Source organism: Nocardiopsis kunsanensis DSM 44524 (assembly GCF_000340965.1).
Taxonomy (GTDB): Bacteria; Actinomycetota; Actinomycetes; order Streptosporangiales; family Streptosporangiaceae; genus Nocardiopsis; species Nocardiopsis kunsanensis.
This window is the reverse complement of record NZ_ANAY01000007.1, coordinates 229,733-276,611: the sequence shown is the minus strand read 5'-3', so window position 1 is coordinate 276,611 and position 46,879 is coordinate 229,733. Positions and strand designations below refer to the sequence as shown.

Genomic DNA, 46,879 nt, shown 5'->3' with positions numbered 1-46,879 from the left:
CAGGCAGACCCCCGCCACACCCTTCCCGAGCAGGGTGTGGCGGGGTACAGGAACAGGGGTGCGGGGGGTTCCGGCCGGGCTGTGTCCGACGCTCCGGCGGGCACGGAGGTGTCGGCCGCGACCCCCGGGGGCGCGGCCCCTGGGCGGTCTAGGCGGGACGGTCGGCGCAGCTGTACTGGGCCGTGGCCTCCTCGGCGTCGGCCATGAAACCGTCGGGCACCCGCTCCGGGACCTGGGCCTGCGGCAGCTCCCGGGCGGAGTCCTGGTCCCAGTCCTGGTCGGTGATGAGCGAACGCCAGGTGAGGCGGCCGACCAGCCCGTCGGCGTCCAGCCCGTAGGCCTCCTGGGCGTCACAGACCGCGTAGAAGGTCTCCTCGCCGTACCAGCCGTCGTTGGCGATGTCGGCGTCGTGTTTCCACATGAGGAGTTCCTGGATGCTCAGGACCCCGTCCGTGCGGCCGTTGTTCGGGCCGTCGCCGGGCACGTACTCGTCGGCGTAGGTCTGTTCGCGCAGGAGCAGCCAGGTCTCCTCGTCCAGGTTCCCCGTGACGGGCAGGTACTGCTCGTGCGCCTCCTGGTACTCGAGGACCTCTTCGCGGAGTTCATCAGTGAACTCGGAGGTCTCGACCCCGCTGTCGAAACCCTGCTGTCCCAGAGCCCGGTAAGCGGCCCTGATGTCGATGTCGACCTGGCCGTGGACGTAGAAGGGCCAGGGCTTGGCCTCGACCATGGCGATGGTCTCGGCGGAGGCGCGATCCATGTCGTCGGCGCTCGCGGTCGGGGCCGTGGCGACGGAGGCGGTGAACATGACGGTGCCGGCACCGGCCACGGCCAGCATCCGACCGAGGAACCCTGTGTGGGTACGTGCGGACATAATGGGAGATCTCCCGGTCATCTGGTGGGCAGGACAGTGGTCATATTCACACGGAACACAACTTCACCAACCCACCGCCACGGCCCAGTCACACAAAGCCAGAAGCGGGTATCGCCCACAGGGACAGGAACCCCACCGAACCGGACGCCTCAGCGCACGGGGTACCCGGCCGCGCGCAGACTGTCCTTGACCTCACCGACCGTGAACTCGCCGAAGTGGAACACCGTGGCCGCCAGCAACGCGTCGGCCCCCGCCTCCACGGCGGGCACGAAGTGCTCCACCGCGCCGGCACCGCCCGAGGCGATGATGGGCACCTCGACCTCGGCGCGCACCGCCCGGATCAGTTCCAGGTCGAACCCTGCCTTGGTGCCGTCGGCGTCCATGGAGTTGAGCAGGATCTCCCCCGCGCCCAGGCGAGCGGCCTCGGCACACCACTGCAGGGCGTCGGTCCCGGTACCCCTGCGTCCGCCGTGTGTGGTGACCTCGAACCCGCTCGGGGTGGACCCACCGTCCTCGCGCACTCGGCGCACGTCAGCCGAGAGCACCAGGACCTGGCGCCCGAAACGTTCGGCGATCTCCTCGATGAGGGCAGGCCGGGCGAGGGCCGCGGTATTGACGCCCACCTTGTCGGCGCCGGCCCGCAGCAACCGGTCGACGTCCTCGGGGGTACGCACTCCCCCGCCCACGGTCAGCGGGATGAACACCTGGTCGGCGGTGCGCCGCACCATGTCGTAGGTGGTCTCCCGGTCACCGCTGGAGGCGGTCACGTCCAGGAAGGTCAGCTCGTCGGCCCCGCCACTGTCGTAGACACCGGCCAGCTCGACCGGGTCCCCGGCGTCGCGCAGGTTCTCGAAGTTGACCCCCTTGACCACACGCCCGGCGTCCACGTCCAGGCAGGGGATGACACGGATCGCCAGGCTCATCGCTTCGCCTCCTCGACCAGGGCCAACGCGTCCTGCAGGGTGAAGGCGCCCTCGTACAGGGCCGTGCCCATGATGGCGCCCTCGACCCCCTCGGGGACCAGGCCGGCGATGGCCCGCAGGTCCTCCAGGCTGGACACTCCGCCGCTGGCCACGACGGGCTTGTCGGTGTTGCGGCAGACGGTGCGCAGCAGCTCCAGGTTGGGGCCCTTGAGCATGCCGTCCTTGTTGACGTCGGTGACCACGTACCGCCGGCACCCCTGTTCCTCCAGGCGCGCCAGGGTCTCGAAGAGGTCGCCGCCCTCCCGGGTCCAGCCGCGGGCGGCCAGGGTGGTGCCGCGCACGTCCAGACCGATGGCGATCCGGTCCCCGTGCTCAGCGATGATCTTCGCGCACCACTCGGGGTTCTCCAGGGCTGCTGTGCCGATGTTGACGCGCTCGCAGCCGGTGGCCAGGGCCGCGTTCAGGGACTCGTCGTCGCGGATCCCGCCGGACATCTCCACCTTCACGTCGAGGCTGCCCACGATGTCGCCGAGCAGCTCGCGGTTGTGTCCGCGGCCGAAGGCGGCGTCCAGATCCACCAGGTGGATCCACTCGGCGCCGGCCTCCTGCCAGGCGGTGGCGGCCGTGTAGGGATCACCGTACTGGCCGCCTGTGCCGGCTGCGCCCTGGACGAGTTGGACGGCCTGGCCGCCGGCGACGTCCACGGCGGGCAGGAGTTCGAGTGCGGAGGATGTGGTGCTCTGACCGGGCATGAGACCTTCTCGTGGCTCGGTTGGTGGACGGGTTCGGTTCGTGGGCGTGCCCGGCTCAGGGCAGGGACGACACCCAGTTGGAGAGCAGGCGGGCGCCCGCGTCCCCGGACTTCTCCGGGTGGAACTGCGTGGCGCTGAGCGGACCGTTCTCGACGGCGGCCACGAAGGGTTCACCGTGTTCGGCCCAGGCCACACCCGGCGCGGGGGTACGGGGGTTCAGCGGCACCATGTCCCAGGTGCGCACCGCGTAGGAGTGCACGAAGTAGAAGCGTTCATCGGCGGCCAGACCGTCGAAGAGCACACTGTCCGAGGGGGCCTGCACCGTGTTCCAGCCCATGTGCGGCAGGATCGGGGCGCGCAGGCGTTCGACCGTTCCGGGCCACTCGCCGCAGCCCTGGGTGGCCTGGTCCTCCTCCAGCGGATCGGCCTGCTCCACGCCCCGGTCGAAGAGGACCTGCAGCCCCACACAGATACCGAGGACGGGGCGTGCCCCGGCCAGGCGGCGGCCGATGATGCGCTCACCGCCGGCCGCGCGGAGACTGGCCATACAGGCGCTGAAGGAACCCACACCGGGGACCACCAGCCCGTCGGCCTCCAGGGCGCGGCGGGGATCGGAGGTGACGGTGACCTCGGCCCCGGTGCGTTCCATGGCCCGTTGGGCCGAACGCAGGTTCCCGGAGCCGTAGTCGAACACGACCACTCGAGAGGTCATCGGGTTCCTTTCGTACGAGGGGGCCGGCGGCTCACGCGTGGCGGAGCCGCCGGCCCTGCCGGAGGGCCCTAGAAGTAGCCGAGGCGACCGGCGCCCGCGAGGACGGCCATGACCGCACAGGCACCGAGAAGGGCCGACAGGACCCGGTTGATCTTCCACATGGCGTAGGTGCCGCCGGCCAGGAAACCGGCGAGCAGGATCAGGGCGATCCCCCACAGGTCGGTGTCCACTACAGCGCGCCCTTGGTCGAGGGGATCCCGCTGACGCGCGGGTCGTCCTCGGTGGCCACGCGCAGAGCACGTGCCAGGGCCTTGAACTGGCACTCGACGATGTGGTGGGCGTTGCGGCCGTAGGGCACGTGGATGTGCAGTGCCACCCGGGCCTGGGCCACGAAGGACTCGAAGATGTGGCGGGTCATGGTCGTGTCGTAGTCACGGCCGATGACCGGGGCCATACCCTCGGGTTCGCTGTGCACCAGATAGGGGCGGCCGGAGACGTCGACGGTCACCTCGGCCAGGGCCTCGTCGAGGGGCACCTTGGCGTCGGCGAAACGGCGGATCCCGCGCTTGTCGCCGAGAGCCTCACGGAAGGCCGCGCCCAGCGCCAGGGAGGTGTCCTCGATGGTGTGGTGGGAGTCGATGTGCAGATCGCCCTCGGTGCGCACGGTCAGGTCGAAGAGGCCGTGCTTGGCGATCTGGTCGAGCATGTGGTCGTAGAAACCGACGCCGGTGGAGACGTCGGAGACCCCGGTCCCGTCGAGGTCGATCTCGACCAGGACCTTCGTTTCCTTCGTGGTGCGTTCCACGCGTCCGGTGCGGCTCATGGTGTGCTTTCCCTCGGTGGTGGTGTGGGGCCGTGCGGTTCAGCGCCGGCCGGTGGCGCGCAGCAGGGCGGCGCGGAAGGCTGCGGTCTCCTGGGCGGTGCCGACGGTGACGCGCAGCCATCCGTCCGGCCCGGTCTCCCGGATGAGGACCTGCTGTTCGAGCAGGGCCCGCCAGACCCGGTTGCGGTCCTCGAAGAGGCCGAACATGACGAAGTTCGCGTCGGAGTCGGCCACGCTGAAGCCCTCGCCGCGCAGCCAGTCGACCAGGCCGTCCCGTTCGGCACGCAGGTCGGCCACGGTCGAGAGGAGTTCGTCGGCGTGGCTGAGCGCGGTGACGGCGACGGCCTGGGTGACGGCCGACAGGTGGTAGGGCAGGCGGACCAGCTGCAGGGCCTCCACCACCGCGGGGTGGGCGGCCAGGTAGCCGACGCGGGCCCCGGCGAGCGCGAAGGCCTTGGACATGGTGCGCGAGACGATGACGCGCGGGTGTTCCTCCAGCAGTGTCAGCGCACTGGGCGTGCCCTCGCGACGGAACTCGGCGTAGGCCTCGTCGACGACCACGACACCGGGGGCGGCCTCGGCGATCCGGCGCACGTCGTCCAGGTCCAGGGCGGTCCCGGTGGGGTTGTTGGGCGAGGTGAGGAAGACGACGCTGGGGCGGTGCTCGGCGATCGCTGCCAACGCGGCGTCGGTGTCGACGGCGAAGTCGTCCCCGCGCGGCACCGCGACCCATTCGGTGTTGGTGCCGCGGGTGATGATCGGGTGCATCGAGTAGGAGGGTTCGAAGCCGAGAGCCACACGGCCCGGTCCGCCGAAGGCCTGCAGGATCTGCTGCAGGATCTCGTTGGATCCGTTGGCGGCCCACACCTGGTCGGTGGTCACGCCGTGCCCGAGGTAGTCGGCGAGAGCGCCGCGCAGGGCGAGGGCGTCGCGGTCGGGGTAGCGGTTCAGGGTGAGGGCGGCGTCGGAGACCGCGTCCGCCAGGGCCTTGGCCAGCTCCGGTGAGGGTGCGTGCGGGTTCTCGTTGGTGTTGAGGACCACTGGCACGTCGAGCTGCGGTGCTCCGTAAGGGGAGCTCCCGCGCAGGTCGTCACGGAGCGGCAGGTCGTTCAGGGTGAAGCTCACGGGTTCACGCTCATGGGTTCTCGTGGACGGCGGGGCGGGCGGTGCCGCTCCGCGGTGTCCGGTGCGTCCTGGGTCGTAACTGCCGGTTATCCGGCGTCCGGGCGATGGCCGCCGGTGCGTGCGGTGACGGCCTCACCGTGCGCGGGCAGGTCCTCGGCCTCGGCGAGCGCGACGACGTGATGGGCGACATCGGCCAGTGCGTCGCGGCCGTAGTCGACGATGTGCACCCCGCGCAGGAAGGTCTGCACGCTCAGGCCCCCGCTGTGGCAGGCACAGCCGCCGGTGGGGAGTACGTGGTTGGACCCGGCGGCGTAGTCGCCGAGGGAGACCGGGGAGAAGTCGCCGACGAAGATCGCCCCGGCGTTGCGCACGCGCGCGGCGGTGGCTGCGGCGTCCGCGGTCATGATCTCCAGGTGTTCGGCGGCGTAGGCGTCGACCACGGCCAGGCCCTGTTCGACGTCGTCGACCAGGACGATGCCGGACTGGGGTCCGCTCAGGGCCTCACGGACACGGTCGCTGTGTCGGGTGGCGGGCACGCGCTCGGCCAGGCGCTCCTCGACGCGGTCGGCGAGGTCGGTGTCGTCGGTGACGAGGACGGAGGCGGCGACGACGTCGTGTTCGGCCTGGCTGATGAGGTCGGCCGCGACGTAGTCGGCGTCGGCGGTGGAGTCGGCCAGGATGGCGATCTCGGTGGGTCCGGCCTCGGCGTCGATACCGATGGTGCCCTTGAGGTGGCGTTTGGCGGCGGCGACCCAGAGGTTCCCGGGGCCGGTGACCATGTCGGCACGGGCGCACTCTCCGGCTCCGTGGGCGAACATGGCCACGGCCTGGGCGCCGCCGACGGAGTAGACCTCCTCGACACCGAGCAGGGCGCAGGCGGCGAGGACGGTCGGGTGCGGCAGACCGCCGAACTCCTTCTGCGGCGGGGAGGTCACGGCCAGGGAGCGCACTCCGGCTTCCTGGGCGGGCACCACGTTCATGACGACGCTGGAGGGGTAGACGGCGCGGCCGCCGGGAACGTAGAGGCCGACCCGGTCGACGGGGATCCACTTCTCGGTGACGGTGCCGCCGGGTGCGACGCGGGTGGTGTGATCGGCGCGGCGCTGGTCGCGGTGGACCTTGCGGGCGCGGTCGATGGACTCCTCGAGTGCGGCGCGCACGGCCGGGTCGAGGTCGGCCAGGGCCTTGTCGAGGGCGGCCCCGGGGACGCGGATACCGGTGAGCCGGACGCCGTCGAAACGTTCGGTCAGTTCGATCAGCGCATCGACCCCGCGATGTTCGACGTCCTCGCACAGGGGACGTACGTGTTCGACCGCGGCCGACACGTCGGTTTCGGCGCGCGGGAGCGCCTGACGGGGGTCCTGCTGGGTACCTCGGAGGTCGATTCGACTGATCACGATCACAGTCTAGTGGGCACATCCCATTCCGGGGCCCCTGGTGTCCGGATGTTGGACACCACACACGCCGCGACCGGCACGGACCCGGCGCGCCACCCCGGCCGCCCATGCACGGGAAAAACACCAGAATAAGCACCGCCTAAGTTTGGGTCACCTAACCTAAATAAGTTTGTGGAAGGCTTGCCTAATAAATTATCAGTGGGCGTTTTTGTGTTTTTCAAAATGGCTGACGTGCGTTATGGTCGAGGCATGACTTCGAACAAGCACGGCGACAGCAGCCTTTCCAAGTTCTACCGTCTCCTGGTCGATCAGGTTCGGCACGAGTTCACCGCTTCACACCAGTACGTGGCAGTCGCCACCTGGTTCGACGACCAGGACCTGCCCCAGTTGGCGAAGTTCTTCTACGCACAGTCGCTGGAGGAGCGCGACCACGCCATGATGATCGTGCGCTTCCTCCTCGACAAGGAGATCGACTTCACTCTCCCCGGCATCGACGAGATCGAGACCAATTTCTCCGCTCCGCGCGATCTGGCCGCGCTGGCCCTGCGCAACGAGCGCGAGGTCACCGACCAGTTCCAGCACCTGGCCAAGGTCGCCCGGGACGAGGAGAACTACACCGGCGAGCAGTTCCTGCAGTGGTTCATCCAGGAACAGGTCGAGGAGGTCTCGACCATGTCGACCCTCCTCAACGTCATCGACCGGTCCAACGGCAACCTCTTCGACGTGGAGACCTTCGTCGCCCGCGACCTGACCAACGAGGACAACGGCAGCCGGCCCGCACCGGACACGGCAGGCCCCGCGACCTCCTGAGCGCTGGGGGCCCGGGACGCCTGGAGACACCCGGGGCAGCGGAAAAACACCCGGGGCACGTCGGACACCGGGCGACAGGCGGGGTCATACTGGAGGCATGCCAGTGGCGCTTCCGCTCTTTCCGTTGAACACCGTGCTGTTCCCCGGTATGTCCCTTCCCTTGCACGTCTTCGAACCCCGGTACCGGAGGTTGATCACCGAGGTGGTCGACCAGGCCGCAGAGACCGCCGACGAACCCGAACGCAACCCGCGCCGTTTCGGGGTGGTGTGGATCGAGCTGGGCCACGAGGTCACCGGTGAGTCCGGCCAGAGGTCGGGCGGAACCGATCCCTCGGGCCGGCGCGAGGACGCCGCGACGGCGTTGCCCCGGATCAGCGCAACGGGGTGCACGGCCCTGGTCCGGGATCTGCGCACCTACGAGGACGGCCGGTACGACCTGGTCGTCGAGGGCGGCACCAGGTTCAGGATCGACGACGTCTCACAGGTGGACACGTCCTCACCACAGGGGTACGCGAACGCTTCGGTCTCGCTCCTGGCCGAGCCGATGGGTCCGGACGCCGAGGAGCACGCCGAGCGGGTGCGGGAGCTCTTCGACACCTACTGCCAACGGTTGGCGGCGATCGGGATGACCCCCGAACACATGCGTGAGCTGCCCAAGGATCCGATCGCCCTGTCGTACACGGTGGCGGCGACGGTGGTGCTGGACCAGCCCGAGAAACAGCGGATGCTGGAGGCCGAGGACGCGGCGACCCGGTTGGCGGTCCTGGCCAGGTTCCTGCGCAGGGAGAACCGCATCGTGGCGGCGCCGACGTTGCACAATCTCCCTGCGGGACCCTTCCTCGATCACGGGGTCTCCTACAACTGAACAGGCAAGAGTGCGTGCGGCCGCCTGCACATGCTCTACCCTGCTGCCGAGGCCGCCTCGTGGTACCCGGGCCCGGAAGCCGGTCCCGGCGACGTGTGCGGCCCCGTCCCCGAAGGTCCAGACCAGAACCAGGACTTGCCATGAGTGCTCAAGCCACGCCCGCTACCGTGGCGGCCGGGCGGACGAAGACCACCTTCACCCTGCATCCCTACGAGCCGGGCCCGGTCGAAGGCGGTTCCTACGGCGCCGACGCGGCGGACGCGATCGGTGTGCCGCGGGCGCACGTGTTCAAGACACTGATCGTCGAGGTCGACGGCGTCTACACCGTCGGCGTGGTGCCGGTGAGTACGTCGCTGGACCTGAAGGCCCTGGCCGCGGCGGTGGGCGGCAAACGGGCGACGATGACCGAGCCGGTCCGGGCGGAGAGGATCACCGGGTACGTGCGCGGCGGTATCAGTCCGCTGGGGCAGCGGAAACGGTTGCGCACGGTCATCGACGTCTCGGTCACCACACTCTCGGCTGTCTACGTCTCCGCGGGCAGGAAGGGTCTCCAGATGGAATTGAGGCCGCGCGACCTCGTCCGGTTGACCGAGGCCATGACCGCACCCATCGCCGGGCCGTGACAGTGGGGTCTTCGGCCCCGGGCGGACGTGCGGGCAGGGGGCCGACCCTTGCACCTCAGGATGCCTTGTGCTTCCCGGAACCCCTGCTGTGCTCTGTTGCCCGGCCACTTACTTGAGGGTAGCTTCGTGACATGGGTAACAGCTCATCCCCCTATTCCTCCTTGCCCGACATGTTCCTCTCCCGCGTGTCCGAGTCAGGAGGACGGGAGGCTTACCGTTTCCCCGTACCCGACCCCTCCGGCGGACCCGAGATCTGGAAGAGCCTGACATGGTCGCAGACCCGGGACAGGGTCCGCGACATCGCTCTGGGTCTGCATTCGCTGGGACTGACCTCGCAGGCACGGTGCGCGATCCTCTCCGGCACCCGTGTGGAGTGGATCCTGGCCGACCTGGCCGTCCTGTGTGCCGGCGGGGCCTCCACGACCGTCTATCCGACCTCCCCCGCGCCCGACTGCGCCTACATCATCTCCGACTCCGGGAGCATGATCGCCTTCGCCGAGGACGACGAACAGGTCGCCAAGTTGCGCGAGCAGCGTTCCCAGATGCCCGGGCTCTCCAAGGTGGTGGCCTTCGAGGGCGAGTCCGGCGGGGACGACGAGTGGGTGATGAGCCTGGCCGAGTTGGAGGAGGCCGGCGCCCTGCTCTCCCGTGAGGAACCCGACCTGTTCGACACCCTGGTCTCCTCGGTACGGCCCGACCACCTGGCCACCCTCATCTACACCTCGGGAACCACCGGGCGGCCCAAGGGGGTGCGTCTGGACCACTCCAACTGGCTCTACGAGGCCCACGCCCTCAAGGACCTCAACGCGGAGCTGCGCGGACAGGGCTGGGACCTCATCGGTGAGAACGACCTGCAGTACCTGTGGCTGCCACTGGCGCACGCCTTCGGCAAGGTCATGGAGGTCTCCCAGCTATGCATCGGCTTCACCACCGCCGTGGACGGCCGTGTCGACAGGATCGTGGACAATCTGGCCGTGGTGCGGCCCACGTTCATGGCCGCCGCCCCGCGCATCTTCGAGAAGGTCTACAACCGTGTCGTGATGCAGGCCCGGGAGGGCGGGCCCGCCAAGTACCGCATCTTCCGTTGGGCCGCCGGGATCGCCGACAAGGTCGCCCGGGTCAAGGAGGAGGGGCGTGAGCCCACCGGGATGCTCGCCGCCCAGGAACGGCTCGCCCACAAGTTGGTCTTCGCCAAGCTCCAGGACCGTTTCGGTGAGCAGCTGCGTTTCTTCGTCTCCGGCAGCGCGCCGCTGGCGCCCGACATCGGCCGGTTCTTCTACGGCGCCGGCATCACGATCCTGGAGGGCTACGGGCTGACCGAGACCAGCGCCGGGGCGTTCCTGACCCGCCCGGGCGACGTACGGTTCGGCTATGTGGGTCTGCCCCTGCCCGGCACCGAGGTCCGCATCGCCGAGGACGGCGAGGTCATGCTGCGCGGGGCGGGCGTCATGCGCGGTTATCACAACCTCTCCGGGGCGACCGAGGCGGTACTGACCGAGGAGGGTTGGTTCGCCACCGGTGACATCGGCGTGCTGGAGAACGGACGCCTGCGTATCACCGACCGCAAGAAGGAACTCATCAAGACCTCCGGCGGAAAGTACGTGGCGCCCCAGGCGCTGGAGATCCGGTTCAAGGCCCTCTGCCCCTACGTCAGCAACATGATCGTGCACGGGGACAGCCGTCCCTACTGCGTGGCACTGATCGCCCTGGACCAGGAGGCGATCACGTCCTGGGCCGCGGAGAAGGGACTCGCGGACCTGGACTACCCGGCCCTGACCAAGGACCCGCGGGTGCGCACGCTGGTGCAGGAGGCCGTCGACGCGCTCAACCGGGATCTGCCGCGGCACGAGACGATCAAGAGGTTCGAGGTCCTACCCAACGAGCTGTCGGTGGAGGAAGGTGAGATCACCCCGAGCCTGAAGATGCGGCGGCGGGCGATCGAGTCCAAGTACCGGCAGAAGCTGGACGGCATGTACGGCGACAGCGTCCACCGGCCCTGAACACGCGCGTGTCCGGTTCAGGGGGTGGGGCCGCCCTCGGGAGAGGCGTCCCCGGCCGGGAGCGGCGATACCCCCTCCATGGGCGGTGCCTCGGGGCGGCCGGGCAGGTCGCGGCGCACCATGCTGATCGCGTCCAGCAGTCCGTACTGCAGCACGTAGACGAAGGGCCAGGCCACCAGGAACGCGGTCGCGTCCAGCTGCAGGCCCGCCGTCACGGCCTCCCCCTGCGAAGCCTCGGCCACCGCCCGGTGCAGGGGGGCGTCCAGACCCGTGCCCACCCAGAAGGTCAGCAGCGTCCCGGCGGCCGCACCGAGCACACCGCTCAGCAGACCGGTCAGGCGCAGGTCCTGCTGTCGGCGGCGGGCGAGCGGGAACTGAACCATGTACGCCACGTATCCGGTGACCAGGCCCGCGATCGCGGTCATGATCAAGAAGTAGCCCTCACCGGCGAAGACGTCCTCGGTAGCGCCGGTGAAGACCTCTCCGCCGCCCAGGGAGGTGCCCTCGGGCCTGGGCGCCAGGACCCACCACAACAGCCCGAGCAGGGCTCCCGCGGCGGCGATCGAGGCGAAGGTCACGAGAGCGATCACCAGGGTGCGCCGCACCGGTGCTCTGCCGTCCTGGCTCTGGTCCGTCATCTCCGCAGGTGCTCCTCACCCCGTCGTCGCCCCGAAAACCGGTGGATACCGGGCATGACCGGAAGGAGAATACCCGTATGGACGACCACCGCATGCCCCTGGCCGTGTCCCCGGCCCCGCGTGCCGATCCTCCCACTGCCGCGGACGAGCGGACGATGCTGACCTCGTGGTTGGACTGGCACCGTGCCACTGTACGCACCAAGTGCGCGGGGCTGGATCCCCGTCAGGCCACCGCGGCTCCTCTGGCGACCTCCCCACTGATGACCGTGGCGGGGGTCGTCTCGCATCTGAGCTGGGTGGAGCACTTCTGGTTCGAGGTGGTCATGCTCGGCAGACCCGATCAGCTGCCTTCCTCCTCCGAGAACCCCGACCGCGAGTGGCGGCCGGGGGACGTCCCGCTCGCCGAACTGCTCCAGGCCTACGAGCGCCGGACGGACCGCTCGCGAGCGGTCACCGCACGGCTGGAACTGGACAGTGCGGCCCGTGTGGAACTGCCCGACCAGGGACGCGTGAGCCTGCGCTGGGTGCTGGTACACATGCTCGAGGAGACCGCCCGGCACAACGGCCACCTGGATCTGCTGCGCGAGAGCGCTGACGGCGCCACCGGCGAGTGACCGGTCCCGGCGCCGGGGCAGGCGCCGGGACCGGGCCGCGGTCAGTATTCGACCGCGTAGGCGCCCAGCAGGCTCTTCACCTCACCGTTGAACTCCGGCGAGATGTTGACCGAGTAGCGGTCCAGGGCGTAGATGCGCGACCTGCGCGGATTGTCGACCCGGATCCGTACCGGGGTCTCCCCCTTGTGAGTGCTCAGCACCTGCTCCAGGTCACCGACCATCTTCGGGGTGATGCGTTCCTCGGCGATGGTGAGCAGCACGGGCGGCTCACCGTCGGAGACGTGGGAGATGTCCAGGATCGACATCTCCGAGGCGAACATCGACCAGGTGCCGTCGCGCTCGTTGAGCCTGCCCTTGACGGTGATCGCGGTGTCCTCGACCAGCGCCTCGGAGTAGAGCGGGAAGGTCTTGGGGAAGAAGAGCACCTCCATGGAGCTGTCCAGGTCCTCCACGGTGCAGATCGCCCACTGGTTACCTGCCTTGTTGACACGCTTGTCCACGCCCGAGATGAGCCCGGCGATGCGGACCTCGCCGCGCTCGCGCGCCAGGTCACCGCCCACGATCCGGGAGACCGAGGTGTCACGTGAACGTGCCAGGATGCGTTCGGCCCCGGCCAAGGGGTGGCTGGACACGTACAGGCCCAGCATCTCGCGTTCGAAGCCGAGCTTGGTCTTGCGGTCCCATTCCTCGTCGCCCCACTCGATGTTGAGGCCGATGGGGGTGGAGCCACCGCCGTCACCGCCGCCGAAGAGGTCGAACTGGCCGTGGGCCTCCTGCTTCTTGGAGCTGATCATCCCGTCCACGGCCGTCTCGTGGTGGCGGTAGAGCTCACGCCGGGGCTGGCCGAGCGAGTCGAAGGCACCGGCCTTGACCAGGGACTCGATGACTCGCTTGTTGCAGGCGGCCAGTTCGATCTTGGACAGGAAATCGGTGAAGGAGGAGTACTTGCCCTTCTCCTCGCGGGTCTTGATCAGCGAGTTGACGACGTTGGTGCCGACGTTGCGGACCGCGCCCATCCCGAAGCGGATGTCGGACCCCACGGGGGTGAAACGCAGACCGGAGTCGTTGACGTCGGGCGGGAGGACCTTGATCCCCTGGGAGCGGCACTCGGAGAGGTAGACCGCCATCTTGTCCTTGTCACCGGAGACCGAGGTGAGCAGCGCCGACATGTAGGCGGCCGGGTAGTTGGCCTTCAGGTAGGCGGTCCAGTACGCGACGAGGGCGTAGCCGGCGGCGTGCGACTTGTTGAAGGCGTATCCGGCGAAGGGGAGCATGACGTCCCACAGGGCCTGGACCGATTCACGGGAGAAACCCTTCTCCATCATGCCGGGGAAGAACTTGGCCTCTTCCTTCTCCAGGGCCTCGATCTTCTTCTTGCCCATCGCCCGGCGCATGAGGTCGGCCCCGCCCAGGGTGTAGCCGGCCAGCTGCTGGGCGATGGCCATGATCTGCTCCTGGTACACGATCAGGTGGAAGGTCTCCCCCAGGATCGGCTCCAGTGCGTCGTACAGCTCGGGGTGGATCGCGGTGACGTCCTGGCGCCCGTTGGAGCGGTCGGCGTAGTCGTTGTGGGCGTTGGCCGCCATCGGTCCGGGACGGTACAGCGAGATGACGGCTGTGATGTCGCCGAAGTTCTTCGGTTCCATACGGCGCAGCAGGTTGCGCATCGCACCGCCGTCGAGCTGGAACACACCGAGGGTGTCACCGCGCGCCAGGAGCCGGTAGGCCGCGGGCTCGTCGAGGGGGACCTTGGACAGGTCCAGCTCCACACCCTCGGCCTCACGGATGCTGTTGAGCGCGTCGTCGATGATGGTCAGGTTGCGCAGACCCAGGAAGTCCATCTTGAGCAAGCCCATGTCCTCGCACTGGGGATAGGGGAAGCCCGTGATGATGGCCCCGTCGGTGTCGCGCTTGTGCAGCGGGATCACGTCCAGCAGCGGGTCGCGCGAGAGAATGACCCCGGCCGCGTGCACACCCGTGCCGCGTGTCAGGCCCTCGATACCGCGGGCGGTCTCCATGACCTTGGACACCTGCTGGTCGTTGTCGATCAGGTTGCGCAGCTCGGCAGCCTCGCTGTAGCGCTCGTGCTCCTCGCTGAAGACCGCGTCCAGGGGGATCTCGTTACCGCCCACGGGCGCGGGGAAGGCCTTGGTGATGGTGTCGCCCGTGGAGTAGGGCATGCCGAGGATCCGGGTGGCGTCCTTGACCGCGGCCTTGGCCTTGATCGTGCCGAAGGTCAGGATCTGGGCGACCCGCTCCTCGCCGTAGAGCCGGGTGACGTACTCGATCATCTCCCCGCGCCGACGCTCGTCGAAGTCCAGGTCGATGTCGGGCATGGACACGCGCTCGGGGTTGAGGAACCGTTCGAACAGCAGTCCGTGTTCGAGCGGGTCCAGGTCGGTGATGCCCAGCACGTAGGCGATCATCGACCCGGCCGCCGAACCGCGTCCCGGGCCCAGGGCGATGCCGTTCCTGCGCGCGTACTGGCAGATGTCGGCCACGACCAGGAAGTAGGCCGGGAACCCCATCTCGTTGATGATGTTGAGCTCGTGCTCGACGCGGTGCCGGGCGTCCTCGGAGGGGCCGTCGGGGTAACGCGTGTGCAGGTTGCGCTCGACCTCCTTGGCCAGCCAGGAGGACTCGGTCTCCCCCTCGGGGATGGGGAAGGCCGGCATGAGGTCGCGGTGGGCGAAGACGTTGTCGTAGGCGTCGGGCGCGATGCGCTCGGCCACCTCCAAGGTGTTGCGGCACCCTTGCGCCCACTCCTCGAAGTTCAGGAGCGCACGCATCTCGTCGGCGGTCTTGAGGTAATAACCCGAACCGTTGAACCGGAACCGGGCCGGGTCGTCCAGGTTCTTGCCCACACCCACGGCCAACAGGGCGTCGTGGGCCGAGGCCTGCGACTCGTACACGTAGTGGGAGTCGTTGGTCACCAGCGGCGGGATGCCCAGTTTCTTGCCCACCCGCAGCAGACCGTCGCGCACCTGCTTCTCGATGGGGACCCCGTGGTCCATCAGTTCCAGGTACACGTTCTGCTTGCCGAAGATCTCCTGCAGCGTGCCCGCGTAGGCGACCGCCTCGTCCTCCTGGCCCAGCCGCAGCCGGGTCTGCACACCGCCCGACGGGCAGCCGGTGGAGACGATGACCCCTTCGCTGTACTCCTGCATCAGGTCCAGGTCCATGCGGGGCTTCATGTAGTAGCCCTCCATGGACGCCAGCGAACTCATCCTGAACAGGTTGCGCAGGCCCTTCTCGTTCTCGGCCAGCATCGTCATGTGCAAGTAGCGGCCGCCGCCGGAGATGTCCTTGCCGCCCTCGGCCGCGGCGTCGTCGCCTCCGCTGGCCCGGCCCCAGAAGACCCGCTTCTTGTGGAAACGCGACTCGGGTGCCACGTAGGCCTCGATACCGATGATGGGCTTGACACCGGTCCCCTTGGACTGCTCGAAGAACTCGTAGGCGCCGAACATGTTTCCGTGGTCGGTCATCGCCACCGCGGGCATGCCCAGCCGGGCCGCTTCCTGGTAGAGCGGTTTGAGCTTGGCCGCCCCGTCGAGCATCGAGTACTCGGTGTGGACGTGCAGGTGAGCGAAGGAATCGGCCATGGCGCGGCTGCCCCCGGAAGGAGTCGTTGACGGGATCGTGCGTAGGCCTCCGAGCCTAGCCCCCACGCGGGCCCGCCGTGAGACGACGCCCGAACCTGTGGACGGGAGGGCACGGCCCCGGGGCGTCCCGGGAGTGTCCCGGCGAAAACGGCACCGGCGGCCCGGTGGTTCCCTAGGCTGGCAGTCGAGTACAGGCACACGAGAACCGTGGGAGGCCCCCGGACCATGCACCCATGCACAGACGGTTCTTCTGCGACGCTGGTCCTGGCGTCCTCGGGTGTACGGGCAGCCCCCACCCGCCGGGCGCCGTCCTCGGTCCCGCCTCCCCCGTCCGAGGGGGCGATACGGTTCGCGACCTTCAACGCCGCGTTGAGCAGAACGGAGCCCGGCGAGCTGCTGGCGGACCTGGCCTCGCCCGGACACCACCAGATCCGCAACGTCGCGGAGATCGTGCAGCGGGTGCGCCCGGACGTACTGCTGGTCAACGAGTTCGACCACGATCCGCACCGCCTGGGGCCGCGCCTGTTCCAGGACAACTACCTGGCGCGGGGCACCCGCGGGGCGCAGGGCATCGACTACCCCTACGTGTACACGGGGCCGGTCAACACCGGTGTGGCCTCCGGGGCCGACCTGGACGGGAACGGGCGTGTGGCCACTCGGCCCGGGGACCCCGGCTACGCGGCCGACGCCTTCGGTTTCGGTCTCTTTCCCGGGCAGTACGGGATGGTGGTGTTCTCGCGGCTGCCTCTGCTGACCGACCGGGTGCGCACCTTCCGCCGGTTCCGGTGGGTGGACCTGCCCGGTGCGATGCTGCCCACCGACCCGGGGACGGGACGTCCGTTCCACGACGCGACGGCGCGCGAGGTGATGCGCCTGTCCTCCAAGGCCCATTGGGACGTACCGGTGGAGGCCGGGGTCCGGCGCCCGGTGCACCTCTTGGCCTCGCACCCGACCCCTCCGACGTTCGACGGCCCGGAGCAGCGCAACGTACTGCGCAACCACGACGAGATCCGGTTCTGGGTGGACTACCTCTCGGGTACGGCCGGATACCTCTACGACGACGCGGGGCACCGGGGCGGGTTGTCGCCGCTGGCCCCGTTCGTGGTCGCCGGCGACCTGAACGCGGACCCGCACGCGGGTTCGGGCCACCCCAAGGCGGTCCGGCAGTTGCTGGAGCCCCCGGCGGTCCAGGCCCCCGTGCCGACGAGCCGGGGCGGGCTCGGGGCGGCGGCCCTCGACCCGGCGGCCCCGAGGGCCGAGGGCCATCTCCGTGCCGACTACGTTCTACCCGCCCGTGACCTGGGGCTGCGGGGTTCGGGGGTGTTCTGGCCGGCCGCCGACGACCCGTTGTTCCGGCTGACGGGCGACCGGACCTTCCCCAGTTCGGACCACCGTCTGGTGTGGGCGGACGTGGACGTAGGGGGCTGAGCCGCCCGGGGAACGAGAAGAGCACCGGGCGGTGCCCGATGCTCCGGTGCCGGCGTTCCCCCGGCCACGCTCACACGGGGGCGGCCGAGGGGGCGTCGGCCGCACGAACACGCATGCGCGGTCGTGGTCCACGGGAGGTGGCCCGTCAGGGGGCGGGAGGCTCAGCCCTCCTCCATGGGGACACGGATCATGAGGGCCTCGGCCTCAGCGGTGACCTGGCCGTTGGCGCGGATCCAGCCGCTGACGTAGACCTTGCGGCGTTCGGTGCGCACGACCTTGCCGGTGACCTCGAGCGGGGTGAAGAGCGGGGTGGGGTTGCGGTAGTTCACCTCGAGCTTGGCGGTCAGGCCGGGGCTGGTCTCGACCCCGGATGCGCTGCCGACGGCCTGGTCCAGGAGGGCGGCGATCCAGCCGCCGTGCACGAGTCCGGGGGGTCCCTGATAGGTGGTGGAGAGGGTGACCGTGCCCTGCACCCCGCCCTCGACGCGCTCCAGCTCCAGGGGCGGGGCGGCAGGGTTGGTGGGCCCGGCGACGATGTTGGTGATGGTGCCGAGCTCGTCGGTGCCGTCGGCCATGGTGCGGCGGACCATGGTACCGACCTGGCGGGGGCCGGTGGCGATCCTGTCGGTGAGGGCCCGGACCGTCTCGTCGACCTCGGCGAGGGTGGCGGGGTCGGCCACGGTGTCGGCCACGGCTTCCACGAGGCTGCGGACGCCGGCGACGAGGGAGCGCAGCTCGTCGGGGATCTGGTCCTGCTCGACCACGGGCAGACCGAAGGCGCGGGGGTCAGGGCGATCGGCGACCGGCTGCGTGTTGACCGTCATGTGTTCCTCGTAGGGGTCGGTGGTTGTTGGTCCGTGCAAGGCACGCACCAACGTCGAACCGAATTCGACTCGGTGGTATTTCGGCGAAACCATGCGCGCCTTCTCACAGCAAGCGGAGAGCCACACCACCGGTGACCGCGTCAGCTCACGTCACGCTCCATGTGCAGGTGCGGGATCCCGGCGTCGAGGAATTCCTCCCCGTGCGCGACGTAACCGAGGCTCTCGTAGAAACCGAGCGCGTGGGTCTGGGCGTGCAGCTGCACCGAACGCAGGCCGCGCTCGCGGGCCCGCTCCTCCACGGCCCGCACCAGGGACTTGCCGAGCCCGGTCCCGCGCGCCCGAGGAAGGACGGCCAGGCGCCCCAGCAGGCCCACGCCCTGTTGTTCGACGACCATCCGCACGGTGCCGACGGGAACACCGCCGTGCAGGGCCAGCAGATGGTCGGCACCGGTGTCGCGGCTGTCCCACTCCTCCTCGACGGGGACGTTCTGTTCGGCGACGAACACCGCACCGCGGATGACGAAAACGGCGGCGCGGTCGCGCTCGCCCTCGGCCGGGCGGATCTGCTGGGACGTGGCCGCCCCGGGTTCGGAAAGGTTCATGCACGCAGACTAGAAGGTGTGCGGGGCGACTCCGACCCGGCGGTCGGCCTCCTGACCTGTGGGCAGGGAACAGCACCGTGACACATACCCCGGGCCCGGGCGCGAGCGTGCGCGCTACCGGCGTTCTCACGGTCTTCCCGGAACCGGGTTGCTGACAGCAGGTTTTGTCACGACCGCGTTCACACGGCACAGCCACGAGACCTACACCATAGGGGTGATCACCGAGGGTGTGGAGGAGTGGACCCACGCGCGCGGGCGCTCGCGTGCGGGTCCCGGCGGGCTGGCGAGGTGGCCGCCAAGGTGGGTTTCGCCGACCGGGCTCACCTGACACGGCACTTCCGGCGCCACCTGGGAGTGCCGCCGGCCGCCTACCGCCGCGACGTCGCTGCCCACTGACCCGGGACCTACCGCGGGCGCAAGAACGTTCAAGACCGGGCGCGGAAGAATGTCCTAACCTCGGATCTCATGACAGTCTTCTCCGTGCTGAGGACACCGGCCGTGCGCGACAGCGTCGGTATCGGTGTGGCGGTGGGGGCCGCCGGGCTCGCGTTCGGCACCACTGCCGTGACGGCGGGCCTGTCCCCCGCGCAGGCCGTGTTCACGAGCCTGTTCGCCTTCACCGGGGCTTCCCAGTTCGCCCTGGTCGGTGTGGTCGCCGGGGGCGGCAGCCTCGTGGCCGGGGTGCTGGGCGCCTTGATGCTCGGGGCACGCAACACCTTGTACGGATTGCGCCTGGCCGACCTGCTCGGGTGGCGAGGGCCGCGCCGGGTGGTGGCCGCGCACGGGGTCATCGACGAGACCACGGCGGTGACACTCGCCCAGCCGGACCGGGCCACAGCGCGTCTCGCCTTCATCACCAGCTACTCGGTGCTGGGCACGTTCTGGGTGCTGACCACGCTGGTGGGGGCCTCGGCCACCGACCAGGTGCACGACATCGACGCCCTGGGTCTGGACGCGGTCGGCCCCGCGGTCTTCCTGGGGCTGTTGTGGCCACGGCTGCGTGAAGGTGGGCCCCGGGCCTGGCTGGTCTCGGGACTGGGCGCAGGCCTCGCGCTGGCCACGACACCGTTCCTTCCGCCAGGGGTTCCGGTGCTTCTGTCGGCGTGCGCGGCTTGTGTGGCGCTGCTCCGGCCCGCGCCTTCTTCCTCGGCCGTTGTGGCCGACATGGACGCCGAAGGCGCAGACGACAGCGAGGGGGCGGGCAGATGACCCTGTGGATCGCCCTGATCGCCACGGCGGTCGGCTGTTACCTGCTCAAGTACGCGGGGTTGGCGGCACCCAGGTCGGTGCTGGACAACCCGTGGGTGCAGCGCTTCGCCGTGGCCGTCCCGCTGGCGCTGCTGGCCGCACTCATCGCCGTCGAAGCGCTCGGGGACGGACAGTCGCTGGCCTGGGACGGGGCCCGGATGGCGGGCCTGGGTGCGGCCGTGTGTGCCCTGGTTCTGCGGGCCCCGTTCCTGGTGGTGATCGTGGTCGCGGCGGTGACCACCGCGGGGATGCGTGCGCTGGGCTGGGGTTGAACCGCGCCCGTGCACAGGGGGCCGGGTGTGTTCTTGACCACCCCCGGCGGGGGTGCCAGAGTCGGCCGCACGAGCCCGGTGACCCACCGGGGCGCGCCCGTGCCCTCCACAAGAGGGCCCGGGCCTCGAGTGGACCTTGCGACGATGGAAGGACCCCCATGGCCACCACCCCCTCCCCCGCCTGCACGGCCGCGCACGCGGTCGTGCAGGTCCTGGCCGGCGCCGGGATCCGGCGCTGTTACAGCGTGCCCGGCGAAAGTTTCCTGGAGCTGGCCGACGAGATCGATCAGCACGGGAGCATGGAGCTGGTCTCGACCCGGCACGAGAACGGTGCCGGTTTCATGGCCGAGGCCGAGGGCAAGCTCACCGGGGTCCCGGCGGTGGCCGCGGCCACGCGCGGCCCGGGCGCCTCGAACCTGGCGGTGGGGGTGCACACCGCCCACCAGGACTCCACACCGATGATCGTGTTCCTGGGTCAGGCCGAGACCGACCGGCTGGGGCGGGAGGCTTTCCAGGAGGTCGATCTGACCGCGTTCTACGCGCCCATCACCAAGTGGTCGACGACCGTGCACCGTGCCGACCGGCTGGCCGAGGTGACGGCGGAGGCGATCCGGGTGGCCACGAGCGGCCGTCCGGGGCCGGTGGCGATTGCGGTCCCGGGTGACCTGTTCGGGGAGCAGGTCCCGGCCCCGCCCGAGCGGTCCGCCCACGGGCCGGTGCGCCCGTCGCTGTCGGAGCAGGAGCGCGACCGGTTGGCGACCTGGCTGACGCGGGCGGTGCGTCCGGTGATCGTGGCCGGCGGGGGCGCCCGGTGGGCGCGCGAGGAACTGGTACGGGTCGCCGAGCGCTTCAGTGCAGGGGTCTACTCCTCGTGGCGGCGCCAGGACGTCTTCCCCAACGACCATCCGCTCTACCTCGGCCATCTGGGGCTGGGCAGTGCGGCCTCGACCCTGGAGGCGCTGCGTGAGGCCGACGCGGTGCTGGTGGTGGGTTCGCGGTTGAGCGAGACGACGACGCAGGGCTACCGGTTGCCCGCCCCGGAGGCCCGGGTCGCCCAGATCGACGCCGATCCGCGGCAGGTGGGGGCCGGCACGGACCTGTGGTTCGGCGCGGTCGCCGACGCCCGTGCGGCCCTGTCCTCCCTGACGGGGTCGAACCTGCCCTCCTCCTACCGGGACTGGAGCGCGGCCCGCAGGACCTGGGTGGACAGTACGCGGCCCCCGCGGGCGGTCGAACAGCACACGGGGCCGGGCCTGCACCCCTGGAGTGTGGTGGAGGGGATGCGGCGGGCGCTGCCGGAGGAGACCCTGCTGACCAACGACGCGGGCAATTTCGCGGCGTTCCTGCACCGGGGCTGGTGGTACCGGCATCCCGGGACGCAGCTGGCGCCGACGAGCGGGGCCATGGGCTATGCGGTGCCCGCGGCGGTGGCGGCGAAACTGGCCCGGCCCGAGCGCACAGTGGTGGCGGTGGCCGGGGACGGCGGCACGACGATGACGGGTCAGGAGTTGGAGACCGCGGTGCGGGTGGGCGCACCGATCACGGTGGTGGTGTTCCAGAACGGCCTGTACGGCACCATCGCCATGCACCAGGCGCGTGAGCTCGGGCGCATCTCCGGAACACGCATCAGCGGCCCGTTGGACCTGGCCGGCTTCGCGCGCTCGTTGGGTGCGCGCGGTGCCACGGTGGACAGCAGTGAGGGTCTGGACAAGGCTCTGGCCGAGGCGGTTGCCGCAGAGCTCCCGACGTTGGTGGACGTGCGCACCGACCCCGATGTCATCAGCCCCTCGGCCACCCTGTCCGAGCTCCTCCCGGGTGACTGACCGCGCCGCGGGCACCGAAGAACGGCGGGGCCCCGGCATGCCGGGGCCCCGCCGGTGTGGAGGCGGCACTCTCCGGAGGGGTCAGTCCTCGCGGAGCTGTTCGACGGCCTGGGCGAGGTCGTCGGGGTAGGGGCTGGAGAACTCCACCGGGCGGCCCTCGGTCGGGTGGTCGAAGCCCAGCCGCACGGCGTGCAGCCACTGGCGGCGCACCCCGAGACGCTCGGCGAGCGTGGGGTCGGCGCCGTAGAGCATGTCACCCACACACGGGTGGCGCAGCGCGGCCATGTGCACCCGGATCTGGTGGGTGCGCCCGGTCTCGAGCTTGATCTCCAGCAGGCTGGCGGCCCGGAAGGCCTCCTCGGTGTCGTAGTGCGTGACCGAGGAGCGGCCGTCACCGACCACGGCCCAACGCCCGTCTCCGGCGGGGTGGCGCCCGATGGGGGCGTCGACGGTGCCGCGCAGCGGGTCGGGGTGGCCCTGGACGAGCGTGTGGTAGCGCTTGTCGACCGTGCGTTCCTTGAAGGCCCGCTTGAGGACGCTGTAGGCGATCTCGCTCTTGGCAACGACCATCAGGCCGGTCGTGTTGGCGTCGAGCCGGTGCACGATGCCCTGGCGTTCGGCGGCGCCGCTGGTGGCCAGCTGCACTCCCGAGGCCAGCAGGCCCTCCAGGACGCTGGGGCCGGTCCAGCCGACCGTGGGGTGGGCGACCACGCCGATGGGCTTGTCGACCACGATGATGTCGGCGTCCTCGTGCACGATCCTCATGCCCGGGACCGCCTCGGCCCGCGGGACCGGAGCGCTGGGGGGCGGCGGGAGCGTGACCTGGAGCCAGGCGCCTGCTTGGACGCGGTCGGACTTGCCGGCCTCCGTACCGTCGAGAAGGACGTCACCGGCGGTGATGATCTCGGCGGCCCTGGTGCGTGAGAGACCGAACATGCGGGCGATGGCCGCGTCGAGTCGGTCGCCCTCCAGCCCGTCGGGCACGGGCAGGCTTCGGGTGTCGCTCACTGGCCCCTCCCCTCGCCGGGTTCGTTGCCGCTCTCGCCGCGTTCGGCGTCGGTCCCGGCCTGTTCCCCGGTGTCGTCGTTGCGGTCATCGGCCTGCTCGGGTCGGGCGGTCGCGGTGGTGTCCCGGCTCTCGTCCGAGGCCAGGGTGCCGTCCAGGTTGATGCCCTTGAAGGTCAGTACCACGACCAGGACCGCGCCGACCACCACACACGAGTCCGCGATGTTGAACACGGGCCAGTTCGGGACACTGAGGAAATCGACGACCGCGCCCTCGAAGGGGCCGGGCGGACGGAAGAAGCGGTCGACCAGATTACCCGCGGCGCCGCCCATCATCAGTCCCAGGGTCACACCCCACCAGGGGTTGCGCACCCGCCGTCCCATGTAGCCGATGGCCAGGACCACGATGGTGGAGATGACGGTGAACACCCACGTGTACCCGGTGCCCAGTGAGAAGGCCGCCCCGGTGTTGAACACCAGGGTGAACTGGAGGAACTCACCGATCACGTCGACGAACTCGCCGTGGGTGAGGGCGGCCAGCGCCCATTCCTTGGTGAGGAAGTCGACGACGATCGCGCCGAGGGCGACCCCCATGAGCAGGAGGTATCTGCGGGGCCGTCCGGCGGCCTCTTCGGTCGTGGTCATGTTGTGGTCCCCGGGGGGCTCTACCTCAGTCAGCGACGCTCCTCGCGCTGTTTGCAGGGGACGCACAGGGTGGCGCGCGGAAAAGCCTGAAGGCGGGCCTTCCCGATCGCCTGGCCACACGACTCACAGACCCCGTAGGTTCCCGCGTCCATCCGTTCGATCGCCTTCTCGCTCTGTGCGAGCAGGTCACGAGTATTGTAGGTCAACGCCAGATCGTGCTCGCGTTGGAAGGCCTTGGCCCCGGTGTCCGCGGTGTCGTCACCGGCGCCCTCGACCGGGTCGATGAGGCGTTCGGTGAGTTCGCTCTCGTTCTGGGCCAGCTCTTCGCGCTGGGAGGTGATCTCTTCCTCCAGCCGGCGGCGCACCTGGCCGAGCTCCTCTGCGGTCCAGGGGTCCTCACCTGCGCGGACCGGAAGGTCGGCGGCTTCGGTGGCCTTCATGGGTTTGTGTTCCTTCCCCGTCGGTTCGCGGGCCCTCCCTTCCCCTGCCCGACGGTGGGTCCCCCGGGGAAGTGGGCCCGACTGGTGCGGCGAAGCCTAAGCAAAGAACGGACACGAGGCAACGATCCAGGCAGGTGGGTGCGGTGTTCTCCACGTCCGGGAAGGCCGGGCCGGCGGGTCCCGCGCACGGGTCGCGGTCGCGACCGTACACGGGCCCGCCCCCGGCACCTCCGCTGGGGCCCGGTCATGTCACCGTGGCGAAACCTCCGTAGTCCTCGGCGAGCAGGCCCAGATGGGTCTCGTCGAAGACCGCCGGTCCCCCGTGCGGGCCGATCTGCACCTCGATGACCCAGTCGACGTCCTCGGCGTCGTCCTCCCCGGCGAGCATGTCCCGATTCACCGAACAGGGTTCGTATCCCTGCTCATGGAGCTGTTCGGCCAGCTCCTCGGCGTCCTCACGCTGCGGCAGCGTGACCATGACGGAACCCGTGCCCTTGGCCATCGACCTCTTCCTCTCCGGAAACAGCGGAACTCGCGTTGCTCCGCTGCGATATCCTGACGTGCGAATGGTGTCGATGGGGAGAGTAACGCTGACACCGACCGGTTGGAGCACGGCCCCCGCGGCCGGCCCGCCCAGCGACCCGGGGACGGTGGGAGCCCGGGGGTACGGCCAGCGCGAAGATCACCCCGGAGCCGCCGGAGGAACAGGGCGTTCAGCGCCCCCAGTAGAACCGGCACCGGCGTAACGAAGTGGGTACCGTGGTCCCGCCGCGGTTCCAAGGAGGGTGGTACCGCGGGGTCCGCCTCGTCCCTCCGTCAGGCCCTTCCTGATGGAGAGAGGTTACGACGGTGACCGACCACCCCCGGCCCGGCGATCCCCGCGCGCTCCCGCAGTTGCCCGCGCAGATCGACCTTCCTGCGACCGAGCGCGAGATCCTCGACCGGTGGTCGAAGGAGAACGTCTTCGAGCGCTCGCTCGAACAGACCCGCGGCAAGCCTTCCTGGGTCTTCTACGAGGGTCCGCCCACCGCGAACGGTGTGCCCGGTGTGCACCACGTCGAGGCCCGTGCGTTCAAGGACGTCTTCCCCCGGTTCCGCACGATGCGCGGCTACCATGTCGAGCGCAAGGCCGGCTGGGACTGCCACGGCCTGCCGGTCGAGGTCGCCGTGGAGAAGGAACTCGGCCTGAGCGGCAAGAAGGACATCGAGGAATTCGGCATCGCCGAGTTCAACGCCCGCTGCCGCGAATCGGTCATGCGCAACGTGGACGCGTTCACCGCCATGACCGAGCGCATGGGGTACTGGGTCAACACCGACACCGCCTACCGCACCATGGACGCCCGGTACGTGGAGTCGGTGTGGTGGGCCCTCCAGCAGATCTGGGAGAAGGACCTGCTGGTGCGCGACTACCGCATCAGCCCCTACTGCCCGCGTTGCGGCACCACCCTGTCCGACCACGAGCTGGCCCAGGGCTACGAGACGGTCACCGACCCGTCGGTGTACGTGCGCCTGCCCGTCACCTCCGGCCCGCTCGCCTCGCCCGAGCACCCGACCTCGCTGCTGGTGTGGACCACCACCCCGTGGACGCTGGTGTCCAACACCGCCGTGGCGGTCCACCCGGACGTGGAGTACGTGGTCGCCACCGACGGCGAGGAGCGCCTGGTCCTGGCCCGCCCGTTGTTCGAGAAGGTCCTCGGCGAGGGCTGGGAGCTGACCGGGGAGCACTTCGAGGGCAACGAGATGGAACGCTGGTCCTACCAGCGCCCGTTCGAGCTGGTGGAGTTCGACGAGACGGCGCACTTCATCGTGCTCGCCGACTACGTCACCGTCGAGGACGGTACCGGTCTGGTGCACCAGTCCCCCGCCTTCGGTGGCGACGACATGGTCGTGTGCCGCGCCTACGGTCTGCCCGTGGTCAACCCGGTGCGCCCCGACGGCACGTTCGAGGCCGACCTGGACCTGGTCGGGGGCGAGTTCTTCAAGACCGCCGAGAAGACGTTGGTGCGTGACCTCGACGAGCGCGGCCTGCTCTTCCGGCACCAGAAGTACGAGCACTCCTACCCGCACTGCTGGCGCTGCCACACGCCGCTGCTGTACTACGCGGTGCCGTCCTGGTACATCCGGACCACGGCCGTCAAGGATCAGCTCCTCGAGCAGAACCAGGCCACGAACTGGGTTCCGGAGAACGTCAAGGAGGGCCGCTTCGGCGAATGGCTGCGCGGCAACGTCGACTGGGCGCTCTCACGCAACCGCTACTGGGGTACCCCCCTGCCGATCTGGGAGTTCCCCGACGGACGCCAGATCTGCGTGGGGTCGCTGGCCGAGCTGAGCGAGCTCAGCGGACAGGACCTGTCCAATCTCGATCCGCACCGCCCCTATGTCGACGACGTCGTCATCCCCGACCCCGACGCCGACCCCTCACTGCCCGAGGAGGAGCGGGTGGCCCGGCGGGTCCCGGAGGTCATCGACGCCTGGTTCGACTCCGGTTCCATGCCGTTCGCGCAGTGGGGCGCCCCGCACCGTGAGAAGGAGACCTTCGAGGCCAACTTCCCGGCCCAGTACATCTCGGAGGCCATCGACCAGACTCGCGGGTGGTTCTACTCACTGCTGGCCGTGAGCACCCTCGTGTTCGGCCGCAACTCGTTCGAGAACGTGGTCGTGCTCGGCCACATCCTCGCCGAGGACGGCCGCAAGATGAGCAAGCACCTGGGCAACGTCCTGGAGCCGATCCCGGTCATGGACCAGCACGGCGCCGACGCTCTGCGCTGGTTCATGCTGGCCAGCGGCTCCCCGTGGACGGCCCGCCGGGTGGGCCACACGGTCCTGGAGGAGATCGTCCGCAAGGTCCTGCTGACCTACTACAACACGGTCTCCTTCTTCACCCTCTACGCGAACGCCGGTGAGGGGTGGGACCACACGAAGCTGGCCGAGGCACCGGCCCCGCAGGAGCGCCCGCTGCTGGACCGGTGGCTGCTCTCGGAGCTCAACGAGGTCGTCCGCGACGTCACCCGGGCGATGGACGACTTCGACACCGCAGGCGCGGGCCGGCGGCTGACCGCGTTCGTGGACGACGTCTCCAACTGGTACGTGCGCCGTTCCCGGCGCCGTTTCTGGGGCGGGCCCTCCACCCCAGAGGGGGCCTCGGCCTTCGCCACGCTCTTCGAGGCGATGGAGACCGTCACCCTGCTGATGGCCCCGATCGTGCCGTTCCTGACCGAGCACGTGTGGTCGGCCCTGCGGCGTCCGGGGGCGGCCGACTCGGTGCACCTGGCGTCGTGGCCGGAGTACCGTGAGGACCTGATCGACCCGGACCTGTCCCGGAACATGGCTCTGACGCGCCGTCTGGTGGAGCTGGGCCGCTCCGCGCGGGTGGACTCGGCGGTGCGGACCCGTCAGCCGCTGGGGCGTGCGCTGGTGGGCGCCGAAGGTTTCGCGGACCTGCCGGAGCAGCTGCGCACGCAGGTGGCCGAAGAGCTGAACGTGCAGTCCCTGGAGTCGCTGTCCACGGTCGGCGGTGACCTGGTCGACTACACGGTCAAGCCGAACTTCCGTGCCCTGGGCAAGCGCTTCGCGAAGCGCACACCGCTGGTGGCCGAGGGCATCAAGGCCGCTGACCCGGCCACCCTGGTCGAGCAGGTTCGCGGCACCGGCTGGGGCCAGGTGGAGGTCGAGGGCGAGCACGTGGAGGTCAGCGCCGACGAGGTCCTGGTGACCGAGCAGCCCCGCGAGGGCTGGGCGGTGGCCTCGGAGTCGGGTGCGACGGTCGCCCTGGACCTGGAGCTGACCCCGGAGCTGCGGCGTTCCGGGCTGGCCCGGGAGATGGTGCGGATGCTCCAGGAGGCACGCAAGCGCAGCGGCCTGAAGGTCTCCGACCGGATCCACGTGCGCTGGTCCGCTTCCGAGGAGACCGCGTCGTCGACCCTGGAGGAGTACGGCGAGACCATCGCCGGCGAGGTGCTCGCGGACGCGTTCGCCGCCGGTGAGATCGACGGAGACCTGTTCACCACCAGCTCGGAGGAGTTCGGCGTGACCTTCGGGTTCCGTAAGGCCTGACCGGCCACACGCACGGAAAGGGGGTGGGAGCCCGCGGGTTCCCACCCCCTTTCCGTGCGTACGGGGTCGTCCACGGCGTTCAGGCGCTGCCCCGGCCCCTCGGTCCCCGACGGCGTGGGTGCCGCAGCGGGGGCGGTGAGCGCAGCACGCGCTCACGTGCAGCCGGTGGCACGGCGGCGTCAGCGGGAGGAGCCGGGCTCCTCGGCACCCACGGTGTCGGTCTCCCGGTCGGCGGCGTCGCTGTCGACAACGACCGTGTAGGCGACGGCGTGGTCCTCCGTGTCGTCGTCGGGGGCCTTGCCGTCGGAGGCCTTGCCGTCGGTGCCGTCGGAGAGCCGCTCGTCGGCATCGTCGGCGTCCTCGTCCTCTTCGGCGGCAGGTTCCTCCACCCCGGCCTCCGGGACAGGCGCACTGTCCTCGGTGCCGTCCACGGGTCCGGGACCCTCGGCGGTGTCCGTGTCAGCGGGGTCGGCCGGGTCCCCGGGAAGGTTCTCCGTGCCGGTCTCCTCGTCCGTTTCCGGGCCCGGCTCTTTCTCGGAGGAACTCATGCTCTCAGCGTGGTCCTCGTACACGGGAAGGACGCTCTGGTCCTCGGAGTCCTCGTCCCCTGTGTCGGAAGTGGGCTCGGAGTCCTCGCTACCGGGATCCGTTGCGGGATCCGGGGCCCGCGCCGGTTCTTCCTCCGGCTCCTCGTCCTCAGGGGCCTGGGCACCGGGCTCGTTCGCGACATCGGGCTCGACCGTGCCCTCCTCCTGGACAGACCCACCCTCGTCACTGTCAGAGGCGCGTGCTGCCACGGGAGCCTCTTCGGGCTCGACCGTGTCCTCCTCCTGGACAGACCTACCCTCATCACTCTCAGAGGCGCGTGCTGCCACGGGAGCCTCTTCGGGCTCGACCGTGTCCCCCTCCTGGACAGACCCACCCTCATCACTCTCAGAGGCGCGTGCTGCCACGGGAGCCTCTTCGGGCTCGACCTGCTCGGGCGCGGAAGACTGTTCGTCGTCCGGTTCGGGGGCGGGGACGGGGTCCGCGGGAGCGTGGCTCCAGGAAAGGTGGCCGCTCTCCTCGCTCTCGGCCTCCGCCGTGCGGACACTGCTCGAGAAAGGGATCTCCTCGTCGAAGACCGAGGCACCCGCCGATGTGGCAGGAGCGGGGGGTGTCTCCTCCTCGGGGGAGGTCTCACGGGTGGGGGTGTGAGCCCTCTCGGGGTCGGGCCGGTCGCCCTGGGTGGGCGTCTGCCAGCGAGGGACCTCGTACTCCGGTTCACCGTATTCGGGCTCCTCCACCGCCTCCACGGTGCCAGGCCCCGGGACAGAGGCATCCCGCACCGGCTCGTCGGCCGGTGCGGGCACGCGCCTGCTGTTCTCCGGATCGGCCGTTTCGGGTACGGAACCCACGGCCGTGGCCCCCGTGGCGAGGGCCCCTGCCTGTGTCACGGGGACGGACGACTTCCCCAAACCGTCCGTCCCGGAGAGCTCGGGTTCCGGTCCGGTCATGCCGCTCCTCTGCTGCACGAGAGCGCCGATCAGGAGGAGGACGCTCGTAGTGCCGAGGCCCAGTGCGATGTACACCAGAACGGTCTCGGCGAGAACCAGGGCGGAGAGCATGACGACGATCGCCGCCAGGACTGCCACGGTCGCGAGAATGCTGAGGATCACGGGTCGACCAAGACCTTTACACGTGTCGTACCGGAGTCTTCACTTTTTCGGAGCCGAACAGGCCGCTGTCGTCGCGGCCCTTCGGTGTCAGCGCCGCTCGTGCGGGGCTTCACCGGGGTGGTAGCCGCCGCCGTGCTGGGCAGGCTCGGGCTGACCGAAGGGGTTGGCTCCGGGGTTGGGCTGCTGCTGCATGCCCTGATTGCCGCCGGATTGCGGCCCCATGGTCTGGAAGCCACCCGTGGTGTTCGGGTTGATGTCGGCCGACTTGGCCTTCTCCTCCTCGTTCTTGAGCTCGTTGAGCTGCCGCTCGAAGTAGTCCTTGAGACGGCTGCGGTATTCGCGCTCGAAGTCCTTGAGGACGTTGACCTTGTGCTCCAGTTCCTCGCGCTGCTGCACGAGGCTGCCCATGACCTGGCGGTGGCGCTCCTGGGCGTCGCGGTCCAGGTTCTCGGAACGGGCGCGGGCCTCACCGATGATCTGGTCGGCCTGGCGGCGAGCCTTACCGAGGATGTCCTCGGACTCGTTGCGGGCACGGCCGAGCGTCTCGTCGGCCTCGCGGCGCGCGTCGGAGATCGCCTGGTCCGCGGTCTGCTGAGCCAGGGCGAGGATGCGGGAGGCGGTGTCCATGTTCTCCTCGCCACCCATGGCGAGGTTGGCACCGGTCATTCCTGCGGGCATCTGGGGAACGGGGGCAACGGGGGCCTGGGAAGCCTGCTGCTGGGGCTGCTCGGGGGCCTGTGCCTGGGGCTGGGGCTGGGGCTGGGTCTGGGGCTGCGCCGGCTCGGACTGCTGCTGGGGCTGTTCAGGGGCCTGCTGCTGTTCCTGGGGCTGCTGGAAGTCCTGCATGCCGGCGTTGGGCACCTTGCCCCGCAGGCACTCGGCCAGCTTGCCGCGCAGTTCCTCGTTCTCCTGGATGAGGCGGTCGAGCTCGGACTCGACCTCGTCGAGGAAGGCGTCGACCTCCTCCTCGTCGTACCCCGGTCGAAGCCGGGTCGTGCTGAACTGCTTGTTCCGCACATCGGCGGGTGTCAGCGACATGTTCGTCTCCTTGGCGCGCTTGGAGTCTGTCCGTAGGGACGCTACCTGATCGTGACCTCACGGCAATCCAGATCATGACCAAGACCACATAACGGAACCCGAGGTTGCTTTTTCCGCCCCGGGTGCAGGTCCCTAAGCGACTTGCAGTGCCCCGATGAAGCTCATGAGAATCCACACGATGAGGAAGAGGACCAGGACACTCAGGTCGAGTGCGATGCTCCCCAAACGCACCGGTTTGATGAACTTCCGCAGGAACTTCAGGGGCGGGTCGGTGATCGTGTACACGATCTCGGCGAGCACGAGCACGAACCCGCTGGGGCGCCATGTACTGGAGAAGGACTGCACCATCTCCAGGACCACCCTCGCGATCAGCACGAACACGAACAGCTGGAGCGCGACGAGCAGCACGGACAGGACGATACTCACGGTCGTTCCCCGACCCAATCTCTGGACAAATGTGATGGTCTAGCTCTGATTGAAGAACCCTCGCTCAGCGATCCGCGCCTTGTCTTCCGCGGTCACTTCGACGTTGGCCGGGGACAGCAGGAACACCTTGTTGGTCACGCGCTCGATACTGCCATGCAGACCGAAGATCAGACCAGCCGCGAAGTCGACGAGGCGCTTGGCGTCGCTGTCGACCATCTCGGTGAGGTTCATGATCACCGGAGTGCCTTCCCGGAAGTGTTCTCCGATCGTACGCGCCTCGTTGTAGGTGCGCGGATGGAGCGTGGTGATTCGAGCGAGGTCGGCCATCGAAGCGGTTGCGGTCGTTCCAGCCCGTCGGTCACCCGTCCCCGGGTAGTCGCCGGTGTCGGTCACGTCCTCGCCTCGTGTTCCCTCTTCTCGCGGAGCGACTGCGTCACGGTCACGCTGCTCGTCCACGACCTCGTCGAAATCGTCGAACTCATCATATTCGTCCGCATAGCGGTGATCGTAACGGTCGTCCTCCACGAGGCCGAGGTAGACCGCCATCTTGCGCATCGCGCCGGCCATCTCATGTCCTCCGTCGTCCCCGCGGTCTTCACCGCAGCCGACTTCCTCTGTATTCACCCGCCAACCCCTGGTGGGTGGGTCATTCGCTCATCCGGGCGAACTCCACAGACGGGCCCCAAGGTCCATGTGGGGACATTACCCCACGATGGGTTCCCGTTCTCCGAGCAACGCCGTGCCGATCCGCAGGTGTGTTGCGCCCCGCTCGATCGCGGCCTCGAGGTCACCACTCATGCCCGCGGAGATCACCGTGGCCCGAGGGTAACGATCACGCAACCGGCAAGCCACCTCGTATAGACGTGCGAAGGCCTGCGAAGGGTCCCCTCCGATGGGCGCGACCGCCATGACACCGCCGATCGAGAGCCGTTCCTGTTCCTCGACACGGTCGGCGAGCTCGAGCGTGTCGGAGGGGTCCACGCCTCCTCTGCTGCCGATCACACCGGCACGGGAGTCCTCGTCGAGGTTGACCTGGACCAGGCATGTGATGTCGCGTTCGGCCGCCGCAGCGCGCTCTCCCAGCGTGCGGGCGATCTTGGCACGGTCCACCGAGTGCACGTAATCGGCGTAACGGGCCACCGAACGGGCCTTGTTGCTCTGGAGCTGCCCCACGAAGTGCCAGTTCAGATCGAGGTCGGCGGTCTGCTCGGCCTTGGGTGCGGCCTCCTGGTCGCGGTTCTCCCCCACGTCGGTCACACCCAACGAGGCGAGAATACGCACATCGTCGGCGGGACAGGTCTTGGTCACCGCGATCAGGGAGACCTCCTCCGGGTCGCGCCCGGAGTCGGTGCAGGCGGCCTCGATCCTGGACCGGGCGGCCCGCAGGTTGGCGCGGACCTGCTCGACGCGCTCGGGGTCGGTGTGTGACACGGTGGCGATTCCTCTTCTCGGGTCGGGGCGGGACACTGTGTGGCCCGACACAGCAGGACAGCGCGCCCCGGGCCGTGAGGGCCGGGGCGGGATCGGGACGGTACGGCTCAGCCGCGCCAGACGAACGAGGCGAAGCGGCCGGTGGGGGCCCCACGGCGGTGGGAGAACAGTTCGGGGCTCTCCAGGGTGCAGCGGCCGTCGGTCATGAGGTGGCCGATACCGGCCCCGCGCAGCTGCGCGGTCACGGCGGCGAGCATGTCCACACCGCAGGTGCCCTGCCGGGTGGTGGAGGCGGCCTCCGGTACCAGCCGTGCGGTCTCGTCCTGCATCTCCGGCGGGACCTCGTAACACGAACCGCAGATCGTGGGGCCCAGGAAGACACTGATGCGGTCGGGTTCGGCGCCCTGACGCACCATCTCCTCGACCAACCGCACGGCGACCCCTCCGGCGGTCCCCTGGCGCCCGGAGTGGGCCGCGCCCAGCACCCCCGCGCGCCCGTCGGCGGCCAGCACCGGCAGGCAGTCGGCGGCCAGCGAGGCCAGGACGAGGTCGGGACGCGTGGTGACCACCGCGTCGCAGGTGCCGACCCCGCCCGGGGCGTCGGCGACCAGGACATCGGTGCTGTGCACCTGGTTCATCCACACGACACGGTCGGCGTCGAAGCCGTACTCGGCGGCCGCGGTGCGTCGGTTGGCCAGGACGGCCTCGCGCCGGTCCCCCGATCCCAGGCCCATGTTGAGCGAGTCGTAGGGTGCGGTGCTCACGCCGCCGGCACGTTCGGTGACGGCGGCCCGGACCCCGTGGCCGAGGTCGACGACGTTTCCCATCGGTGTGTCTGTGGCCCTTCTCTGGCCGGGGTCTGGGGTGCCCCGGGGCGGCGACGGCCCCGCCGTGCTCGGCGGGGCCGGTTGACACACAGATGGTATCCGGGCGTGGGAGAGCTACTTCAGGAACTCCGGCACGTCCAGGTCGTCGGGGTCGTCGAAGATGACCCTGCGCCGGGGCTCCGAGGTCTCCCGGCGCTCGGAGGAGCTGTCGGGGACCGCCTGGACGGGCCCGGCCTGCTCCTCGTCCCGCTCGGGCTGTTCCCCGGTCCCGTGCGCGGCCTCGCCTCGCGGAGCGGGACCGCCGTGTGTGACCGGGGGCTCGGGTGTCTCCGGTGCCGGGGCCTCGGGGGTCTCCTGCACCGGGGCCTCCACCACGGGCTCGGCCTGCGGTTCGGGCTCCGACCTGTGCTCCCAGGACGCGGGCGGCGTCTCGGGCTCGGCCGGGGCCTGTGGAGCCGGGCTGCTCTGCTCGGATTGCACGGGCTCGGTCTGCCATGCGTTCCGGGCAGGCTGCGTAGGCCGGGTGGACTGGGTGGGCCGGGTGGACTGGGTGGGCCGCTCCCGGGCCGACTCGGGCGCAGGAACGGGTCGGCTCCGTTCGGTGCGGGCCGTGCCGGTGATCCAGGGCGTGGTGTCGGCCGACGTCCCGCTCACGCCCGCGGCGGGCCGGCTCGCCCCGGAGGACGGCTCCCTCCGACCGGACGGGATGCCCACCTTGGGGGCGTCGGCCTCAGGAGGGTCCACCGGCTTGTGCTCCCGCACGACCGGTCCGGAGACCTCGGGTTCGTCGAATCCAGCAGCTATCACCGTCACTCGGACCTCGTCCCCGAGTGCGTCGTCGATGACCGCACCGAAGATGATGTTGGCCTCGGGCGCTGCGGAGTTGGCAACCAGTTGTGCGGCCTCGTTGATCTCGAAGAGGCCCAGATCGGAGCCGCCCTGGATGGAGAGCAGGACCCCGTGTGCCCCGTCGATACTGGCTTCGAGCAGGGGTGAGGAGATCGCCATCTCTGCGGCCGCGACCGCACGATCGTCCCCTCTCGCGGATCCGATACCCATGAGTGCGGAACCCGCTCCGGACATCACCGATTTGACATCGGCGAAGTCGAGGTTGATCAGGCCCGGCGTCGTGATCAGGTCGGTGATGCCCTGCACACCCGAGAGCAGGACCTGGTCGGCCGCCTTGAAGGCGTCCAACACACTGACCTGGCGGTCGGAGATCGACAGGAGCCGGTCGTTGGGAATCACGATCAGCGTGTCGACCTCCTCTCGGAGCATCGCGATGCCGGACTCCGCCTGGGTGGCCCGGCGCTTGCCCTCAAAACCGAAGGGCCGGGTGACCACACCGATGGTCAGGGCCCCGAGGGAACGGGCGATGTTGGCCACGACCGGGGCTCCCCCGGTCCCGGTGCCGCCGCCTTCCCCCGCGGTCACGAAGACCATGTCGGCGCCCTTGAGGACTTCTTCGATCTCCTCGCGGTGGTCCTCGGCCGCCTTGCACCCCACTTCGGGGTTGGCCCCGGCACCCAGGCCGCGGGTGAGTTCACGGCCGACGTCGAGCTTGACGTCGGCATCGCTCATCAACAGCGCCTGGGCATCGGTATTGATCGCGATGAACTCGACGCCCTTGAGCCCCTCTTCGATCATTCGGTTGACGGCGTTGACACCGCCGCCGCCGATGCCGACGACTTTGATGACCGCGAGGTAATTCTGCGGTGCTGCCACGACGAGGGGCCTTTCCGCTCGCAATGTGCCTTTCCGGCACCGTGCCCGACGGCGGTGTGCCGCCGGGTGGTCCTGCCGGTCCGGCATCCGGTTCTACAGTCTGCGTTTCGGGTTCCCGTGCTCGCGGGCGTGTGCTCGCGGAGTCCGGGTGCCCCGGGGTTCTCGGATCCGTTCCGGCGCCACCGTTGGTGGTGTACTCCACCCTGGGATGGAACAGAACGTTTCCCAAGCACCCCGACAAGCGTGTCTTGCTGCTCGGTTGACCGAGGTTGTGCCTCCCGACAGTAAGCGGGGCACCGACCACGGGCAACCGATCACGGCATCAGCCTAACGGGGCATAACACGCGGAAGCCAAGCGCGCACCCGGCGCGTCGCGTCCCGAATGTCCTACGCCGCGGGAGCTGCGGGCCGCGTCCGTGCCGAAGACCGGTGAGCGCCACCCCGATGCCCCTCTTTTCCCCGAGCATCCGTTTACTTGGGCAGGTAGTGGCGTGGGCTTCATCGGACGACGGCGAGGCCGGGGTCGGACACGTCGTAGACCCGGCCTTCCTGCGGAGGGTGTTCGCTCATGAGGGTCCGCAGGACGTCGCTCTTGTCCTGGGTGTCGGAGGCCTCGCCCCACTCCACCGTGGACCCGTCGGCCAGCCGGACGGCGACCTCGTCGGCCTCGGAGGCGTCGACGAGCTGTATCTGGGCCAGGAGGGAATCGGGCGCGGACTCGACGATGTCGGCGGCGGCGCGCACACCGGCGTTGCCCTCGACCTCCCCGGTCACGTTCACGAGCGGTTGGGAGCCGGGCCGGGTGTCGGAGTCCTCGATGCGGACCCCGTCACCGTCGATGAGGCGGTACCCCTCCCCCGCGGGTACGGCGAGGACGGGACGGCGTTCGACGACCTCGACCCGCAGGGTGGCGGGCCATCCGCGGGCGACATCGACCTCCTCGACCAGGTCGAGTTCGGCGACGCGGTTCTCTGCCGCCTCCAGGTCGACACGGAGCAGAGGGGTACCGGTGCCCACGTCGACGGCCTGCACCACCTCTTGTTCGGGGACGCGTTCCAGGCCCTCCACGGCGACCTCGCGTACCACGAGCAGGCGCGATTCCAGCAGGAGCCAGGCGACCACGCACACCAGGCCGACCACGAGCAGTGCGACGAAGGCGAGTTTCCACGGATCGGACCCGCCCGGACCGGTGCCCTGCCGGTCGGCCCCCGGGCCCGTACCGGAACGGCCCTCGGCGGCCCCGGTCTTCCCGGTCTTCCTGCCTCCGGCGGCCCCGGCCATCTTGCCCTCGGGGGACTTCTTCGCCTTGCGGGACCGTGCCTTGTCCGGCCCGTTCTCGGCGGAGGCGCCCTTCCCGGTCTTCCCGGCCTTCTTCTCCTTCGGCTCGGTGCCCACTCCACGCTCCCGTCGTCCACACAGTCTCTGCCCGGCCACCTCACCACGCGGCCGGCGGGGCGGGGTGCTGACGGGGCCGGGCGTGCCCCGCCGTCCGCCGGCCCGGGGCACACCCACAGCGCAGGTTCAGCCCCGAGCGTCCTCACCCGACTCGGCGGCTTCGGCCAGGGCCTCGACGATGTGCGGCCCCAGCTCGGTGACGTCGCCGGCGCCCATGGTCAGCACGATGTCGCCGGGGCGGGCGAGTTCGGCAGCCTTGCGGACCACCTGCTCGCGTCCGGGCACGTACCACACGCCTTCCCGGTCGATACGGGAGGTGATGAGTTCCCCGGTCACGCCGGGTTCGGGGTCCTCACGGGCGGCGTAGACCTCCATGACCACGACCTGGTCGGCCAGGTCGAGTGCGGCGGCGAACTCGTCGGCGAAGAACCGGGTGCGGCTGTACAGGTGGGGTTGGAAGACCGCCACGACCCGGCCCCCGCCCAGGTCGGGGGCTTCTTCCCCCAAGGAGTCCAGGGCCGCGCGGGTGGCGTGCAGGTCGGCCTCGATCTCGGTGGGGTGGTGGGCGTAGCTGTCGTAGACACCGACGCCGCCGCCCTCGCCCTTGAGCTCGAAACGGCGGGCGGCGCCGGCGAAGTCGGCGATGCCCTCGACCGCCACGTCCAGGTCGTGGCCGAGCTCGTCGGCCACGACCACGGCCGCGGCGGCGTTGAGGACGTTGTGCAGACCCGGCACCGCGAGCTGCCCCACGATGGGGTCGTTGTCGGCGGTGTGCAGGGTGAACTCGGTGGTGAATCCGCGGGCACGGATGCCGTCGACGCGGTAGTCGGCCGATCCGTCCTCGCCGTAGGTCAGGACCCGCTTGCCGCGCTCGCGTGCCAGCTCGGCGACCTTCCGTGCACCGGGGTCGTCGATCCCCACGACGAGCGTGTGCTCGACCCGGTCGACGAACGAGGCGAAGTTGTCGTGGATCTCCTCGAGATCGCTGTAGTTGTCGAGGTGGTCGGCCTCGACGTTGGTGACCACGGCGATCTTGGGTGTGAGCATGAGGAAGGAGCCGTCGCTCTCGTCGGCCTCCACCACGAAGGGACCGCCGATACCGGCGTCGGCGCCCAGACCGGTGGTGACGAGCTTGCCGCCGATGACGTAACCGGGGTCGGCTCCCAGGTGCTGCAGGACCACGGCGACCATGGAGGTCGTGGTGGTCTTGCCGTGGGTACCCGAGACCGCGACACCCTCGCGGTCCAGCAGCAGGGCGCCGAGGGCGGCGGCGCGCGGCAGGACGCGCAGGCCGCGGCGCCGGGCCTCCGCGAGCTCGGGGTTGTCCTCGCGGATGGCGGAGGAGACCACGAGGGTCTCGGCGCGGCCCAGGTTCTCGGCAGCGTGGCCCACGTGGACGTGGGCCCCCATCTGCTCGAGTTCACGCAGGGTCTCGCTGTCACGTGCATCGCTGCCGGAGACCTCGACGCCCGACTGCAGCAGAACACGGGCGATGCCGGACATCCCGGCCCCGCCCAGGCCGATGAAGTGGGTGGGACCCAACTTGTCGACGGGAACCGGGTCGGTCGTGGGGACCAGACTCATCGTGTGTCCTTCCCGTCGTCCTCGAACTCCTCGTCGAGCTCGTCCTCGGAGACGTGCATCTCGGGTGTGGGCTTGTCACCGCGGGCGATGGCCATGACCTCGCGGGCCAGTTCCATGTCGGCGTCGCGGCGCCCCATGCGGGAAGCGGACTCGGACATCGAGACGATCCGGTCGGTGTCGGTGAGCATGGGGATGAGTTCGCCGGTGATCCAGTCGGTGGAGAGGTCGGCGTTGTCGATCATGACACCGCCGCCGGCCCCGACGACGGGTTCGGCGTTGAGGCGCTGCTCGCCGTTCCCGATGGCCAGGGGGACGAAGGCTCCGGGCAGTCCGACGGCCGTGAGTTCGGCACAGGTCATGGCACCGGAACGGCACATGGCGACGTCGGCCGCGGCATAGGCCATGTCCATGCGGTCGACGTAGGGCACGGCGACGTAGGGGACCCCGTCCTGGGTGAGGTCCTGGGGTTCCTCGGCGTTCTTGGGGCCGACCACGTGCAGGACCTGCACACCGGCGCGGGCGAAGTCCGCCACCGCGGAGAAGGCGGTCTCGTTGATCCGCTGGGCCCCCTGGGAGCCACCGAAGATGAGCAGAGTGGGCAGGTCGGGGCGCAGACCGAAGTAGGCACGCGCTTTGTCGCCCATGGCCAGACGGTCCAGGGAGGAGATCTGCTCGCGCAGCGGGATCCCGACGAAGCGCCCGTTGCGGATCTGGGTGTGGGGGTGGCCGGTGTAGACGTGCGGGGTCAGGCGAGCGCCGAGGCGGTTGGCGAGTCCGGGAAGCGGATTGGCCTCGTGCACGACGGTGGGGATGCGCCTGCGGCGGGCGGCCAGGTACCCGGGGGTGGCCACGTAGCCGCCGAAACCGACCAGTACATCGGCCTGGATGCGGTCGAGCTGCTCACCGGCGGCGCTGAGTGCACCGGCGAGCTTCCCGGGCACGGTCAGCAGCCGGGGGGTGATCCTGCGGGGCAGGGGCACCGCGGGGATCAGGCCCAGTTCGTAGCCGCGCATGGGTACGAGTCGGTTCTCCAGTCCCCGCTCGGTGCCCAGGCACAGGATCTCCGTGTCCGGGTCGATGCGCCGCAGCGCGTCCGCAAGGGAGAGTGCGGGCTCGATGTGCCCGGCCGTGCCGCCTCCGGCGAGGGCTACCCTCATCGTCGTCTGTTCCTCCTTGGCCGGTCCCCCGCCGGGACCGGTCCGCTCCTGTGCTTGACCGTTGTCTTGGGGCCACGCGTGCCCGACTTGCGCGGGGCCCGGGTGGCGCGCCCGGACGATGCGGCCGTACCCCGTTCGTCTCCGGGGGTGGACGTCTTGTCCAGACCCAGCCAGCTTAGAGCCCTTTGGGCCCGGCTCGGTCCGCGGGCCGCCAGCGCCTTCCGGGCTTTCGGCTCGGCACGTGCCAGACCGAGCAGGATCCCGAGCGCGACCATCGTGGGTATCAGCGACGAACCACCGTAGGAAACCAGTGGGAGCGGGATCCCGGTGACCGGCACGAGTCCGATCACGGCAGCGATGTTGATCATGGCCTGACCGATGACCCACGTCACGATGGCGGCGGAGGCCAGGCGGGCGAAGGGGTCGTCGACACGGGTGGCCACTCTCAGGCCGGCGTACCCCAGCACAGCGAACAGGCACAGGACCACGACGGTGCCGAGCAGGCCGAACTCCTCGCCGATGATGGCGAAGATGAAGTCGGACTCGGCGAAGGGGAGGAACCCCCATTTCTCTCGGCTGGCGCCGATGCCCAGACCGAGCAGGCCTCCGGTGCCGAGGGCGTAGAGGCCGTGGAGCGCCTGGTAACCGTCGTCGCCGGAGTCGGCCTCGGGGTCGAGGAAGGCGGTCACACGCTCGATCCGGAAGGGCTCGATGGCGATGACGACCGCAGCCAACCCCAGGACCAGGCCGAACATGGCCACGAAGAGTTTTCCGGGCGCACCGGCCACCCACAACAACGCGAGGAAGATCAGCAACAGCACGAGGGTGGTGGAAAGGTCCGAACCGAGCAGGACCAGCATGGTCAGCAGCCCGCAACCGGGCATCAGCGGGATGAGCAGGTGGCGCCATTCGGTGAGTTCGCGCAGTTCGTCCTTGCGGGCCAGGATGTTGGCGCCCCACAGGGCGAAAGCGAGCTTGGCGGGTTCGGAGGGCTGGACGAGCATCCCGCCCACTTCCAGCCAACGCATCGCGCCGTTGACCTCGGTGCCGTGGAAGACGGTGAGCAGCAACAGTGCCACCGAGACGATCATCGCGGGGTAACCCACGAGCCGGAAGATCCACACCGGGGCCTGGGACGCCAGCAGCATCAGCGGCAGCCCGACCGCGGCCGAGACGAGCTGGCGCTGGAACTTGGAGAAGGCCGACCCGGTCTCGGTGATGGAGTCGACCATCGTCGAGGACAGCACCATGACCAGTCCCAGACCGATGAGCAGCATGCTCGTGGCGAGGATCAGGTAGTAGGAGGTCAGGGGCCGGTCGAGAGAGCGCAGCCACTCATGCCGCAGCGGGCGCTCCCGCCCGCTGTCCTTCGTCGTCGCCATCCGCACCCTCCGCACGATTCGCGCCTCAATAGTGGCGTACCGGCGGGTCGGGAACGGTGGACATTTTCCGCGTGTTGGCCATCTTCGGCGGCCGTTCGGGTGATAGTGCGCACGCTGCCGGGGCCCGCGCCCCGAAAGGTGACGCACGGGCCCCGGAATGTCACTCAGAGAAGTCGGCCGACCGCCTCGGTGAACCGGTCACCGCGCTCGTGGTAGTCGATGAACATGTCCATGGACGCGGCGGCCGGGGCGAGCAGGACGGTGTCGCCCTTGCCCGCCAGCGCGGCGGCCTCGGCGACCACGGCGTCCATGACCCCGTGGCCGGTGGGTGCTTCCTCGGCCGGACCGGCGACCTCCACCACGGGCAGGTCGGGCAGGCGCGCGGCCAGGGCCTCACGGATCCGTGCCCGGTCGGCGCCCAGGAGCACGGCACCGCGTAGGCGGTCGGCGGCCGTGTCGACGAGCTCGTCGACCTCGGCGCCCTTGAGGAGGCCGCCGGCGACCCACACCACGGACTCGAAGGCGCGCAGCGAGGCCAGTGCGGCGTGCGGGTTGGTGGCCTTGGAGTCGTCGACGTAGTCCACTCCCCCGACCGAGGCCACGTGGGAGATGCGGTGCGGTTCGGGTTCGAAGGCCTGCAGGCCGGCCCGCACGGACGCGGGTGCGACCCCGATCGAGCGGGCCAGGGCGGCTGCGGCCAGGGCGTTGGCGACGTTGTGCGGGGCGGCCGGGCGCACGTCGGAGAGGTGGGCCAGTTCTTCGGCCCCGCGGATCGGGTCGGGCACGAAGGCCCGGTCGACCAGCAGGTCCTCGACCACACCGAGCTCGGACGGGCGGGGGGTCTCCAGCCGCAGGCCGATGGTGGGCGTGTGTGCGTCGCCCTCCTCGTCGGCCAGGCGTACCGACCACTCGTCGGCGCTGTTGACCACACGCGTGGTACCGCGGGCGAAGATGCGGCCCTTGTCCCGGGCGTAGGGGTCGAGGCCGCCGTGCCAGTCGAGGTGGTCGGGGGCGACGTTGAGCACGACCGCGGCGTACGGGCGCACGGTGTTGGACCAGTGCAGCTGGAAGCTGGACAGCTCCACGGCCAGCACGTCGTGGACGTGGCCGTCCTCGTCGGGCAGGACCGCGTCGATGATCGGGGTTCCGACGTTGCCCACGGCCAGGGCCTCGCGACCGTCGGCCCGCAGCATCGCCTCGAGCATGCGCACGGTGGTGGTCTTGCCGTTGGTTCCGGTGACACCCAGCCACACCTGGTGGGCGGGGCGCAGCCGCCAGGCGAGTTCGACGTCGCCGATGACCTCCACGCCGGCTTCCACCGCACGTACCAGCAAGGGCGAGTCGGGGCGCCAGCCCGGTGAGGTGACCATCAGGTCGCAGCCCTCGGGCAGCGGGGTGGATCCGAGGACGACCTCGGCCCCGTCCCGTGTCAGTTCCGCGGCCAGGGCACGGGTGGCGTCGTCGTCGCGTCCGTCGACCACGGTGACGCGGGCGCCCTGGGCGAGCAGTGCGCGGGCCACGGGGGGCCCGGACACGCCCAGTCCGGCCACGCACACCGGACGCCCGTCCAGGTCCGGGCCGGCGTGCCCGTTCGGGCTCCGGGAAGTCTCGTGCGCCATGGGTTTACCTCGGCATCCATTCCAGGTAGAAGAGTCCGATGGCGGTTGCCACGAACAGGCCCTGGATGATCCAGAAACGGATCACGATGGTCGTCTCGGCCCAGCCCCTGAGTTCGAAGTGGTGCTGCAGGGGTGCCATCCGGAAGATGCGCTTGCCGGTGAGGCGGAACGAGGTGATCTGCACCATCACCGACATGGTGATGATGACGAACAGTCCGCCGATGAGCAGCAGCAGGAGCTGGGTGCGGGTGGTGATGGCCAGCCCCACGATGAGGCCGCCCAGCGCCAGGGAGCCGGTGTCGCCCATGAAGATCTTGGCGGGCGGGGCGTTGAACCACAGGAAGGCGATGCAGGCGCCGAGCACGGCGGCGGCCACCACGGCCAGGTCGAGGGGGTCGCGGACCTGGTAGCAGTTGGCGGTCAGGGCCTCCACGCAGGACTGGCGCAGCTGCCAGTTGCCGATGATGATGTAGGCGACCAGCGACAGGATGACCGCGCCGGTGGCCAGACCGTCCAGCCCGTCGGTGAGGTTGACGGCGTTGGAGAAGCCCACGATGAGGAACAGTGCCCACAGCACGAACAGGGCGATCATCAGCGGGGGACCGAAGTCGCGCAGGAAGGACAGCTGAGGGGCGGCGGGGGTGTAGCCGTAGCCGTTGGGGAACTGAGTGACCCCGTAGGCGAAGCCGATACCGACCACGCCCTGGCCCACCATCTTGGCGCCGCTGCGCAGTCCGAGGCTGCGGCGCTTGTAGATCTTGATGAAGTCGTCGAGGAACCCGACGCCCCCCATCCCGACGAACAGGAACATCACGAGGAGCCCGGAGACGGTGGGTCCGGCCCCCGTTCCCGTCAGGACCATCACGGCGTGGGCACCGAAGTAACCGACCACGGCACCGAGGATGACGACGATGCCACCCATGGTGGGTGTGCCCTGTTTGGTCTTGTGGCCCTCGGGCCCGTCGTCGCGGACCTCCTGGCCGAACTTGAACCGGTACAGGAGATTGATCAGCCACGGCATGAGCGCCATGGAGACGACCAGCGACAGCGCCGCCGCCAGAGAGATGCCGATCACTGGGCATCCTCCTCGGTGATGAGGTCGACAACCTTTTCGAGCGCTGCCACGCGCGATCCCTTCACGATGATGACGTCTCCTGCACGCATCCGATCGCGCAGCGCGGCGGCGGCCGCCTCGGCGTCGGGAACCCGGATGCTCTCGCCCTGCCAGTGTCCGTCGGCGGCGGCACGTTCCGCCCCGTCGGCGATGCCGCCGGCCTGCTCTCCGACCACGATCAGGTGCGCGACCCCGGTCTCGGCCGCCAGCGCACCGATCCGTTCGTGCGCCTGGTCGCCGTCCTCGCCCAGTTCTGCCATGTGGGAGAGCACGGCCACGCCGCGGCGATCCTTCGCCAGCGCGCCCAAAGTGGTCAGTGCCGCCCGCATGGACTCGGGGTTGGCGTTGTAGGCGTCGTTGACGAAGGTCATGCCCTCGTGCTCGGTGACCTCCATACGCCAGCGGCTGACCGGGCCCGCCTCCCCCAGTGCGCTCGCGATCCCGTCGATGTCCATGCCGAGTTCAGCGGCGGCAGCGGCGGCGGCCAGCGCGTTGTGGACCTGGTGGGCGCCCACCAGCGCGAGCTGCACCCGCGCGGTGTTCCCTCCCAGGTGCAGGGTGAAGGCGGGGGCGCCGGTCGCTCCCAGGTCCACCTCGGTGGCACGCACGTGCGCGTCCTCACCGGTGCCGTAGAGGACCACACGCGCAGGGGTGCGTGCGGCCATGGCGCGTACCCGGGGGTCGTCGGCGTTGAGGACGGCGACACCGCCACGGCCGGGGGTGTCTCTGCCCGGGGGCAGGGCCTCGACGAGCTCCCCCTTGGCCTCGGCGATGGCGTCGCGGTCGCCGAACTCGCCCATGTGCGCGCTGCCGACGTTGAGAACGACGCCGATACGGGGCGGGGCCACCTCACACAGGTGGGCGATGTGGCCGATGCCGCGGGCGGCGACCTCCAGCACCAGGTTCCGGGTGTCCTCGTCGGAGCGCAGGACCGTCAGCGGGTGGCCGATCTCGTTGTTGAACGAGCCGGCCGGTGCGATGGTCGGCCCCGTGCGGTCCACGACCTGTGCGATGAGGTCTTTGGTGGTGGTCTTGCCGGAGGAACCGGTGATCCCGACGATCTGGGCCGCGTCGGGACCCCGTTCCGGGTCGCCGAGCCGCCGGGCCACGTGGGAGGCCAAACGGGCCAGGGCCGCCACGACCTCCTCGTCACCGCCGTCCACCAGCAGATGGGGGGCATCGACCGGGCGCGAGACCAGTGCCGCGGCGGCCCCGGCCTCGACGGATGTGGCGGCGAAGTCGTGGCCGTCCACCCGCTCGCCCCCCAGGGCCACGAACAAGGCGCCGGGAGCGGCCTGTCGGGAGTCGATGACGACTGGACCGTCGACGACGGTGTCGGGGCGCGCTGATCCGCCGAGAGCGGCTTGGGTGATCTCAGCGATCCGATCGAGCGTGAGCGCGATCAAATCCACTCCTCATGTCAGGCCCGGTCCACAACGCCTCGAGGGCGGAGGGCCACCCGGCCGGAGTTTCAGGTCAGGGGATGGGCACCGCGGATGCCGTGTGCGACGCCGCGCCGGGCCTCACCACGACGGCGGCCCGTGCCGCGTGCGTAGGCGCCCCGATGGACGGCACGTGTCGGGCTGCGATTGCCGGACCTACCTTAGAACATCTTGGGGTGTTCGAGGTCCCTGTGGGGCCCGTGTGAAGCAATATGCTCCACTTCGTAATCGCCGGTGGGGGTCCGGCCCACGATCCGTGCGCCACGGTACGGGGTACGGGCCGTGTCCGCACCCCGGGTGGGGGTCTGCCCGCGCGGGTGTGTCGCGCGGGCAGGGGGATTTCCCGGTCAGGGCGCGCGGTGGATGTCGCGCAGGGCGTCGCCGAGGCGTTCGCGGGCGCTGACCCGCAGGCGGTCGTCGATGGCCCCGCGCAGCACCTCGCGGTCGTCGAAGGACAGCACCTCGCCCTTGACGTACTGGCCGGTCTCGTGGCCCTTGCCTGCCACGACGACCGTGTCGCCTGCTTCGGCACGCACCACGGCCAGACCGATGGCCTCGGTACGGTCGAACTCCACGGTGACACGGGCGCGCTGCTCCTCGGGGACCTTGGTCACGCCCTCGAGCATCGCGGTGGCGATGGCCACGGGGTCCTCGGTACGCGGGTTGTCATTGGTGATGACGAGCTCGTCGGCGAGCCGTGCTGCGGCCTCCCCCATGAGGGGGCGTTTGGCCCGGTCACGGTCGCCGCCGCAGCCCAGGACCATGTGGATCCGTCCCTCGGTGGTCTCGCGCAGCGCTTTCAGGACCGCCTCGATCGCCCCCGGTTTGTGGGAGTAGTCGACGATCGCGGTGAAGTCCTGGGGGTGAGAGGGGTCACCGTCGGCGATGACCGGTTCCATACGTCCCGGTACACCCGGCGCGGCGGCCACACCGGCGATCGCGGTCTCCAGGGGGACACCGGCCTCGACCAGTCCGACGATCGCGGCCATGGCGTTGGAGACGTTGAAGGGGCCGGGCAGGGCCACCGAGGCGTTGGCCTCCATCCCGCCGGGCCCGACGATCCGGAAGGTGCTGCCGGTGTTGCCCATGAGGACCTCCACCGCGCGCCAGTCGGCCGTCATGGCGGCGGAGGGGTCGGCGTCGCTGAAGCCCTCCACGCCGAAGGTGGTGACCGGGACCCGCCCGTCCCCGGAGACCATGTCGACCAGCGCACGGCCGAAGCGGTCGTCGGCGTTGACCACGGCGATGTCACAGTACTCGGGGGAGAAGAGCGCTGCCTTGGTCTCGAAGTAGTCGCGCAGGTCGGAGTGGAAGTCCAGGTGGTCCTGGGACAGGTTCGTGAAGACCGCGACGTCGTAGCGGGTGCCGCCGACCCGGCCCAGGGCGAGGGCGTGGCTGGAGACCTCCATGGCGGCAGTGGTGACACCGCGCTCGCGCATGAGGGCGAAGAGTCCGTGCAGGTCCGTGGCCTCGGGGGTGGTGAGGGAGGACTGGACCCGCTCGTCGCCCACCCGCATCTCGACGGTCCCCACCAGGCCGGTGTTCATTCCGGCGGCACGCAGCCCGGACTCGACCAGGTAGGTGATCGTGGTCTTGCCGCTGGTGCCGGTGGTCCCGATCAGCAGCAGGTCGTCCGCGGGGTCGGAGAAGACCCAGGAGGCGGCGCGGCCGAGGGCGGCGCGGGCATCGGGGACCACCAGAACCGGCAGGCCCGTGGAGACGGCCCTGTCGGCCCCGGCCTCGTCGGTCATGACGGCCGCGGCGCCCGCACGGGCGACCTGGTCGGCGAAGTCGGCACCGTGAGCGCGGGTCCCGGGTAGAGCCGCATACAACACGCCGGGACCGGCTTGCCGGGAGTCGTGGGTGATTCCGCGTACGTGCACTTCCCTGCTGGGCGCCTCCTCGGGAGTGTCGGGGCGCAGATCCGGGCGCAGGAGAGTGGTGTCCGGCCCGAGCAGTTTCGCGAGGGCGGACAGCGGACGGA

At 69.9% G+C, this 46,879-nt stretch carries 42 protein-coding genes and 1 pseudogene (1 of these 43 only partly in view); 12 read left to right on the top strand and 31 right to left on the bottom strand.

All coding sequences use genetic code 11. The features are described from left to right. Window positions 1–148: 148 nt before the first annotated feature. The 8 genes from D456_RS0107150 to hisD all read right to left on the bottom strand — a co-directional run bounded on the left by D456_RS0107150 (window position 149) and on the right by hisD (window position 6,606). Window positions 149–874 (bottom strand): peptidoglycan-binding domain-containing protein, encoded by a 726-nt coding sequence (locus D456_RS0107150; protein ID WP_017575485.1) that lies wholly within the window; start codon window positions 872–874, stop codon window positions 149–151. A 149-nt stretch (window positions 875–1,023) separates the two neighbouring features. Then, window positions 1,024–1,797 carry an imidazole glycerol phosphate synthase subunit HisF gene (gene hisF / locus D456_RS0107145; protein ID WP_017575484.1) on the bottom strand — a complete coding sequence of 258 codons (774 nt, stop codon included), beginning with the start codon at window positions 1,795–1,797 and terminating at the stop codon, window positions 1,024–1,026. Continuing rightward, window positions 1,794–2,549 carry a bifunctional 1-(5-phosphoribosyl)-5-((5-phosphoribosylamino)methylideneamino)imidazole-4-carboxamide isomerase/phosphoribosylanthranilate isomerase PriA gene (gene priA / locus D456_RS0107140; RefSeq protein ID WP_017575483.1) on the bottom strand — a complete coding sequence of 252 codons (756 nt, stop codon included), beginning with the start codon at window positions 2,547–2,549 and terminating at the stop codon, window positions 1,794–1,796. Before priA ends, hisF begins: the two co-directional genes overlap by 4 nt. Before the next feature lie 55 nt (window positions 2,550–2,604). Continuing rightward, window positions 2,605–3,261 (bottom strand): imidazole glycerol phosphate synthase subunit HisH, encoded by a 657-nt coding sequence (gene hisH, locus D456_RS0107135; RefSeq protein WP_193373812.1) that lies wholly within the window; start codon window positions 3,259–3,261, stop codon window positions 2,605–2,607. Window positions 3,262–3,329: 68 nt separating this feature from the next. Continuing rightward, window positions 3,330–3,491: a hypothetical protein gene (locus D456_RS27050; RefSeq protein WP_017575481.1), complete on the bottom strand. Its 162-nt coding sequence runs from the start codon at window positions 3,489–3,491 to the stop codon at window positions 3,330–3,332. After that, the gene (gene hisB / locus D456_RS0107125; protein WP_017575480.1) at window positions 3,491–4,084 is read right to left on the bottom strand and encodes an imidazoleglycerol-phosphate dehydratase HisB; all 594 of its coding nucleotides are present in this window, start codon (window positions 4,082–4,084) and stop codon (window positions 3,491–3,493) included. Before hisB ends, D456_RS27050 begins: the two co-directional genes overlap by 1 nt. 39 nt (window positions 4,085–4,123) lie before the next feature. Further along, window positions 4,124–5,209, bottom strand: coding sequence for a histidinol-phosphate transaminase (locus tag D456_RS0107120; RefSeq protein ID WP_017575479.1), 1,086 nt, complete (start codon window positions 5,207–5,209; stop codon window positions 4,124–4,126). 86 nt (window positions 5,210–5,295) lie between these two features. Beyond that, on the bottom strand, window positions 5,296–6,606 hold the full coding sequence (hisD, locus tag D456_RS0107115; protein WP_040698884.1) for a histidinol dehydrogenase: 1,311 nt from the start codon (window positions 6,604–6,606) through the stop codon (window positions 5,296–5,298). 249 nt (window positions 6,607–6,855) lie between these two features. Here hisD and D456_RS0107110 point away from each other — a divergent pair, with 249 nt between their 5' ends. From D456_RS0107110 to D456_RS0107095, 4 genes are all read left to right on the top strand, one after another. Then, window positions 6,856–7,416, top strand: coding sequence for a ferritin (locus D456_RS0107110; protein ID WP_017575477.1), 561 nt, complete (start codon window positions 6,856–6,858; stop codon window positions 7,414–7,416). Between the two features lie 97 nt (window positions 7,417–7,513). Next, a complete protein-coding gene (locus D456_RS0107105; protein ID WP_026115650.1) occupies window positions 7,514–8,281 on the top strand; it encodes an LON peptidase substrate-binding domain-containing protein in 768 nt (255 codons plus the stop codon). A gap of 140 nt (window positions 8,282–8,421) precedes the next feature. Then, window positions 8,422–8,904, top strand: coding sequence for a Cys-tRNA(Pro) deacylase (gene ybaK / locus D456_RS0107100; RefSeq protein ID WP_193373811.1), 483 nt, complete (start codon window positions 8,422–8,424; stop codon window positions 8,902–8,904). Between the two features lie 131 nt (window positions 8,905–9,035). Then, a complete protein-coding gene (locus D456_RS0107095; protein WP_017575474.1) occupies window positions 9,036–10,904 on the top strand; it encodes an AMP-dependent synthetase/ligase in 1,869 nt (622 codons plus the stop codon). Window positions 10,905–10,921: 17 nt separating this feature from the next. On the opposite strand, the gene D456_RS0107090 is transcribed toward D456_RS0107095, so the two are convergent. Further along, complete coding sequence (locus D456_RS0107090) at window positions 10,922–11,542, bottom strand: hypothetical protein (protein WP_017575473.1); 621 nt, start codon at window positions 11,540–11,542, stop codon at window positions 10,922–10,924. A 77-nt stretch (window positions 11,543–11,619) separates the two neighbouring features. Between D456_RS0107090 and D456_RS0107085 the strand changes: the two genes are divergently transcribed. After that, the gene (locus D456_RS0107085) at window positions 11,620–12,156 is read left to right on the top strand and encodes a DinB family protein (RefSeq protein WP_017575472.1); all 537 of its coding nucleotides are present in this window, start codon (window positions 11,620–11,622) and stop codon (window positions 12,154–12,156) included. Window positions 12,157–12,197: 41 nt separating this feature from the next. Here the strand turns inward: D456_RS0107085 and dnaE are convergent, their stop codons facing one another. Continuing rightward, window positions 12,198–15,758 (bottom strand): DNA polymerase III subunit alpha, encoded by a 3,561-nt coding sequence (gene dnaE, locus D456_RS0107080; protein ID WP_017575471.1) that lies wholly within the window; start codon window positions 15,756–15,758, stop codon window positions 12,198–12,200. 225 nt (window positions 15,759–15,983) lie between these two features. Here dnaE and D456_RS0107075 point away from each other — a divergent pair, with 225 nt between their 5' ends. Further along, a complete protein-coding gene (locus D456_RS0107075; protein WP_026115649.1) occupies window positions 15,984–17,186 on the top strand; it encodes an endonuclease/exonuclease/phosphatase family protein in 1,203 nt (400 codons plus the stop codon). A gap of 161 nt (window positions 17,187–17,347) precedes the next feature. Here D456_RS0107075 and D456_RS0107070 read toward each other — a convergent pair whose 3' ends face one another. Both D456_RS0107070 and D456_RS0107065 read right to left on the bottom strand, forming a co-directional pair. Beyond that, a complete protein-coding gene (locus D456_RS0107070; RefSeq protein WP_017575469.1) occupies window positions 17,348–18,010 on the bottom strand; it encodes a PaaI family thioesterase in 663 nt (220 codons plus the stop codon). 140 nt (window positions 18,011–18,150) lie between these two features. After that, window positions 18,151–18,612 carry a GNAT family N-acetyltransferase gene (locus D456_RS0107065; RefSeq protein ID WP_017575468.1) on the bottom strand — a complete coding sequence of 154 codons (462 nt, stop codon included), beginning with the start codon at window positions 18,610–18,612 and terminating at the stop codon, window positions 18,151–18,153. Window positions 18,613–18,670: 58 nt separating this feature from the next. On the opposite strand from D456_RS0107065, the pseudogene D456_RS25525 reads away from it, so the two are divergent. The 5 genes and pseudogenes from D456_RS25525 to D456_RS0107050 form a co-directional block, all read left to right on the top strand. Then, window positions 18,671–18,898, top strand: a pseudogene (locus D456_RS25525) (AraC family ligand binding domain-containing protein); the annotation flags it as partial. Then, entirely contained in the window at window positions 18,850–19,008 is a 159-nt protein-coding gene (locus tag D456_RS28015) for a helix-turn-helix domain-containing protein (RefSeq protein ID WP_083904528.1), read from the top strand. The pseudogene D456_RS25525 and the gene D456_RS28015, both read left to right, overlap by 49 nt. 69 nt (window positions 19,009–19,077) lie before the next feature. Next, window positions 19,078–19,821, top strand: a complete 744-nt coding sequence (locus D456_RS0107060; protein WP_017575466.1) for an AzlC family ABC transporter permease — start codon at window positions 19,078–19,080, stop codon at window positions 19,819–19,821. Further along, on the top strand, window positions 19,818–20,132 hold the full coding sequence (locus D456_RS0107055) for an AzlD domain-containing protein (protein ID WP_017575465.1): 315 nt from the start codon (window positions 19,818–19,820) through the stop codon (window positions 20,130–20,132). The genes D456_RS0107060 and D456_RS0107055 overlap by 4 nt, the downstream gene beginning before the upstream one ends. Before the next feature lie 158 nt (window positions 20,133–20,290). Continuing rightward, window positions 20,291–21,955: a thiamine pyrophosphate-dependent enzyme gene (locus D456_RS0107050; RefSeq protein WP_017575464.1), complete on the top strand. Its 1,665-nt coding sequence runs from the start codon at window positions 20,291–20,293 to the stop codon at window positions 21,953–21,955. A gap of 81 nt (window positions 21,956–22,036) precedes the next feature. On the opposite strand, the gene D456_RS0107045 is transcribed toward D456_RS0107050, so the two are convergent. The 4 genes from D456_RS0107045 to D456_RS0107030 form a co-directional block, all read right to left on the bottom strand. After that, window positions 22,037–22,963: an RluA family pseudouridine synthase gene (locus D456_RS0107045; protein ID WP_017575463.1), complete on the bottom strand. Its 927-nt coding sequence runs from the start codon at window positions 22,961–22,963 to the stop codon at window positions 22,037–22,039. Continuing rightward, window positions 22,960–23,604, bottom strand: a complete 645-nt coding sequence (gene lspA, locus D456_RS23775) for a signal peptidase II (protein ID WP_017575462.1) — start codon at window positions 23,602–23,604, stop codon at window positions 22,960–22,962. The genes D456_RS0107045 and lspA overlap by 4 nt, the downstream gene beginning before the upstream one ends. A gap of 29 nt (window positions 23,605–23,633) precedes the next feature. Continuing rightward, window positions 23,634–24,044, bottom strand: a complete 411-nt coding sequence (locus D456_RS0107035; RefSeq protein WP_017575461.1) for a TraR/DksA family transcriptional regulator — start codon at window positions 24,042–24,044, stop codon at window positions 23,634–23,636. 244 nt (window positions 24,045–24,288) lie between these two features. Continuing rightward, window positions 24,289–24,546, bottom strand: a complete 258-nt coding sequence (locus tag D456_RS0107030; RefSeq protein WP_017575460.1) for a hypothetical protein — start codon at window positions 24,544–24,546, stop codon at window positions 24,289–24,291. A 347-nt stretch (window positions 24,547–24,893) separates the two neighbouring features. Here D456_RS0107030 and ileS point away from each other — a divergent pair, with 347 nt between their 5' ends. After that, complete coding sequence (ileS, locus tag D456_RS0107025) at window positions 24,894–28,097, top strand: isoleucine--tRNA ligase (RefSeq protein WP_017575459.1); 3,204 nt, start codon at window positions 24,894–24,896, stop codon at window positions 28,095–28,097. Between the two features lie 179 nt (window positions 28,098–28,276). Here the strand turns inward: ileS and D456_RS0107020 are convergent, their stop codons facing one another. The 15 genes from D456_RS0107020 to D456_RS0106950 form a co-directional block, all read right to left on the bottom strand. After that, window positions 28,277–29,755, bottom strand: a complete 1,479-nt coding sequence (locus tag D456_RS0107020; protein ID WP_020480246.1) for a hypothetical protein — start codon at window positions 29,753–29,755, stop codon at window positions 28,277–28,279. 87 nt (window positions 29,756–29,842) lie between these two features. Next, a complete protein-coding gene (locus D456_RS0107015; protein WP_017575458.1) occupies window positions 29,843–30,793 on the bottom strand; it encodes a DivIVA domain-containing protein in 951 nt (316 codons plus the stop codon). Window positions 30,794–30,925: 132 nt separating this feature from the next. Then, window positions 30,926–31,219, bottom strand: coding sequence for a YggT family protein (locus D456_RS0107010; RefSeq protein WP_017575457.1), 294 nt, complete (start codon window positions 31,217–31,219; stop codon window positions 30,926–30,928). Between the two features lie 39 nt (window positions 31,220–31,258). Continuing rightward, window positions 31,259–31,786 carry a cell division protein SepF gene (locus D456_RS0107005; protein ID WP_017575456.1) on the bottom strand — a complete coding sequence of 176 codons (528 nt, stop codon included), beginning with the start codon at window positions 31,784–31,786 and terminating at the stop codon, window positions 31,259–31,261. A 135-nt stretch (window positions 31,787–31,921) separates the two neighbouring features. Then, window positions 31,922–32,650: a YggS family pyridoxal phosphate-dependent enzyme gene (locus tag D456_RS0107000; RefSeq protein ID WP_017575455.1), complete on the bottom strand. Its 729-nt coding sequence runs from the start codon at window positions 32,648–32,650 to the stop codon at window positions 31,922–31,924. Window positions 32,651–32,757: 107 nt separating this feature from the next. Continuing rightward, window positions 32,758–33,477, bottom strand: coding sequence for a peptidoglycan editing factor PgeF (gene pgeF / locus D456_RS0106995; protein WP_017575454.1), 720 nt, complete (start codon window positions 33,475–33,477; stop codon window positions 32,758–32,760). Window positions 33,478–33,591: 114 nt separating this feature from the next. Next, entirely contained in the window at window positions 33,592–35,202 is a 1,611-nt protein-coding gene (ftsZ, locus tag D456_RS0106990; protein WP_017575453.1) for a cell division protein FtsZ, read from the bottom strand. 498 nt (window positions 35,203–35,700) lie between these two features. Next, complete coding sequence (locus D456_RS0106985) at window positions 35,701–36,597, bottom strand: cell division protein FtsQ/DivIB (protein WP_017575452.1); 897 nt, start codon at window positions 36,595–36,597, stop codon at window positions 35,701–35,703. Between the two features lie 126 nt (window positions 36,598–36,723). Further along, complete coding sequence (gene murC / locus D456_RS0106980; RefSeq protein WP_017575451.1) at window positions 36,724–38,181, bottom strand: UDP-N-acetylmuramate--L-alanine ligase; 1,458 nt, start codon at window positions 38,179–38,181, stop codon at window positions 36,724–36,726. Further along, complete coding sequence (gene murG / locus D456_RS0106975; RefSeq protein WP_017575450.1) at window positions 38,178–39,338, bottom strand: undecaprenyldiphospho-muramoylpentapeptide beta-N-acetylglucosaminyltransferase; 1,161 nt, start codon at window positions 39,336–39,338, stop codon at window positions 38,178–38,180. Before murG ends, murC begins: the two co-directional genes overlap by 4 nt. After that, on the bottom strand, window positions 39,335–40,720 hold the full coding sequence (ftsW, locus tag D456_RS0106970; protein WP_017575449.1) for a putative lipid II flippase FtsW: 1,386 nt from the start codon (window positions 40,718–40,720) through the stop codon (window positions 39,335–39,337). Before ftsW ends, murG begins: the two co-directional genes overlap by 4 nt. A 164-nt stretch (window positions 40,721–40,884) precedes the next feature. Further along, a complete protein-coding gene (murD, locus tag D456_RS0106965; protein WP_017575448.1) occupies window positions 40,885–42,339 on the bottom strand; it encodes a UDP-N-acetylmuramoyl-L-alanine--D-glutamate ligase in 1,455 nt (484 codons plus the stop codon). A gap of 4 nt (window positions 42,340–42,343) precedes the next feature. Beyond that, on the bottom strand, window positions 42,344–43,414 hold the full coding sequence (mraY, locus tag D456_RS0106960) for a phospho-N-acetylmuramoyl-pentapeptide-transferase (RefSeq protein ID WP_017575447.1): 1,071 nt from the start codon (window positions 43,412–43,414) through the stop codon (window positions 42,344–42,346). Continuing rightward, a complete protein-coding gene (locus D456_RS0106955; RefSeq protein WP_017575446.1) occupies window positions 43,411–44,859 on the bottom strand; it encodes a UDP-N-acetylmuramoyl-tripeptide--D-alanyl-D-alanine ligase in 1,449 nt (482 codons plus the stop codon). Before D456_RS0106955 ends, mraY begins: the two co-directional genes overlap by 4 nt. 383 nt (window positions 44,860–45,242) lie before the next feature. Further along, a protein-coding gene (locus tag D456_RS0106950) for a UDP-N-acetylmuramoyl-L-alanyl-D-glutamate--2,6-diaminopimelate ligase (RefSeq protein WP_017575445.1) crosses the window boundary here: on the bottom strand, window positions 45,243–46,879 show its 3' portion. Its footprint extends 22 nt past the window's final position; only the last 1,637 of its 1,659 coding nucleotides appear in the window; the start codon falls outside the window, past its right edge — the gene reads right to left on this strand; it ends in the stop codon at window positions 45,243–45,245.

Bases quoted from the DNA above. Each gene is read 5' to 3' on its own strand.
- D456_RS0107005 (WP_017575456.1), bottom strand. From the start codon at position 31,786: ATGGCCGGCGCGATGCGCAAGATGGCGGTCTACCTCGGCCTCGTGGAG.
- priA (WP_017575483.1), bottom strand. From the start codon at position 2,549: ATGCCCGGTCAGAGCACCACATCCTCCGCACTCGAACTCCTGCCCGCC.
- D456_RS0107070 (WP_017575469.1), bottom strand. From the start codon at position 18,010: ATGACGGTCAACACGCAGCCGGTCGCCGATCGCCCTGACCCCCGCGCC.
- D456_RS0107085 (WP_017575472.1), top strand. From the start codon at position 11,620: ATGGACGACCACCGCATGCCCCTGGCCGTGTCCCCGGCCCCGCGTGCC.
- D456_RS0107065 (WP_017575468.1), bottom strand. From the start codon at position 18,612: ATGAACCTTTCCGAACCCGGGGCGGCCACGTCCCAGCAGATCCGCCCG.
- pgeF (WP_017575454.1), bottom strand. From the start codon at position 33,477: ATGGGAAACGTCGTCGACCTCGGCCACGGGGTCCGGGCCGCCGTCACC.
- hisB (WP_017575480.1), bottom strand. From the start codon at position 4,084: ATGAGCCGCACCGGACGCGTGGAACGCACCACGAAGGAAACGAAGGTC.
- murC (WP_017575451.1), bottom strand. From the start codon at position 38,181: ATGAGTCTGGTCCCCACGACCGACCCGGTTCCCGTCGACAAGTTGGGT.
- D456_RS0107095 (WP_017575474.1), top strand. From the start codon at position 9,036: ATGGGTAACAGCTCATCCCCCTATTCCTCCTTGCCCGACATGTTCCTC.
- lspA (WP_017575462.1), bottom strand. From the start codon at position 23,604: ATGACCACGACCGAAGAGGCCGCCGGACGGCCCCGCAGATACCTCCTG.
- hisH (WP_193373812.1), bottom strand. From the start codon at position 3,261: ATGACCTCTCGAGTGGTCGTGTTCGACTACGGCTCCGGGAACCTGCGT.
- D456_RS0107150 (WP_017575485.1), bottom strand. From the start codon at position 874: ATGTCCGCACGTACCCACACAGGGTTCCTCGGTCGGATGCTGGCCGTG.
- murG (WP_017575450.1), bottom strand. From the start codon at position 39,338: ATGAGGGTAGCCCTCGCCGGAGGCGGCACGGCCGGGCACATCGAGCCC.
- D456_RS0107060 (WP_017575466.1), top strand. From the start codon at position 19,078: ATGACAGTCTTCTCCGTGCTGAGGACACCGGCCGTGCGCGACAGCGTC.
- D456_RS0107105 (WP_026115650.1), top strand. From the start codon at position 7,514: ATGCCAGTGGCGCTTCCGCTCTTTCCGTTGAACACCGTGCTGTTCCCC.
- ybaK (WP_193373811.1), top strand. From the start codon at position 8,422: ATGAGTGCTCAAGCCACGCCCGCTACCGTGGCGGCCGGGCGGACGAAG.
- D456_RS0107090 (WP_017575473.1), bottom strand. From the start codon at position 11,542: ATGACGGACCAGAGCCAGGACGGCAGAGCACCGGTGCGGCGCACCCTG.
- D456_RS0107075 (WP_026115649.1), top strand. From the start codon at position 15,984: ATGCACCCATGCACAGACGGTTCTTCTGCGACGCTGGTCCTGGCGTCC.
- D456_RS0107050 (WP_017575464.1), top strand. From the start codon at position 20,291: ATGGCCACCACCCCCTCCCCCGCCTGCACGGCCGCGCACGCGGTCGTG.
- hisF (WP_017575484.1), bottom strand. From the start codon at position 1,797: ATGAGCCTGGCGATCCGTGTCATCCCCTGCCTGGACGTGGACGCCGGG.
- D456_RS0107035 (WP_017575461.1), bottom strand. From the start codon at position 24,044: ATGAAGGCCACCGAAGCCGCCGACCTTCCGGTCCGCGCAGGTGAGGAC.
- dnaE (WP_017575471.1), bottom strand. From the start codon at position 15,758: ATGGCCGATTCCTTCGCTCACCTGCACGTCCACACCGAGTACTCGATG.
- D456_RS0107110 (WP_017575477.1), top strand. From the start codon at position 6,856: ATGACTTCGAACAAGCACGGCGACAGCAGCCTTTCCAAGTTCTACCGT.
- murD (WP_017575448.1), bottom strand. From the start codon at position 42,339: ATGGCGCACGAGACTTCCCGGAGCCCGAACGGGCACGCCGGCCCGGAC.
- D456_RS0107015 (WP_017575458.1), bottom strand. From the start codon at position 30,793: ATGTCGCTGACACCCGCCGATGTGCGGAACAAGCAGTTCAGCACGACC.
- ftsW (WP_017575449.1), bottom strand. From the start codon at position 40,720: ATGGCGACGACGAAGGACAGCGGGCGGGAGCGCCCGCTGCGGCATGAG.
- D456_RS0107055 (WP_017575465.1), top strand. From the start codon at position 19,818: ATGACCCTGTGGATCGCCCTGATCGCCACGGCGGTCGGCTGTTACCTG.
- D456_RS0107030 (WP_017575460.1), bottom strand. From the start codon at position 24,546: ATGGCCAAGGGCACGGGTTCCGTCATGGTCACGCTGCCGCAGCGTGAG.